General features: G+C 47.4%; 55 protein-coding genes, 3 pseudogenes and 1 other annotated feature (2 of these 59 cut by a window edge). Of the genes and pseudogenes, 18 read left to right on the forward strand and 40 right to left on the reverse strand.

Annotated features, from left to right (window positions below; translation table 11 throughout):
• The 4 genes and pseudogenes from ABK447_RS19255 to ABK447_RS19270 form a co-directional block, all read left to right on the forward strand.
• Nucleotides 1–286, forward strand: a pseudogene (locus ABK447_RS19255) (hypothetical protein) (its annotated part extends 56 nt beyond the left edge of the window); the annotation flags it as partial.
• Nucleotides 287–348: 62 nt separating this feature from the next.
• The gene (locus ABK447_RS19260) at nt 349–729 is read left to right on the forward strand and encodes a cystatin-like fold lipoprotein (protein WP_204530147.1); all 381 of its coding nucleotides are present in this window, start codon (nt 349–351) and stop codon (nt 727–729) included.
• Between the two features lie 106 nt (nt 730–835).
• A complete protein-coding gene (locus ABK447_RS19265) occupies nt 836–1,666 on the forward strand; it encodes a hypothetical protein (protein ID WP_349909125.1) in 831 nt (276 codons plus the stop codon).
• A 220-nt stretch (nt 1,667–1,886) separates the two neighbouring features.
• Entirely contained in the window at nt 1,887–3,059 is a 1,173-nt protein-coding gene (locus ABK447_RS19270) for a Rap family tetratricopeptide repeat protein (protein WP_349909126.1), read from the forward strand.
• A gap of 262 nt (nt 3,060–3,321) precedes the next feature.
• Here ABK447_RS19270 and ABK447_RS19275 read toward each other — a convergent pair whose 3' ends face one another.
• Together ABK447_RS19275 and ABK447_RS19280 are read right to left on the reverse strand one after the other, a co-directional pair.
• Nucleotides 3,322–3,810: a DUF6773 family protein gene (locus ABK447_RS19275; RefSeq protein WP_007409054.1), complete on the reverse strand. Its 489-nt coding sequence runs from the start codon at nt 3,808–3,810 to the stop codon at nt 3,322–3,324.
• 91 nt (nt 3,811–3,901) lie between these two features.
• Nucleotides 3,902–5,335 (reverse strand): YfcC family protein, encoded by a 1,434-nt coding sequence (locus ABK447_RS19280; RefSeq protein ID WP_015239107.1) that lies wholly within the window; start codon nt 5,333–5,335, stop codon nt 3,902–3,904.
• 133 nt (nt 5,336–5,468) lie between these two features.
• Between ABK447_RS19280 and ABK447_RS19285 the strand changes: the two genes are divergently transcribed.
• Entirely contained in the window at nt 5,469–6,590 is a 1,122-nt protein-coding gene (locus tag ABK447_RS19285; protein ID WP_015239106.1) for a M20 peptidase aminoacylase family protein, read from the forward strand.
• A gap of 34 nt (nt 6,591–6,624) precedes the next feature.
• Here ABK447_RS19285 and ABK447_RS19290 read toward each other — a convergent pair whose 3' ends face one another.
• The 10 genes from ABK447_RS19290 to ABK447_RS19335 all read right to left on the reverse strand — a co-directional run bounded on the left by ABK447_RS19290 (nt 6,625) and on the right by ABK447_RS19335 (nt 16,726).
• Nucleotides 6,625–7,506, reverse strand: coding sequence for a glycine betaine ABC transporter substrate-binding protein (locus ABK447_RS19290; RefSeq protein WP_007409051.1), 882 nt, complete (start codon nt 7,504–7,506; stop codon nt 6,625–6,627).
• Complete coding sequence (gene opuAB / locus ABK447_RS19295) at nt 7,506–8,354, reverse strand: glycine/proline betaine ABC transporter permease subunit OpuAB (protein ID WP_003156639.1); 849 nt, start codon at nt 8,352–8,354, stop codon at nt 7,506–7,508. Before opuAB ends, ABK447_RS19290 begins: the two co-directional genes overlap by 1 nt.
• Complete coding sequence (opuAA, locus tag ABK447_RS19300) at nt 8,355–9,611, reverse strand: glycine/proline betaine ABC transporter ATP-binding protein OpuAA (protein WP_003156640.1); 1,257 nt, start codon at nt 9,609–9,611, stop codon at nt 8,355–8,357.
• Nucleotides 9,612–9,993: 382 nt separating this feature from the next.
• Nucleotides 9,994–11,196 (reverse strand): MFS transporter, encoded by a 1,203-nt coding sequence (locus ABK447_RS19305; protein WP_025284192.1) that lies wholly within the window; start codon nt 11,194–11,196, stop codon nt 9,994–9,996.
• A gap of 115 nt (nt 11,197–11,311) precedes the next feature.
• The gene (locus ABK447_RS19310) at nt 11,312–12,400 is read right to left on the reverse strand and encodes a toxic anion resistance protein (protein WP_060675281.1); all 1,089 of its coding nucleotides are present in this window, start codon (nt 12,398–12,400) and stop codon (nt 11,312–11,314) included.
• A gap of 6 nt (nt 12,401–12,406) precedes the next feature.
• The gene (locus ABK447_RS19315) at nt 12,407–14,029 is read right to left on the reverse strand and encodes a YceG family protein (protein ID WP_094031477.1); all 1,623 of its coding nucleotides are present in this window, start codon (nt 14,027–14,029) and stop codon (nt 12,407–12,409) included.
• A 72-nt stretch (nt 14,030–14,101) separates the two neighbouring features.
• Nucleotides 14,102–14,875 (reverse strand): TerC family protein, encoded by a 774-nt coding sequence (locus tag ABK447_RS19320; RefSeq protein ID WP_003156644.1) that lies wholly within the window; start codon nt 14,873–14,875, stop codon nt 14,102–14,104.
• A 38-nt stretch (nt 14,876–14,913) separates the two neighbouring features.
• Complete coding sequence (locus ABK447_RS19325; protein ID WP_003156645.1) at nt 14,914–15,492, reverse strand: TerD family protein; 579 nt, start codon at nt 15,490–15,492, stop codon at nt 14,914–14,916.
• Nucleotides 15,493–15,524: 32 nt separating this feature from the next.
• Nucleotides 15,525–16,106 (reverse strand): TerD family protein, encoded by a 582-nt coding sequence (locus ABK447_RS19330; protein ID WP_094031476.1) that lies wholly within the window; start codon nt 16,104–16,106, stop codon nt 15,525–15,527.
• 23 nt (nt 16,107–16,129) lie between these two features.
• Nucleotides 16,130–16,726 carry a TerD family protein gene (locus tag ABK447_RS19335; protein WP_011996286.1) on the reverse strand — a complete coding sequence of 199 codons (597 nt, stop codon included), beginning with the start codon at nt 16,724–16,726 and terminating at the stop codon, nt 16,130–16,132.
• Nucleotides 16,727–17,001: 275 nt separating this feature from the next.
• Here ABK447_RS19335 and ABK447_RS19340 point away from each other — a divergent pair, with 275 nt between their 5' ends.
• Nucleotides 17,002–17,997: an LLM class flavin-dependent oxidoreductase gene (locus tag ABK447_RS19340; protein ID WP_007409045.1), complete on the forward strand. Its 996-nt coding sequence runs from the start codon at nt 17,002–17,004 to the stop codon at nt 17,995–17,997.
• 44 nt (nt 17,998–18,041) lie between these two features.
• Here ABK447_RS19340 and ABK447_RS19345 read toward each other — a convergent pair whose 3' ends face one another.
• The 6 genes from ABK447_RS19345 to ABK447_RS19370 all read right to left on the reverse strand — a co-directional run bounded on the left by ABK447_RS19345 (nt 18,042) and on the right by ABK447_RS19370 (nt 24,513).
• Nucleotides 18,042–18,881 carry a metal ABC transporter permease gene (locus ABK447_RS19345; RefSeq protein WP_007409044.1) on the reverse strand — a complete coding sequence of 280 codons (840 nt, stop codon included), beginning with the start codon at nt 18,879–18,881 and terminating at the stop codon, nt 18,042–18,044.
• Nucleotides 18,839–19,534: a metal ABC transporter ATP-binding protein gene (locus ABK447_RS19350; RefSeq protein WP_003156655.1), complete on the reverse strand. Its 696-nt coding sequence runs from the start codon at nt 19,532–19,534 to the stop codon at nt 18,839–18,841. The genes ABK447_RS19345 and ABK447_RS19350 overlap by 43 nt, the downstream gene beginning before the upstream one ends.
• Nucleotides 19,535–19,588: 54 nt before the next feature.
• Entirely contained in the window at nt 19,589–20,548 is a 960-nt protein-coding gene (locus ABK447_RS19355) for a metal ABC transporter substrate-binding protein (protein ID WP_015239100.1), read from the reverse strand.
• A gap of 185 nt (nt 20,549–20,733) precedes the next feature.
• On the reverse strand, nt 20,734–22,413 hold the full coding sequence (locus tag ABK447_RS19360) for an alpha-glucosidase (RefSeq protein ID WP_094031475.1): 1,680 nt from the start codon (nt 22,411–22,413) through the stop codon (nt 20,734–20,736).
• An 83-nt stretch (nt 22,414–22,496) separates the two neighbouring features.
• Nucleotides 22,497–23,276, reverse strand: coding sequence for a glucose 1-dehydrogenase (locus tag ABK447_RS19365; protein WP_039252868.1), 780 nt, complete (start codon nt 23,274–23,276; stop codon nt 22,497–22,499).
• Nucleotides 23,277–23,391: 115 nt separating this feature from the next.
• Complete coding sequence (locus tag ABK447_RS19370; protein ID WP_094031474.1) at nt 23,392–24,513, reverse strand: Rap family tetratricopeptide repeat protein; 1,122 nt, start codon at nt 24,511–24,513, stop codon at nt 23,392–23,394.
• A 109-nt stretch (nt 24,514–24,622) separates the two neighbouring features.
• Between ABK447_RS19370 and ABK447_RS19375 the strand changes: the two genes are divergently transcribed.
• Entirely contained in the window at nt 24,623–25,126 is a 504-nt protein-coding gene (locus tag ABK447_RS19375) for a M15 family metallopeptidase (protein ID WP_011996280.1), read from the forward strand.
• Here ABK447_RS19375 and ABK447_RS19380 read toward each other — a convergent pair.
• Both ABK447_RS19380 and ABK447_RS19385 read right to left on the reverse strand, forming a co-directional pair.
• Entirely contained in the window at nt 25,123–26,481 is a 1,359-nt protein-coding gene (locus ABK447_RS19380; RefSeq protein ID WP_043021503.1) for a YcdB/YcdC domain-containing protein, read from the reverse strand. The two genes, ABK447_RS19375 and ABK447_RS19380, sit on opposite strands and share 4 nt — an antisense overlap.
• 200 nt (nt 26,482–26,681) lie before the next feature.
• A complete protein-coding gene (locus tag ABK447_RS19385) occupies nt 26,682–28,082 on the reverse strand; it encodes a YcdB/YcdC domain-containing protein (RefSeq protein WP_094031473.1) in 1,401 nt (466 codons plus the stop codon).
• A gap of 126 nt (nt 28,083–28,208) precedes the next feature.
• Between ABK447_RS19385 and ABK447_RS19390 the strand changes: the two genes are divergently transcribed.
• A complete protein-coding gene (locus tag ABK447_RS19390) occupies nt 28,209–29,204 on the forward strand; it encodes a DUF5105 domain-containing protein (RefSeq protein ID WP_094031472.1) in 996 nt (331 codons plus the stop codon).
• 42 nt (nt 29,205–29,246) lie between these two features.
• Here ABK447_RS19390 and ABK447_RS19395 read toward each other — a convergent pair whose 3' ends face one another.
• The 4 genes from ABK447_RS19395 to ABK447_RS19410 form a co-directional block, all read right to left on the reverse strand.
• A complete protein-coding gene (locus ABK447_RS19395) occupies nt 29,247–30,179 on the reverse strand; it encodes an aldo/keto reductase (RefSeq protein WP_094031471.1) in 933 nt (310 codons plus the stop codon).
• A gap of 130 nt (nt 30,180–30,309) precedes the next feature.
• Nucleotides 30,310–31,380 (reverse strand): helix-turn-helix domain-containing protein, encoded by a 1,071-nt coding sequence (locus ABK447_RS19400; RefSeq protein ID WP_094031470.1) that lies wholly within the window; start codon nt 31,378–31,380, stop codon nt 30,310–30,312.
• A 136-nt stretch (nt 31,381–31,516) separates the two neighbouring features.
• Nucleotides 31,517–32,161, reverse strand: coding sequence for a triacylglycerol lipase (locus tag ABK447_RS19405; RefSeq protein WP_025284183.1), 645 nt, complete (start codon nt 32,159–32,161; stop codon nt 31,517–31,519).
• A gap of 196 nt (nt 32,162–32,357) precedes the next feature.
• Nucleotides 32,358–33,473: a type II asparaginase gene (locus ABK447_RS19410; RefSeq protein WP_094031469.1), complete on the reverse strand. Its 1,116-nt coding sequence runs from the start codon at nt 33,471–33,473 to the stop codon at nt 32,358–32,360.
• Nucleotides 33,474–33,650: 177 nt separating this feature from the next.
• On the opposite strand from ABK447_RS19410, the gene ABK447_RS19415 reads away from it, so the two are divergent.
• Both ABK447_RS19415 and lmr(B) read left to right on the forward strand, forming a co-directional pair.
• Nucleotides 33,651–34,217: a TetR/AcrR family transcriptional regulator gene (locus ABK447_RS19415; RefSeq protein ID WP_015416737.1), complete on the forward strand. Its 567-nt coding sequence runs from the start codon at nt 33,651–33,653 to the stop codon at nt 34,215–34,217.
• A gap of 36 nt (nt 34,218–34,253) precedes the next feature.
• Nucleotides 34,254–35,693 carry a lincomycin efflux MFS transporter Lmr(B) gene (lmr(B), locus tag ABK447_RS19420; RefSeq protein ID WP_038455963.1) on the forward strand — a complete coding sequence of 480 codons (1,440 nt, stop codon included), beginning with the start codon at nt 34,254–34,256 and terminating at the stop codon, nt 35,691–35,693.
• A gap of 35 nt (nt 35,694–35,728) precedes the next feature.
• Here lmr(B) and ABK447_RS19425 read toward each other — a convergent pair whose 3' ends face one another.
• Complete coding sequence (locus ABK447_RS19425) at nt 35,729–36,856, reverse strand: aminotransferase class V-fold PLP-dependent enzyme (protein ID WP_094031468.1); 1,128 nt, start codon at nt 36,854–36,856, stop codon at nt 35,729–35,731.
• Nucleotides 36,857–36,927: 71 nt separating this feature from the next.
• On the opposite strand from ABK447_RS19425, the gene pcp reads away from it, so the two are divergent.
• Nucleotides 36,928–37,575: a pyroglutamyl-peptidase I gene (gene pcp / locus ABK447_RS19430; protein ID WP_007409027.1), complete on the forward strand. Its 648-nt coding sequence runs from the start codon at nt 36,928–36,930 to the stop codon at nt 37,573–37,575.
• Here pcp and tatC read toward each other — a convergent pair.
• From tatC to ABK447_RS19450, 4 genes are all read right to left on the reverse strand, one after another.
• Nucleotides 37,572–38,297 carry a twin-arginine translocase subunit TatC gene (tatC, locus tag ABK447_RS19435; protein WP_025284179.1) on the reverse strand — a complete coding sequence of 242 codons (726 nt, stop codon included), beginning with the start codon at nt 38,295–38,297 and terminating at the stop codon, nt 37,572–37,574. The two genes, pcp and tatC, sit on opposite strands and share 4 nt — an antisense overlap.
• A 61-nt stretch (nt 38,298–38,358) precedes the next feature.
• A complete protein-coding gene (locus ABK447_RS19440; RefSeq protein ID WP_003156681.1) occupies nt 38,359–38,556 on the reverse strand; it encodes a twin-arginine translocase TatA/TatE family subunit in 198 nt (65 codons plus the stop codon).
• A 12-nt stretch (nt 38,557–38,568) separates the two neighbouring features.
• Entirely contained in the window at nt 38,569–40,320 is a 1,752-nt protein-coding gene (locus tag ABK447_RS19445; RefSeq protein ID WP_094031467.1) for an alkaline phosphatase, read from the reverse strand.
• A gap of 263 nt (nt 40,321–40,583) precedes the next feature.
• Nucleotides 40,584–41,012 carry a cell wall hydrolase gene (locus tag ABK447_RS19450; protein ID WP_003156683.1) on the reverse strand — a complete coding sequence of 143 codons (429 nt, stop codon included), beginning with the start codon at nt 41,010–41,012 and terminating at the stop codon, nt 40,584–40,586.
• 153 nt (nt 41,013–41,165) lie between these two features.
• Here ABK447_RS19450 and ABK447_RS19455 point away from each other — a divergent pair, with 153 nt between their 5' ends.
• On the forward strand, nt 41,166–41,549 hold the full coding sequence (locus ABK447_RS19455) for a DUF2512 family protein (protein ID WP_003156684.1): 384 nt from the start codon (nt 41,166–41,168) through the stop codon (nt 41,547–41,549).
• Between the two features lie 63 nt (nt 41,550–41,612).
• Here the strand turns inward: ABK447_RS19455 and ABK447_RS19460 are convergent, their stop codons facing one another.
• The 4 genes from ABK447_RS19460 to ABK447_RS19475 all read right to left on the reverse strand — a co-directional run bounded on the left by ABK447_RS19460 (nt 41,613) and on the right by ABK447_RS19475 (nt 44,234).
• Nucleotides 41,613–41,951 carry a thioredoxin family protein gene (locus ABK447_RS19460; RefSeq protein ID WP_007409022.1) on the reverse strand — a complete coding sequence of 113 codons (339 nt, stop codon included), beginning with the start codon at nt 41,949–41,951 and terminating at the stop codon, nt 41,613–41,615.
• 179 nt (nt 41,952–42,130) lie between these two features.
• The gene (locus ABK447_RS19465) at nt 42,131–42,520 is read right to left on the reverse strand and encodes a DoxX family protein (protein WP_007609195.1); all 390 of its coding nucleotides are present in this window, start codon (nt 42,518–42,520) and stop codon (nt 42,131–42,133) included.
• Nucleotides 42,521–42,650: 130 nt separating this feature from the next.
• Nucleotides 42,651–43,589 (reverse strand): ring-cleaving dioxygenase, encoded by a 939-nt coding sequence (locus ABK447_RS19470; RefSeq protein ID WP_094031466.1) that lies wholly within the window; start codon nt 43,587–43,589, stop codon nt 42,651–42,653.
• 24 nt (nt 43,590–43,613) lie between these two features.
• The gene (locus ABK447_RS19475; protein WP_011996264.1) at nt 43,614–44,234 is read right to left on the reverse strand and encodes a nitroreductase family protein; all 621 of its coding nucleotides are present in this window, start codon (nt 44,232–44,234) and stop codon (nt 43,614–43,616) included.
• Nucleotides 44,235–44,662: 428 nt separating this feature from the next.
• On the opposite strand from ABK447_RS19475, the gene ABK447_RS19480 reads away from it, so the two are divergent.
• Entirely contained in the window at nt 44,663–45,556 is an 894-nt protein-coding gene (locus ABK447_RS19480; protein ID WP_015239086.1) for a cation diffusion facilitator family transporter, read from the forward strand.
• Between the two features lie 145 nt (nt 45,557–45,701).
• Here ABK447_RS19480 and ABK447_RS19485 read toward each other — a convergent pair.
• The 5 genes and pseudogenes from ABK447_RS19485 to ABK447_RS19505 form a co-directional block, all read right to left on the reverse strand.
• Nucleotides 45,702–45,896, reverse strand: a pseudogene (locus ABK447_RS19485) (IS5/IS1182 family transposase); the annotation flags it as partial.
• A 115-nt stretch (nt 45,897–46,011) separates the two neighbouring features.
• The gene (locus ABK447_RS19490) at nt 46,012–46,176 is read right to left on the reverse strand and encodes a tryptophan RNA-binding attenuator protein inhibitory protein (protein ID WP_007409016.1); all 165 of its coding nucleotides are present in this window, start codon (nt 46,174–46,176) and stop codon (nt 46,012–46,014) included.
• A gap of 88 nt (nt 46,177–46,264) precedes the next feature.
• Nucleotides 46,265–46,515 (reverse strand) — a binding site (T-box leader).
• Between the two features lie 48 nt (nt 46,516–46,563).
• Nucleotides 46,564–46,798 (reverse strand): annotated as a pseudogene (locus ABK447_RS19495) (hypothetical protein); the annotation flags it as partial.
• Between the two features lie 6 nt (nt 46,799–46,804).
• Nucleotides 46,805–47,752, reverse strand: a complete 948-nt coding sequence (locus ABK447_RS19500) for a DNA-binding domain-containing protein (protein WP_094031464.1) — start codon at nt 47,750–47,752, stop codon at nt 46,805–46,807.
• Nucleotide 47,753: 1 nt separating this feature from the next.
• Nucleotides 47,754–49,046, reverse strand: coding sequence for a sensor histidine kinase (locus ABK447_RS19505; protein ID WP_100001200.1), 1,293 nt, complete (start codon nt 49,044–49,046; stop codon nt 47,754–47,756).
• 243 nt (nt 49,047–49,289) lie between these two features.
• Between ABK447_RS19505 and ABK447_RS19510 the strand changes: the two genes are divergently transcribed.
• The 4 genes from ABK447_RS19510 to ABK447_RS19525 all read left to right on the forward strand — a co-directional run bounded on the left by ABK447_RS19510 (nt 49,290) and on the right by ABK447_RS19525 (nt 54,314).
• On the forward strand, nt 49,290–50,273 hold the full coding sequence (locus ABK447_RS19510; RefSeq protein ID WP_007409011.1) for a glutaminase: 984 nt from the start codon (nt 49,290–49,292) through the stop codon (nt 50,271–50,273).
• Nucleotides 50,274–50,297: 24 nt separating this feature from the next.
• Complete coding sequence (locus tag ABK447_RS19515) at nt 50,298–51,734, forward strand: sodium:alanine symporter family protein (RefSeq protein ID WP_011996258.1); 1,437 nt, start codon at nt 50,298–50,300, stop codon at nt 51,732–51,734.
• A 115-nt stretch (nt 51,735–51,849) separates the two neighbouring features.
• The gene (mmuM, locus tag ABK447_RS19520) at nt 51,850–52,797 is read left to right on the forward strand and encodes a homocysteine S-methyltransferase (protein WP_094031462.1); all 948 of its coding nucleotides are present in this window, start codon (nt 51,850–51,852) and stop codon (nt 52,795–52,797) included.
• Between the two features lie 113 nt (nt 52,798–52,910).
• Complete coding sequence (locus ABK447_RS19525) at nt 52,911–54,314, forward strand: amino acid permease (protein WP_179946980.1); 1,404 nt, start codon at nt 52,911–52,913, stop codon at nt 54,312–54,314.
• Nucleotides 54,315–54,354: 40 nt separating this feature from the next.
• On the opposite strand, the gene ABK447_RS19530 is transcribed toward ABK447_RS19525, so the two are convergent.
• Complete coding sequence (locus ABK447_RS19530; protein WP_094031461.1) at nt 54,355–55,422, reverse strand: branched-chain amino acid aminotransferase; 1,068 nt, start codon at nt 55,420–55,422, stop codon at nt 54,355–54,357.
• A 369-nt stretch (nt 55,423–55,791) separates the two neighbouring features.
• Between ABK447_RS19530 and gltP the strand changes: the two genes are divergently transcribed.
• On the forward strand, nt 55,792–57,042 hold the full coding sequence (gene gltP / locus ABK447_RS19535; protein WP_007409006.1) for a glutamate-aspartate/proton symporter GltP: 1,251 nt from the start codon (nt 55,792–55,794) through the stop codon (nt 57,040–57,042).
• Between the two features lie 36 nt (nt 57,043–57,078).
• Here gltP and ABK447_RS19540 read toward each other — a convergent pair whose 3' ends face one another.
• Nucleotides 57,079–57,671, reverse strand: the 3' portion of a protein-coding gene (locus ABK447_RS19540) for a rhodanese-related sulfurtransferase (protein WP_007409005.1). Its footprint extends 376 nt past the window's final position; only the last 593 of its 969 coding nucleotides appear in the window; its start codon lies off the right edge, out of view — the gene reads right to left on this strand; its stop codon occupies nt 57,079–57,081.

The following is a 57,671-nucleotide window of genomic DNA, read 5'->3' on the forward strand; positions in this document are numbered from 1 at the left end:
GCGCTATGATGAGGTTAAAAAATACACCACGGAAAAAGGCTTTGATTATGCCTTCCCTTCCCGATCTGACAAAAAGCATTCTATTAGTGTACAAAGCAAATTACGTTCGTTGGAAAGCTATTCAAAGCCGATTGATGATTCGACTGAATTGTTTTTGAACATTGTGGAGGTATCAACTACTGCAAACTCTGTAACCAGTCAGCAAGTGCTGATTGTCCAAACGAAAATGAAGAAGGAAAAAAACAAGTGGCTGGTTGATGATGTACAGGTGAAAGGAAATGGATAAAAAGTGGAGAAATATCCATATTTTAAGTATAATGAATATTGAAAAAATAGGGGGTGCATATTTTGAAGAACCTTTTTATTTTCCTTAATATCTTCGCCTTGCTTCTTCTGACTGCATGTGGTGGAAATAAATATGATGATGCAATTGATAATGTAATCAAAAAATATAAAAACTCTTTAATTGAGGATGGATATGATACCGCTGGAGTTGAAAGGGATAATGCGTTAATTCGCGTATATGATGGTGGTAAATATATTCAGTTTGTGTTTTATGATAACGGTTCCCTTAACTATTCCCCGTATGAATACTATGAAAAAAAAGGGAATGATTACGAAGAAATGGCACATATGCCTGCTGATGGAGATGGGGATCGGCTCGGTTTATATAAGAAAACACCTGACTATGAAGAAGTTAAAGGAAAAGAAACAAAGTTGGAAGAGTAGATTTTATGTCTGCTCTTTTTTTGTTCATGAAAAAGCCATTTACAATTTGGTATATAAATGTAAAAATAGTTTTGTGTGTAAAAAAATATAGGGAGTGTGATTTTGCATGAAAAGGTTTCTAGGTGGTCTTGCTTTTATGCTAGTCTTTGCGCTGGCAATTACCACTGTTTCGACTAGTGTTTCTGCAACATCCGCAAACAAAGAGTTAACACCTGAGTCAGTTTTAGAGTCATATCTTCAAGCTGTTAAAGAACAAGATGTAGAAAAGATCATGAGTTATGTTATTGATGAAAGAGATTTAACAGTTGCTGAATATAAAGAGATGTTGAGTTATGAGAAATTAAATAACTATGAGGTAGTAAAATCAAAAGCTTTAAGTGATGATACTTATTATTACGTGGTCAACTCTTCTTATGAAGGAGGATTAGTAAAGGATGTTCCTCTGGAAGTTAAGAAGGTCGGCGCTGAATGGAAAGTGAACATTAACACTGAGACCCTAAACAGCGCTGATAATAAAACATTGCAGCAAGGTAGCGATCAATACTATGAGAATGCTTTCTCTAAATTAAAAAACCAAGATCAAGTGGTGAAACCGATGGATGTCTTGATGTGGTGGGATTTTGAGAAAAGACAAGGTGGTAAAACTTTTTACTCTAAAACGAAATTTAGTGTCCCGGGTAAACATAAATATGTAATTCTCGGCATTGATTCGCAGTTGAGTACACAACCTAATAATACAGGTATCAAATATGCTGTTGTAAGAAAAGGTGTAATGGGAGATACGGTATGGGGTACCAAATATGTTAAAGGTCATTTTACGGGTGAGAATAAGAGGATTAAGTTATATGGGAATAGCATGACATTTAAAGGGGCAAACCTGCGTTTCCTTCCTAATTATCCTGGTATCTATGCAGGTCTTGGCGGACTCGATTGGTAAGAATATTTTGAGCAGACTTTTATGTCTGCTCTTTTTTTGTGTCTAAAATCTGTCAAGAAACAAAAGACTTACAATAACCGCAATAAAGACGAAAAGAATAATTTATTCAATAGATAATTTGAACCTTTTTGCATTTTAACTTTGTCAAAAAATATTCGATCTGACATAATACAGTTAATGTAAATATTCGTGTAATTATTGTAAGGATGGAGGAATTTTCTTGGGAGATGTTTTGAATAAAGATAAAATTCCATATGATGTAGTTACAAAGAAATTAAATGATTGGTACACTCATATAAAAAATGATCATCTTGATCAAGCTGGACGAATAAAAAAAGAAGTTGAAAAAGATTTAAAGAACATGGAAGAAAGTAAAGATGTTTTGCTATATTATCAATTGCTTGAGTTTCGACATGAATTATTAGTTAATTATATGAATTCAGAAAAGACCGAAGAGTTAAACAGTTCGTACTTGGCTATGAAAAGGTTGGAGGATCAGGGTAATGTCACTGGAATGTTGGAATATTACTTTCATTTCTTTATGGGCATGTATGAATTTAGAAGAAAGAAATTAACTGCCGCAATTACTTCGTATAGAAAAGCAGAATCTAAATTAACCGAAATAGATGATGAAATTGAGAAAGCAGAGTTCTTTTTTAAAGTAGCTTATGTTTATTATTATATGAAGCAAACATATTTTTCTCTTAACTATGCCTATAGAGCTCTGGAAATATATACGAAGTATGATGATTACTTTATACAGAGAATAAGATGTCAGTTTATATTAGGTGGAAACTTTATTGACTCTTTAGAATACGAAAAGGCATTGGAAATATTCATGGAGTCGCTAAAAATTGCTGAGGAAATTCAGGTTGATTATTTAATTGGAATGGCTCATATTAACATAGGTATTTGCTTTGATGAATTAAAAAATTATGGAAGTGCTGCAAGCCATTTAGAGAAGGCATTGTACTTGCTTGAAGTTGGTACTCATAGTTTTGTTGCCAAAACTCTTTTTATCTTAACACATGTTAAAATTAAGCAAGGTGATAAAGATTCTGCTGATATTTATTTTCAAAAAGGACGTGAGTTTGTAAAAAAAACAAATGATGCTGAATACACTGCCAAATTTAAAATATTAGAAGGACTTTATTTTTCAAATGGTGAATATGATTTAATTAGTGATGCTTTTGCGTATTTTGATTCAATGAAAATGTATGCAGATTTGGAGAACTATGCTGTGGAGGTCGCACGTTTTTTTTATCAGATGCAGGATTTTCAACGTTCAAGTGAATATTATATGCTGAGTGTTGAAGCAAAAAACAAAATCAAAAAAGGAGAGATCATTAATGAAAATCAGTCGAGTTATCTTGGCAGTAGTGGTGTTAACTAGTGTGCTGTCCTTGTCTAATTTTGATATAGGAACTAACGGCGAACCAATAAAGATTGCTTCCGATAGAGTAGCCGCATAAAATAAAGAAAATCCTTCATTTGTTCTTCATTGAACGAAAGAAGGATTTTCTTATTTTCCCAGCTAACTTATAGTAAGTGGAGTAAAAAGGAGTAAATGAAAATTACGAAAAACAGAAAAAAACCCTAAACCCTTTATAACAAAGGGTTTTCGGGTCTTTTCGTCGAGATTAAGAAATCATCTGTCAAGATGATTTCTTTTTTATTTCTTTTATCGCTCTTCTGTAAGACAGCTTCACAATGACATACCGAAGCAGAAACAGAATGCCTCCGCAGACGATAAAAAGAAAGATCATTTTCAGCCAAGCAAAGAATGTATGGGGAAACCCCCTGTCGTACATCGTAATAGCCGCTACCGCAAAAGTGACCGCAATTGAATCTATCCGCTGCTGCTTCACCCGCTTTTGCAGTTCTTCTTTGGTGTCTATTCTCGGCATGAGCATTCCCGACGCCCCCGCCCTGATGCAATAATAAACAATTATAATGAAGAAAACCGCCAAGCTTCCGGCCCATTCCCTAAACGGACAGTTCAGAACAAGTCCGCGTACGATGATGTCAAGCAAAGACAGTGTGCCCACAAGCATTCCGACTTCTGACCAAATCATTCGTTCTTTCTCTTTCACACTCTCACTCTTTCCATTCACGTTTGAAAGTCCGTTCCGACGCTGATTCATGACTTCCTCCCGTACTATTAAGAATGGCTTACAACTCCCATTATATCTTGCCGATTCATAATGATAAACCGAAATATCATTGACAAAAATGTTAATAAGGACCCCAATTGATCAGGACGCCTATGCAGATAAACACGAGACCGATGACAAACCAAATCAGCGCCAGCGGAATCATGAAGCGAAGCCACTTTACGTACGGAATGCCGCTGGCAGCCAGTACGGCCATCAGCACACCGGAAGTCGGATTGACACAGTTTACGACGCCTTCTCCGAGCATGACCGCTTCAACCGCGACCTGTCTCGTGATGCCCATCAGATCGGCAAGCGGCGCCAAGATCGGAATAAATACGACCGCCTCCCCTGAGCCCGATGAAATCAGAAAATGAAGCAGGGCGCTGGAAATATACATTCCGATGGCGCCTGCCATCGGGCTGAAACCGTGCAGCAGTGACGCTAGTCCATTGACTACCGTATCAAGCAGCTTTCCATGTTCCAGGATAACGGAAATGCTTCTCGCCATTCCGACGATCAGCGCACCGTAAACGAGCCCCTGACAGCCTGTAATAAACGTTTTTGCGATATCATTTGCCGCCATTCCCGCAATCAGGCCTGACACGATTGAGATAAAAATGAACACGGCGGCCATCTCTGAATCAGACCAGCCAAGAGTAAGCGCGCCGTATAAAAAGCCGGCAAGCGACAAAGCCGCAACAGCCAGAATCAATTTATGGCGGACGGTAAACGGGACATGCTTGTCCTCCGGCTCAGAAACCTGCGGGAATGAACCTGCAGCCGGAAACCAATCGTTCCCCAGCAGACTGGCGTCCTTTGCTTTTCTGAGTTTTCTCGTATACCGATAAATATATAAAATAGATGATAACAGAAAACAAATGTAGACGGCAATCCGCAGGCCGATACCGGAAAACAGCGGCAGCTCCGCGATGCTTTGTGATAACCCGAGCGGTGAAGGTGATAAAATCGTCGCGTTAAACCCGGCATAGCAGCCGATATAAATGACGGCCGCTCCGGCCACGGCGTCCCATTTCAGCGAGCGGGCGACGATCAGGCCGATCGGAATAAAACCGATCACGGAATTAACGACGATGCCGGTTGTGCCGAGGATCGAAAATAGAGATCCGACAATCGCAATAAACAGCAGCTGTTTTGTGCGGAACGTACTGATGACATTACTGATCAATCCATTGATGGCGCCCGTTTTCTCCAAAATCGCAATGGTGCCGCCCGTAAACAGGATTAAAAAAATAATCGGCGCAGAACTTGTCATCCCTTCCTGAATCGCGGTAAAAAAAGCGATCGGGCTGACAGGAGACTGGTCTAAAGAATGATAGCTTCCCGGGACGGCGGACGTCACACTGCCCTTTGTCACCCTGTCAAATTCCCCCGCGGGAACGATGTACGACGCTATCGCGCATAGTAAAGCGACAATGAACAGCAGCACATAAGCATCAGGCATCACAAACAATTTCTTCTTTTTCAATAAAGGTTCGGCCTTCGGCACAGCCATAACATCACCATCCCGCTTTAAATTTATAAACTATTCAGAAAATACAGATATGTGCTATATTATATACAGACCGATTGCCTGTTTTCAATATCAAAAATAAAAAACAGACAGCTTTTGAAGGAGGACTTACGGCATGAACAGACTCACAGCGCATGAAAAGCAAATCATTATGGATATTTTTGACCACCTGCACGCCAATCCCGAAGTAAGCTGGAAAGAATATCAAACAACTGAATATCTGACTGAAAAACTGAAAGAGGCCGGCTGCCGAACCCGCACGTTTGATGATTGTACCGGTGTTGTCGGCGAAATCGGAGAAGGCTCGCCTGTTGTGGCTGTCCGGGCGGATATTGACGCGCTGTGGCAGGAAGTGGACGGTGTCTTTCAGGCGAACCATTCATGCGGACATGATTCACATATGACGATGGCGCTCGGCACGATGATGCTTTTAAAGAGTCAGTCGAAACTTCCGAAGGGCACCATCCGCTTTATTTTTCAGCCGGCTGAAGAAAAAGGCGGCGGAGCGCTGAAAATGATTGAAAAAGGCGTACTGGATGATGTTGATTTCTTATACGGCGTGCACGTGCGCCCCGTACAGGAAACGGCAAACGGCCGATGCGCACCGTCCATTCTGCATGGCTCAAGCCAGCATATAGAAGGCCTGATTATCGGAGAAGAAGCCCACGGCGCGAGACCGCATCTCGGCCTTAACAGTATCGAAATCGCCGCTCTTCTCGTCCAAAAACTCAGCTTCATTCATCTTGATCCCGGCATCCCGCATTCCGTGAAGATGACAAAGCTTCAGGCAGGCGGTGAGAGTTCCAATATCATTCCGGGAAAAGCATCGTTCAGCCTTGATCTCCGCGCACAAACCAATGCCGCCATGGAGAAATTAACCGCCGAAACCGAAAGAGCCTGTGAGGCGGCGGCTGCCGCATTCGGCGCAAAAATCGAACTGCAAAAAGAACACAGCCTCCCGGCAGCCGAGCGAAACAAAGAGGCGGAAGCCATCATGGCATCTGCGATAAGCGGCATTCTCGGAGAAGAACATGTGGATGAACCTCTTGTGACAACCGGAGGAGAGGATTTTCACTTTTACGGGTTAAAGGTGCCGAACTTAAAAACGACGATGCTCGGCCTAGGATGCGGTCTGGAGCCGGGGCTTCACCATCCCCAAATGACATTTGACCGAAGCGCCATCTTTACAGGCATTGAGATATTAACGGCTGCCGTCCTCAAATCGTTTGAAGCATAAAAAAAGCAGCCCGTTACAGGGCTGCTTTTCTTCGTTATTTCTTCAAATCTTCAATTGAATTGACGTTTTTCATATACTGAGGAACGACCAGACCCATCTTGACGCCTGTCAGACTCGTTCCTACATCTTCATATTTGCCTTTATATTTAGACGCATATGCCTTATGGGTATTCGGAAGCCAAGCAGACAATGACGCATCCGCGCTGCCTGTCGCAATCGCAGTCCACATCGGTCCCGCCTCCACTTGCGTCAGCTTCACGTCATAGCCGAGGTCTTGAAATACTTTTCCGATTACATTCGTACTTGCGATTTCACTGTCCCACGCCACATAAGCCAGGTTGATTTTATCCCCTTTAACTTTATGGGCGCCTTTTGTCCATTGAGCCACTTGGTCTTTGTGTTTTTTCACATATTCAGCTGCGGCTTTGGCCGGCTTTTCGCCTTCCTCAACGGCAATCATGACTTCTCCCATATCGTCCTGCGTCCATTTGAACTGGCTGAGAACTTTGGCCGCGTTAGGCTGTTCCTTACTGAAGCCGGTTCTTGTAATTGTATGAATCTGCTCGGCAGTTCCGTACGTTTTTTTCGGATCATCAAGGAACTTCAGCTTGTATCTGGAGAACATCCAGTGCGGCGTCCAGCCCGTTACGATGATCGGCTTTTTCCGGTCATATGATTTCTTCAATGTCGCCGTCATGGCAGCACTTGACGCCGTGACGACATTCCAGTCTTTCAATCCGTAATCCTTCACGGCCTCATCCGTCAGGGCCATGATCCCCGATCCCGGATCAATACCGATAATGGTTTTGTTCACCTGGTCCGCAGCCGTTGCCTTACCATCAGTCTGCGAACCGCAGGCAGCCAAAGAAAGAGCCAGCGCAGCGGTAACGCCGACACCGATGATTTTCTTAAGCATCAGGCATTCCCCCTGCTCTTCTTCTTCACTTTAATGTTTTGCGTGATACGGTCGAGTGTAATCGCTACGATAACGATCGCGATACCCGCTTCCACTCCGACACCGGTTTTCAACTGTGTCACGGCGCTGTATACTTCAGAACCGAGACCCGGCGCACCAACCATGGCCGCGATAACGACCATTGATAAAGCAAGCATGATGCTTTGGTTAATACCGGCAAGAATTGTTTTTGTGGCAAGCGGAAGCTGAACCTTGAACAGACGCTGAGACGTCGTTGAACCGAATGCTTCCGTCGCTTCGATCAAATCAGCCGGAACTTGTTTAATACCGAGAACCGTCATGCGAATCGTCGGAGGCATCGCGAAAATAACAGATGCCACGACGCCTGGCACAACCCCGATATTAAAGAAGAAAATCGCAGGCAGCAGATATACGAAAGCCGGCATGGTCTGCATTAAATCCAGAATCGGTGTAACAATGCGGCGGACCGTTTCTTTCTGAGACGCCCATATGCCGATCGGAACCCCGATAATAATGGAAATCAAAACAGATGTGACGACAAGCGCCAACGTTTGCAGCATCGGCGACCAATAGCCCAAATAATCAATAACAAGGAATCCGATTAACGTAAAGAGTGCAATTCCTCTCGTACTGATCCACCAAGCGAGAGCTGCAAAAATAACAGTCAATAAAATAGACGGGATGAAACCCAAACCGCTCACAATCGCGTTTACGAAAGCGGCCAAACCGTTTGAGATTCCGTCAAAGAAACCTCCGAACGTCATGGTAAGCCAGTCAACAAACCGGTCAACGATATCTGCTAACGGAATTCTAGGCAATCTGTCCATTTACTTCACCCCCTGAACAGAAGAATCCTGAGCTTGTTCAGCAGAATCTTCAACATTTATATAATCGTTATTTCCTGAAAGCGCGCCGATTAATGCGCCTTTTACGACAATGCCTTTCATGCGGTCCTTATCGTCCGTGACGGCGATCGGAATATTCGCATCAGACACGACATCGAAAATTTCCGTCAAGTATGTGCTTTCGTGCACAGTCGTAAATTCAGTATTTAAAATATCCTGAAGCGATAAGTCGGATTCCACCGCTTTTTTCGCATCCGCCGCGTGAATGACGCCGAGAAGCTGTTTCTGTTTATCAACGGCGTAAATAGAAGAAATACCGAGATTCTTCATGAGCTGCAGCGCTACACGAGGCCCTTTGTCAATCCGCACGGTTTCAGCGCGCTTCATGATGTGGCCCGCTGTCAGAACTTTGGATAAATCAACGTCCTCAACGAATTTCTCAACGTATTCATTGGACGGGCTCATCAGAATTTCTTCAGGCGTCCCGATCTGAACGATGTTACCGTCTTTCATCAGCACGATTCTGTCGCCGATGCGCAATGCTTCATCAAGATCATGCGTGATGAAGATGATCGTCTTGCCGACAGAGTCATGAAGGTCTAAAAGCTCATCCTGCATGTCTTTGCGGATCAGCGGATCAAGCGCACTGAAAGCTTCATCCATCAGAAGAATGTCAGGATCATTCGTCAATGCGCGGGCAAGTCCGACACGCTGCTGCATTCCTCCGCTGAGCTGATCTGGGAATTGGTGTTCAAAGCCTTCAAGACCGACAAGTTTAAGCGAATCAAGCGCTTTTTGCTCACGCTCTTTTTTGTCGACGCCTTGTAGCTCCAGGCCGTATTCCGTATTTTCAAGAATCGTTCTGTGCGGAAACAGTGCAAATTTTTGAAAGACCATGCTGATTTTTTTCCGGCGCACTTCCCGGAGCTGGTCTTTTGACATATTTGTTATCATGTCACCATCAATATAAATATTCCCGGCAGTCGGTTCAATAAGCCGGTTTAACAGCCGAACTAAAGTTGATTTACCGCTCCCCGATAGACCCATGATGACAAATATCTCCCCATCATATACATCAAAGTTTGCTTGATTGACACCAACGGTTGATCCGGTAGCTTTCAGGATCTCTTTTTTGTTTTTTCCGCTGGACAGCATCTGAATGGCTTTTTTTGTCTGTTTTCCGAAAACCTTAGATACATTTTCGACTTTTATCTTAATTGGTTTCTCATCCAAATTCATATTTTCCCTCCATAATAAGCAATCTTTAATACCGTAACACGTTTGTAATAAGTCAAACAAACATCATAATCCCTTTTTATTTTGTATCATTACTTTAAAAACATCCCTGTGTCTTATTTTCCTCTGGTATGCTTCTAAATACTCTCTAATCCTCCTTATTGAGGATAAATTATAAAGGAAACCGGGCTTTTATCAGGCTTGAGAACGTTTCCATCGAATGTGCTGCAAACTGATTTCCTATCCTTTTTTTACAAAAACAAGAATTTTTTCGCGACATTGTCCTGAAAAAAGAAGTTTTCCCCTCCTAAAAATAAGGAATATTAAGGAAAAATATAGGTCTGTCAACAGACCGCTCACTAAAAAAAGCACCCCAAAAGGGTGCTCATTGCGCAAGCTCTGTCTGTTTCGTTTCTTTTCCGAGAATAATAATGGTGATGACGGCAATCAGGATGGCCGCACAAAAGACGGCGAAAATCACTGTAAACGAAACGTTCCGGGCTGCAAGCGATCCGACGAGAAGCGGACCGAAAATGCCGCCGATTCTGCCGACGGCCGCCGTTGTGCCGGAACCGGTCGCACGGATCGCCGCAGGATACTGCTCCGGTGTATAGGCGTAAAGCACGCCCCATGCGCCGAGATTGAAGAAGGACAGCAGCATGCCCGCTGTGAGCAGCATGGCCAATGAATCCGCGGCACCGAAGAAATAAGCGCTGCCCGCCGTTCCGAGCAAATAGATGACTAAGATGGTCTTCCGCCCCGCTTTTTCGATCAGCCACGCCGCAGAGAAATATCCGGGAAGCTGGGCAAGTGTCATCAGAAGGACGTATTCGAAGCTCTCAATCATGCTGTAGCCTTTCATCAGCATCACGCTCGGCAGCCATAAAAACATGCCGTAATATGAAAAGACGACGCAGAACCAAACGACAGACAGCAGCACCGTCGGCCGGATATACGGTTTCGTCCAGACACTTCCCGCCTGCCCGCGTATGCTTTTTTTCTGCGGCAATGCCTGATGCGCCGGTGATTCCGGAAGGCTTCTCCGCAAGTACAGCGCATAAAATGCGGCCAGCGCCGTTAAGAGCAGCGCGGCCTGCCAGCCGAATGACGGTATGACAAAGTAGGAAATCACCGCCGCAAGAAGCCAGCCCGCGGCCCAAAAGCTCTCAAGCAGCACGATGATCCGTCCCCGCTTTTCGGGAGCGGACGCTTCTGACACGAGCGTTGAGGCGACAGGCAGTTCCCCGCCAAGCCCCATTCCGATCAGAAAACGCAATATGAGAAAAACCGTCAATCCCGTTGCGAAAGCGGATATGCCGCTTCCGACAGAAAAGAATAACAGCGTGATCATAAACACTTTTTTCCGGCCGATCCTGTCGGCCAGCATTCCGAATACAAAGGCACCCGCTGCCATACCGATGGAATTGACGCTTCCGATCCATTTCATTTGATCGGGTGTTAAATTCCAATCAGTGTGAAGCGCGGCGATAATAAACGATAAAATTCCGACATCCATCGCATCAAACAGCCAGCCCATTCCGGCAATCGCCAGAAGTTTTCGCGGAGTGACGGCAGGTTGTTTGTTCATAAGCAGCACCTCAAATCGAAAATGATTACCGTATAAGTTTACACCTGTCTTTACACATTGTCATTATCTTTTTTCGCAAAAAAATCCCGCTTGCCGTAAGCAAGCGGGGTGTGTATTAATTCTTTAAGACTGCGTTTTTAATATTATCCTGAAGCTGTTGAATCCGTTTCGCTCCGTCTTCTCTGATACGTCTGTTCTCTTCCTCGATCTGTTTCGTTTCCTGCATACCGCTGACAATCGTATTCCAAGACGTTTCAATCGTCTCAATGTCAATGCTCGGACGGCCTGCCATACGGGCAATTTCCACGCTTTGGTTTGAGATATTTTCAGCGTTTCGCTTCAGCATTTCATTCGTGCGGCGGTCCAGCTCGCTCATTGAATCAGCCACAAGCTTTTGCCGTTTGACTGTGACAGCCTGAATGATGCCGTTTTTGAAAATCGGAATCGTAATGACGAAAGCGGAATTGATTTTCCCGATGAGCTTCGTATTTCCGCGCTGAAGGAGGCGGATCTGCGGCGCCGTTTGCAGCGCCACCATCCGCGCCATATCTAAATCATAGACACGTTCCTCAAGCGCCTGAAGCCCGTCACGCAGCGTATCAAGCTGCATTTGCGCAAGCTGGTTTCCGCCGGCCGCTTTTTCTTCATAAGAAGGAATGAGCGCCTGCATTTCCTCAAGCTTCATCTGCCCGGCAACGACATACTTTTCAAGCTCCATGTAGTAGTTAATGTTGTTTTCATACATCTCTTCCAGCGTATGGTTCGTCTTTGCCATTTCATCTTTGTATTTTGAAATTTCGACGTGGATTTTTTCAATTTCTCCGCCCAGGGTGCGGTACTTTTGAAAAATCTTTTCAATCATGCTGTTGCCGCGTTTGAACATTTTAGCGAGAAATCCTTTTGGTTCATCGAAATCATTTTTGTCAAAACGGTCCATGATTTTTCCGAGCTGCGTCAGCATTGTGCCTGAATCCGTGACACTTGTTGTTTTCATCATATTTAAGATGCGGTCGGAGAACTTCGAGATTTCAACTGCCGGTTCTTTTCCGTACTCAAGCAGCTCCATTTGGTTTTTCACGTCAATCTGCTGCGAAATGCGCTGCACCTCAGGGTCGTGGCGCAGCTGCACCCTGATGTCATCTGCTTTTTGTTCAGAAATCTCTTCATTTTTATCAAGAACAAGCGGATTTTGATTTTCTGTCATGACTATTTACTCTCCCTGCTTTTGCGTAATGGTTCTAAACAGCTTTCTTACGAGTGACGGCTCCTTATATTCCTGCCGAAACACCATGTCCTCCAGCCAATGGACATCAAATTGGCTTTCTTCAATATAATGCTCAATGTCCTGATGGCCCGGCGGATTATACAAGATGATATCGACGCCGAATTTATTTAAAAACAACAGAGCGGCGGCGTCAGAACGTGTAAGTTCGCCATTTTGTTCCGTATGATATAAAACGAGTTTCGGAACGGTTTGGGCGTAATCAAACGTCTGAATCAATTGCAGCAGCGAAGCGGGCAGGTTCGTCGCCTGGCGGAACAAATAGATTGCGGCATCCCTTGCCTGCTCCCCGGGCAAAGCCTTCAGCCCTGGGTTTCTGCACATGTCAGAAATCACATTGGCGATGGCGTTCTGCACGCCTGACGGGAGATGCTTGTACTGCCAGATGTTGCTTCTTTTCAGCCTGTCCGCGTCAATCGCTCCTTCTTCGTTCAAAACCTGACTGTAGTGATACTGGTAGTTGGCTTTCAGCTCTTCCGTAAACGGAAAACTGCGGATCATGTGTGTCTCCTGATAGTCTGCGGCGGTATGGAGTCTGTTCCAATATTCTTTCATATCTTTGGAAACCCCCATCACTTTCGCAAAAAGGTTCGGAACGGCCACCCGCTCCCTGTCCGCTTTAAATTGCGGCCGGATAAACGCCCGCTCCTTCGCAATGAGAAATAACTCATCATACGTCGTTTTTAATGTCACGGACTGCGGGGTATGATCCCTGAACTGCCAAGGCTTATACATCATAGATTCCTCATGGTTCAGCACATGCTCAATTTCTTTCGTTGACCGGTAGGCCGTCGTGGACGTTCTGTCCGGCTTTTCTTTCGGGAATGGCTCAAGGCCGCCTGTTGCGGGGAGCTTTATCACAAAGCTGAGTTCCTCATCCGGATCAATCAAGCTGAACGGATCTTCCGCAGCCGGATGAAACAATAGGACGTCACAGCCGATCAGCATGAGATAATAGAGAAAATAGAGCTGGCTTTTGGTAGCGTCTCCATACCACACCACCTTCGGCATCTCACGCTCTATATCGGCTTGTTCGAGCCATGGATTCAGGTGGTTCAGCGAAAACTTTGACACATCCAAGAGCACACGCCGGAAATCGGGATGATTCAGCCCGTTTTCATGCCGGTCCGCAAAGGTTTCCAAAAGCGTCATAAACGCGGTTCTCAGCCGGCGGTGCATAAGCGGATCAGCGTGTTTGGCAAGCAGCCTGCCCCCATCGAGAAACGCGACAAATCTGGAAACCGAAAGCCCTTTCTCTTTTTGATTGACCGAATGGATGTGCTGGAGCGCCTGAAACGTTTCAGGCGCGATGGTCTTATCCAGCGTCTCGCTTAACACATGGATGTTTTCATGAGAAGACAGCTCGAAAAGCTTATTGTAATACTCCGTCTCATCATAAGGAGTGCCCAAAATCCGGACGGCAAGCCGGGTAAACGCCAGCCCGTTTTCCCGCTCGTAACCGGGACGTTCCGGCAGCGGCCGCATCAGAAACGTTTCCCAGTCATCGTTTTCCGGCTCGGCCTTTCGGATCACCAATTCTTCCTGCCTCATCATTTTCCTCCTTTCTCTTCATGATGATCGGTACAAAAAAGGAAGGAAATGAACTCTCCCTCCTTTTTTGTTTTATTCTTCTTTAGATGCAGCCGTTTGCTCCTGAACCTGCTTTTGTTTGTTGAAATAGTGGATAATAAACGTTACCACAAACGCAGCGATGATGATTCCGAAGAACACCACGTGCGGCATTTCATAATCAAAGGCGCTCGCCGCCATTTTCACGGCGATAATCCCGATCAGCACAAAAGCCGTATTTTCAAGCTCAGGGATTTTATCAATTAAAACAAGAAATACTTTTGCGACTGTACGCATCATGAGAATGCCAAGCATACCGCCGATCAAGAGCACCCACACTTTTTCCGATACCGCAAACGCGGCCAGAATGCTGTCAACAGAGAAGGCCAAATCCATTAACTCAACTGAAACGACAGTGGCCCAGAAAATTCCGAACGTACGGACCATCCAAGAATTTTTCTTCATGCCTTCCGTATCGTCATCACCTTCTCCGATCCAGAAATGCTTAATGACGAGCCAAGCCAGGTACAGCGCGCCAAGCACTTTGATCCACCAGAACTTAATGAGCAGCATTCCGATCCCGATAAAGATAAAACGGAAAATATATGCCCCGAACAATCCGTATGTTAATGCTTTCTTCCGCTGTTTTTCAGGCAGATGCCTTACCATCACCGCAAGCACTAACGCATTGTCGGCCGACAGCAGCCCTTCCAGCAGAACCAAGGAACCGATCAGCCCCCATGATACAGGGTCAGTCAGCACCTCACCCCACATTTTCCAATCAAAAAAGGAAGCGTAGGTCGACATAATATGATGTAGAAAATCCAAGTTTTTTCCTCCTATTTAGTAAAACGGTAATTTCCTGCTTACACCTGCAAGCCGTAATTCCGGCAAAGTGATGCCAGACCGCCGGAAAACCCGCTGCCGATGGCGTTAAACTTCCACTCAGCCCCATGGCGGTAAAGCTCACAAACGACAACCGCCGTTTCAATCGAGAAGTCTTCTCCTAAATCGAAACGAAGCAGTTCATTCTGGCTGTTTTCATCGACGACACGCACGAACGCGTTCGAAACTTGTCCGAAATTTTGGCCGCGCGCTTCCGCATCATGAATCGTGACGGTGATGCCGATCTTTTCAATATTTGCGGGTATTTTTGAGAAGTCGACGATAATTTGTTCATCGTCTCCCTCGCCCTCGCCCGTCCGGTTGTCTCCCGTATGGATGACGCCCCCGCTTGGGTGTTCCAGGTTATTGTAGAAAACAAAATCAAGATCATTTACACAGTTGTCATGGGCATCGACAAGAAAAGCCGACGCGTCAAGGTCAAAGTCATGCCCTCCGGAGTACTTGTTCGTATCCCAGCCTAAACCGATCACCGCTTTTGTAAGGCCGGGGTTCGTTTTTGTCAGATCAACACGCTGTCCTTTCGCCAATTGAATAGCCATGTGCCGTCTCTCCCTTCTGTGTTTGATATGGTTCAGCCGATTTGCAGGCCGTAATCTGTCGCAATACGGGCCAGTCCGCCTTGGTAGCCTGAGCCGATCGCGGAAAATTTCCAATCGCCGTTATGTCTGTAAAGCTCCCCTGCGATAATGGCTGTTTCAATTGAGAAATCTTCAGCCAGATCATAGCGGATCAGCTCTTCATTTGTTTCTTCATTGACAATGCGCACGAACGCGTTGGAAACTTGTCCGAAGTTTTGGCCGCGCGCTTCCGCTTCATGAATCGTGATGACGAATGAAATTTTGTCAATAGCCGCGGGCACCGCGCTCAGGTTGACTCTTACGCTTTCGTCATCGCCTTCGCCCTGGCCTGTCAGGTTGTCGCCTGAATGTGCGACAGAGCCGTTTCCGCCTTCAAGCTGATTATAGAAAATGAAATCATCAGGCGACGCGCATTTTCCTGCTTCATTTAATAGAAAGACGCTGGAATCTAAATCAAAATCATGTCCGCCGTCGTATTTGTTTGTATCCCAGCCAAGGCCGACAACGACTTTAGAAAGACCCGGATTTGTTTTAGTCAAATCTACTTTTTGTCCTTTTGCCAATGAAATTGCCATGTGTGCACTCTCCTTTTTTTCGTTTAGGCGTATCGGTTAACGATATCGCCGATTTTCGTATCGTTTGTGCCTTCACCTATCGCAGCGAATTTCCACTCGCCGTCCTCGCGGTAGATTTCAGCCGCGATCAGGCTCGTTCTGCCTGAATAGTTATCTCTTAAATTGTAAGTCACCAGTTCTTCGCGGTTAGCCTGATCAACGACGCGGATGAACGCGTTTTGAATCATGCCGAAGTCCTGTTTTCGTCTGACGCAGTCGTAAATATTGACGACAAACACAAGTTTATTAATCTGAGCGGGGACTTTCGCCAAATCGATGAGAATTTGTTCATCATCGCCGTCGCCTTCTCCCGTCAGGTTGTCACCCGTGTGTACGACACCGCCGCATCGGCTTTTCAGATTACCGAAATAGATGACGTTTTTACTGTCTGTCATTTTATCATTTTCAAGCATCAGTACGGAAGCGTCACAGTCGATATTGGCACCGCCTCCGCCGAACAGCTTTCCGAAAAAGCCCCCGGATGATACAGGGTCCCAGCCGAGTCCGACCAGCAGTTTTGACAGACCGGCTTTTCCTTTTGTTAAATCAATCCGCTGTCCTTTTTGTAAAGAGATCGCCATATGATTCACTCCTATTCTGTAAGGGTGCCGCTAAGCACGCCGCAAGTGCGCATTTTTACTAAATTCCGGGACAAGAATCCCGGTGTTTATTAAGATATACGTCTTTTATTATATCAAAGTTTCATAAAACATAAGAATTTTTGGCGAAAAACGGCGAAAAATTACTTCCTATATTCTCCTTCGTTCCGGAGAGAATAGAGAAAACAAAGAAATTGACGGGGACTGAACATTTTTCCTATCCTTGTATCAATACATGTCAGGAAAGGGGCAGACGAGTGATTGATTTAAGCATACTTGATCAGGCGCCCGTATCCAAAGGAAACGGGCCGCACGAGACGCTCCGCCGTTCAGCGGAGCTCGCCCGCCTCAGTGAAGGATGGGGCTATAAGCGGTACTGGTTTGCCGAGCATCACGGCACAAGAGGGCTCGCAAGCGTTTCGCCGGAAATTATGATCGCTCATACCGCCGCAGCCACAACGTCCATCCGTGTCGGATCAGGCGGCGTGCTGCTGCCGCAGTACAGCCCTTATAAAGTCGCGGAAACTTTCCGTCAGCTTGAGGCGCTGCATCCGAACCGGATTGACCTCGGGGTCGGACGCTCACCGGGCGGTACGACGAAAATCCGGCTCGCCCTCACAGACGGGGTAAAGAAAAGCATGACCGAGTTCAACAGGCAGCTTCAGGATTTATCATCCTTTCTGACAGATTCGGTTCCCTCGGACCATGCTTATGCAGGAATAAAAACAGCGCCTTTGATTGAAACAGCCCCGCAGCTTTGGGTGCTCGGCCTCGGGGAAAACAGCGCCAGACGCGCCGCTCTTCAAGGTGCGGGCTATGTCTTCGGCCATTTCATTAATCCGGAACGCGGGGAAAAAGCTTTTCAGATCTATCGGGACCATTTCCGGGCCTCCGCCCATTTTTCCGCTCCCGCCTCGCTCTGTGCCATTTTCGTCATATGCGCGGCTACGGATGAGAAAGCGGAAGAACTCGCGTTAAGCCAGGATTTATGGCTTCTTCGTGTCGGAAAAGGCGCCGACAGCCGCGTGCCGAGTGTGGAGGAAGCGAAGGCTTATCCGTATTCGCCGGAGGACCGTAAACAGATAGAAGAAAACAGGAAGCGGATGGTGATCGGCTCTCCTGCCGCAGTGAAACGCCGTCTGCTTGAACTTTCCGAGCGGTATCAGACAAAAGAGATGATGGTGCTGTGCAACGTCTTTGATTTCGAAGCAAAAAAAGAGTCATATGAGCGTCTTGCTGATATATTTCTGTAAAAAAAAGCCGTCAAACGGAGCAGCAGATGAGCCTGCTGCACCGCTTAACGGCGGTTTTTTCGTTCTTTTCCTTTTTTAAACGCATTCCAAATCCCCTGCAGCGTAAACCCGAGCAGAAGCAGAATGATTAACAGTAAAGTGATTGACGGCCCCGGAGGCGTTCCGAGCTGGTACGAAGACGTCAGCCCCATGAACACACTGAAAAGAGAAATAATAATGGCTGCCGCAAACACCCATTTAAACCCTTTGGCGATACGGATTGCAAAAGCCGCGGGCAGTACGAGGAGCGCGGAAACGAGCAGCACGCCGATAATCGGAATAATGACCGAAATCGCCAGCCCCGTCACGATGCTGAATGACATTGACAGCAGGTTTGTGTTAATGCCTGATGTCTTTGCCGTCGCCTCGTCAAAGGTAAGCAGATAGAGCGGTCTGTTTAATATAATGAAATAAAGCAGGATCAGCAGGGTAATTCCGCCGATAATATAGACCTGCTGCTGGCTGACCGTCACAAGCGATCCAAATAAATATTGATCGATGCTCATCGACGCGCCGCCTTTTGACAGGCTGATCAGAAACATCGCAAACGACAGCCCGGCCGCCATTAAGATTGCGATAGATACCTCGGAATATGTACGGTACGCCCGCCGCATATATTCAATGCCGATCGCTCCGATCGTGACGACAACGATGCTCGCCGCCGTAATATTGGTACTGAGAAAAAAACCGATGGCCACGCCCGACAATGAAATATGAGACAGCGTATCCGCCATCAGCGCCTGTCTTCTCAGCACGAGATATACGCCTAATATCGGCGCCATAATTCCGATCATGCTTCCCGCTAGAAAAGCTCGTCGCATGAATTCCAAGTCAAACATTTCCATCCGCCTTTTTCCCCCCTCTCAAGCCGTATGACTTTATCCAGATACTGCTGTACTTCGTTTTGTTCGTGTGTCACCATGACGACGGTGCGGTTGTGATTTTTCACCTGATGGTGCATAAATTCGTAGAAACCCTGTCTGCTTTCGTAATCAACCGCGGTTGTCGGCTCATCAAGCATTAGCAGATCCGGATTGCTCGCAAGCATTCTCGCAATGCAGATTTTCTGCTTCTGTCCGCCGGATAAATCGCCGATTTTCCGGTGGCGGAAATCCCACATTTCCACCATCTTCAGCGCGTTTTCCACCTCGTGGTGATCCGTTTCGTTCAATCGTTTAAACCATTTTCCCTTCGTATAACGGCCTGATTGCACAAGCTCCAGAACCGTGCTTGGGAATCCTGCGTTAAATGAAGAAATCTGCTGCGGAACATAGCCGATTGTCAGGCGTTTTCCGGCTGCGTTTTTTTTACTGATCTCGGCCGTTCCTTCCCAAGGTCTGAGCATGCCGAGCATGACTTTCATCAGCGTCGATTTTGACGCGCCGTTCGGTCCTGTAATGCCGACGAATTCGCCGCTTTTGATTTCCAGCGACACGCCGTCAAGCACGGGTGTATGCGAATAACCAAAAACGATATCCTGTAATGTAACGAGATTCATGCTGACCTTCCTTTCCCGCATAGAAATAGTGTGCACCCCGCGGCGCACACTATGTTATTTAACCAATAGCGAATCTTTCAGTGCATCAAGGTTTTTCTCCATAATGTCGATATAACCGATGCCTTTATCCCGTTCTTTTTGGCTTAAACCTTCCAGTGTATTGAGCACTTCCGTTTTCGCGCCGATTTCACCGGCAAGCGTATCTGCAACTTTAGGCGATGCAACTTCTTCAAAGTAGATGATCTTCACATCATGCTGTTTGGCAAACGTTTTGAGATCCGCCAGTTTGGCCGCACTCGGCTCTTCTTCAGGAGAAAGGCCTGCAATCGCGACTTGTTTTAAGCCGTATTCTTTGGCGAGATAGCTGAATGCCGCGTGCTGTGTGATCAATTCTTTTTTCGCCGCTTTATTTAATGTTGTACGGTATAGTTTATCAAGATCCTGCAGTTTTGCAATATATTCTTTACTATTTTTCTCATAGTATTCTTTATTCTTCGGGTCCTGTTTTACGATCTGCGCCGTAATGGTTTTGACCTCTTTTTGCGCAAGAACCGGGCTGAGCCAGACGTGAGGGTCCATGCTGTGGCTGTGGTCATGACCGCCGTGTCCATGTTCCTCTTCCTCTTCATCCGAACCTTCGAGTAAGTCAATTCCTTTCGACGCCTTTACAAACTTCGCATGATCAGAGCCCATGCTTTTTTCCGCTGAAGGAACCCATGTCTCCATATATTCGCTGTTGTATACGAAAAGATCGGCGTTTTGAATGCCGGCGATATCCTTCGGCGTCGGCTCCCAATCATGGGGTTCGACCGAAGACGGGATGAGAATGTCTACATCGCCTTTGTCTTTGACAATTTGTTTCGTGAATTCGTACATAGGATAAAAGGTCGTCACGACGTGCAGTTTGCCGCTTTTTGAAGAACCTGACGAACCTTTTGAAGATGAATTGCCGCAGCCCGCCGCGATTAAAAAGCATGCCGCAATGACAATGATTCCGCTCCATTTTTTAAACAAGCCGTTTCCCCCTGTTCTGTAAATCAGAATGATGACGATTTCCAAAGCGTACTTTCTCGTTCATTTGTTACCTATACCATAATAAAACGAAGTAATTACGTTTTGCAAGATATTTTTTTCTAAATTGATATCCAATTTACCTAAAAAGCCCCCGCCATGTATGGACGGGGGCGTCCTATCACATATCAGACAAGCAGATAAACTCTTGTTTCGTACGGGCGGAATGTGATGCGGGATTCCGTGCCGCCGTCATTATCATAGTTGCTGAGAAGCAGCTCGGCCCTTTCAGGTTCGGAACCGTCCGGCCAATAAAAAGCGGCTTCTTCTTTCGATACGTTGCTGATGGACATGAGTTTTTGTCCGTTTGCCTGTCTTTCATACACGAACAGCTGCGGGTCATCAGGAAGCAGCAGCGTGTAGCTGCCTTTTATGATATCAGCATACTGTTTTCGCAGGCGGATCAGTTTTTTGTAAAAGTTCAATATAGAATCGGGATCATCCTGAGCCTCGGCCGCATTGACGGTTTTGTAATTGGGATTGACCGTGAGCCACGGTTCGCCCTCCGTAAATCCGGCATTCTTGCTGCCGTCCCACTGCATCGGTGTACGGGCATGGTCCCGGCTTTTCGCCATAATGGACGCCATGACTTCTTCCCTGTTGCGGCCCATTTCAAATACCCTTTTATGATACATATTGACGGTCTGAATATCTTGATAATCCTCTATTCTGTCAAACGGAGCGTTTGTCATGCCGATTTCTTCCCCCTGGTAAATGTACGGCGTGCCTTTCATGAAATAAAGCAGGGCGGCAAGCATTTTGGCGGATGCTTTGCGGTATGTGCCTTCGTCTCCGAAACGGGATACGATCCGGGGCTGGTCATGATTGCACCAATACAGCGTATTCCAGCCTCGATGTTCCAGTTTTTCCTGCCAGTCTGTGAGCACTTTTTTCAAATCGGACAGCTCAAGCGGTTTTACATCCCAATGCTCTTGGCCCGGCTTTTGATCAAGCTCCATATGCTGAAAATGAAAAATCATATTCAGCTCATGCTCATCGGTTCCCGTGTAGACCAGCCCTTCTTCAGGCGTCACTGATCCGGCCTCGCCGACCGACATCACGTTATATTTGGAAAATACCTCTTTCGTCATTTCTTTTAAGTAATCATGTATCCGTGCCCCGTTTGGCCGAAAAGGCTTCGGATCGGCCCGGCGGGCGATATAATCTTCATATGGCGGCAAGTATTCTTTTTTTGACAGAAGATGGAGCTGGTCTATACGCAATCCGTCCACGCCTTTATCGAGCCAAAATCTCATCATCTCGTATACTGATTGCCGAACCTCGGGATTTTCCCAATTCAGATCGGCTTGTTTGACGGCGTTCATATGCAGGTAATATTCGCCCGTATGTTCTTCGTACTGCCAGACGGATTGTCCGTAATCCGACACCCAATCGGTCGGCGGGCCGTCCGCGGTGCCCGGCCGCCAAATATAATAATCGCGGTATTTGCTGTCCGGATTCATTTCCGCCTCTTTGAACCAAGGATGCTCCGTGGAGGTATGATTTAAGACGAAATCCATCACAAGCTTTAATCCGCGGCTGCGGCATTCTGTAAGCAGATCGTGAAAGTCCTCCATCGTTCCGTAAGATTCCATAATCGCTTGATGATCCGTCACATCGTAGCCGTTATCGACGTTTGGCGACGGGTAAATCGGGCAGATCCATATCACATCAGCGCCAAGTTCTTTTATATAATCGAGACGCGCGATAATCCCCCGCAGGTCGCCTATACCGTCGCCGTTCGTATCTTGAAAGCTTCGCGGATAGATTTGATAGACAACGGCGTCTTTCCACCAGTCATTCGCCATCTTGCGGCCCCTCCTGTTTTTTAGAGAACCATTTCCTTTATAATCCTTCCCTAAACAAAAAAGAGAAGGTTTCCCCTCCTCTTTTAACTTTCCAGCTGAGACGGATAAAGCGTCATGCCTCCGTCGACGAAAAGTGTTGTTCCGGTCACGTAACTCGCTTCTTCCGACACCATCCATGCGGCGGCCGCGGCGACTTCTTCCGGTTTTCCGAAGGCGTTCATCGGAATTTTTTTCAGCTGGGCCTGTTTATGTGTTTCATCTTCCAGATCCTTATTGGACTCCGTGGCGATCGTGCCGGGAGCGATGGCATTCACCCGGATGCCTTTGTCTGCGTAATTGAGCGCCATCGTTTCCGTCATCATTTTGATCCCGCCTTTGGATGCCGAGTACTGCACGTTTTCAGGACGCGGTATTTGCTGATGAACGCTCGATATGTTTAAGACCGTTCCTTTTTTGCCGCGCTCGAGCATATGTTTCAGTGCCGCTTTCGCCCCCAAAAAGGTGCCGGTCACGTTGACGTCGATGACCCTTTGCCAATCCTCCAGGCTCATTTCATGGGGCATCGCTTCGGCCCCGTTAAAGCCGGAATTGTTGACCATCACGTCCACACCCCCGAAATGCTCCTGGGCGGCATCAAACAGCGCCTGAATCCCTTCTTCTGAGGATACATCGGCTTTTACGGTGACGGCTCTGCCTCCCGCTTTCTCAATGATGTCCGCCGCTTCTTCCGCTCCGGCGGAATCACCGAGGTAGTTCACAACCACATTCATCCGCTCCTTGCCGAAGCGTTCGGCAATGGCTTTTCCGATTCCTTTCGAAGAACCTGTTACGATTGCTGTTTTCCCCTGTAAATCCTGATACATTGTCTCTTTTCCTCCCTGATGTTAATACAGAGCATGTACCCGGTTTTAATCGGCTGAAAACAAAAGAGATCATAAAAAGAACGATGAAGCCGAAGCTCCCTCGTTCTTTTTTTCATTATGCGTAGTTGTTCATTTGCAGCCTTTTTTGCACGCCGACAAGCCTGCTGAAAAAATAAGATGCCGCTTTGTAGTTCTCCCGTTTATGAAAGAAATGAGCCGCGTCCTGAAGCAGTTCCTCTGTGTCAGCCAACAGCTCTTTTGATTCCAGAATGTCAAAATACTCTTTGAGCGAATCCTGTCCGCCTTCCCCCTGATAAAGCTCTTTAATCAGACGGAATTTCGTCATATAGATCTCATCTTCCCACTCCGCCGCGCTTCTCATGCCCCGCACGCAGCTGGCGGCGGCTTCACTGTATTTTTCCGTTTTAAAGTAGATATGCGTGAGTGAAAAAACAGCCTGGATGACCTGCCGGAAGCTGTGTGCTTCAAATCCGGCAGCCGCCCGTTCAAAATCCTCCGCCGCCTTGCAAAAGTCACCCAGACTGTACATACAGTGCCCGATATTATAATAGGCCGCAGCAATCATATATTGATCATCAAGCCGCTCCGCGTGTTCCAAGGCGCATTCGAGGTATTCCAGCGCTTTTTTATGCTGCTGGGCGTCCATCAGATTTCCGGCAATGATAAATTTGCACTGCACCCTTCTCATTCCGTATAATTCATATTTCTTGTAAATATCAAGCGCCTGCCCCGCGTAATTCATCGAAAAGAAAGTCTGCTTGATATGATAGTACACCTCAGAAATTTTATACAGAAACTCGGCTTTCTCTATGTCATCTTCCACATATTCAAGCTTTTCCTCAGCCCGCTTATAATGAGAAATCGCTGAGATGAAGTTTTTCTGCTTAAATTCATACATTCCCCTGAAATAGTAAAAATAATATTCCAGTAAGCCGGTCAGCTTTTGCTGGTTCATCTCAATCTCAGTGAGCATTTCAGAGAACGGAGGCTGGCAGTCGCCGTCTTTCATGGGTTTTAATTTATCCAGCATGATGCGGTGCCGAAATTCCATCAATGAAAAATACAACAATAAATCCTGGTTCTCTTCCATATCTTCGAGTTCATATTGAATCTCCCGCTTCAGCGCTTCAGCTTGATCGGCTTCAAACGCGCGGATCAGCTTATACCATTCATTCATCTTTACGGCCACTTCTTCAGATGGAATCTTGGATTTCATAGATTTGCCTCCTTCCTCCGGCTACTAATTATGTTATATTTTATCATAGCAAATTTATGGCAGTGAGCAAACAAAGATTTTAATCAATTAAAGAAAGAGAGAATTCACCATGAAACGACCAGTCAGAATTGCACTGCTTTTGATCCTCTTCTTTTCCGCAGACCTATGTTTTTCCTATGTGCAGAAAGAATTGAGGCCGCAGACGGCATTACAAGACAGAGCCATTCCAAGCGCTCTTCATCCGCTCGTGAAACAGAATGCGGAGCTATTGCAGACGGCCGCTCTGAAAAAAGGCATCACCGTCGTTATCACAGAGGGTTTCAGATCAATTGAGGAACAAAACGAATTGTACCGTCAAGGACGTTCAAAAAAAGGAAATATCGTCACCTACGCAAAAGGCGGGGAATCTTACCACAATTACGGCCTTGCGATCGACTTCGCCCTGCAAAAAAAGGATGGAAGCCTGATTTGGGATATGACGTACGACGGAAACCGAAACGGCACGCCCGATTGGCTTGAGGTCGTATCGATTGCCAAAACGCTCGGTTTTGATTGGGGAGGCGATTGGAGAGGCTTTAAAGATTATCCTCATTTACAAATGATCCCTGGCTAATAAAACCTTTTCTTTTTTCGCTTTTGCGCATCAATGTACGGAGGATAGACAGGCCTGTACACAAGCTTATATCCTTCATTGCCGGACGGCGTAAAATCGCGCTGCCACTCCAGCCGCAGATGGAAATCGGATAAAAAAGCGGCCTTTGCTTCTTCGGGAGTAACGGCCGGCACCGGATTGATCTTCTCCAGCTGCTCCGGGTCAATGTCAGGCGCCATGTAAGCTTCCACAAGCCCCGTTACGGGACTGACAAGTATTCTCGCAGCGCCGAACCGCAGCGGAATATCCTGATGCCATATGGAAAAATGGAAGCGGAACCTGCCCCTTCCGTCCGTTTTCAGCGGGTTCATTTTAAAAAACTCGTCCGCTCTCGGATAAAGCTTGTATAAAAATTGAAGCGCGACGGCCTCACACTCTTCCGCAGAATAAAAGGCCGGGCCCTGATGCTCAATAAAGGATTTAAAGGCTGTCATTTTCCCTGTCTTTTTGTCCGTTTTCATCTTCATTGTATTTTTGTTGCTGCTTTCAAAATAGCTTTCGATACTCAAATCTTTCCGTTCCGGAACCGACCCTTTCCGCCATGTCGTTCCGATCTCATCCCCGAGATCGCGCCGGCGCGTCTGAACCATATCCGAGGTAAACCCCATTAATTCATCCAGGCTGATTTCCCGTTTATGTTCAAACGCGGGAAGCGGTTTTGCCGGCTCATTCCTGTCTTCGCAAAGCTGCTGATCCGGCACGATATCATCTTCACCGGCCGGATAGCTGTAAGCCGGCAGAATCGGTTCATAGACGAGACGCGGTATTTTCTCAAAATTGACCACATCATAGACGAGACAGAATGTCAGCACACTCATGTAATGCGAGACGACTTTTTCCCGATCGACGAATGTTTCCGGGACGGGCGCTTCACCCTTATCCCCGTAATAGATAAACTGCACGACGAAGCCGCTCCTGCTTACATCAACGAAAAAACCTGAATCGGGAAGCGGCCGGCCGAGCACTTTTTTTGTATAGATAAATCGGATGCACCCATTGCGTTCTTCCCTCGCCTGAAAGATGAAATTCATAAAAGTAAGCGGGCGGTGTCTCGCCGCAAACCGAAGAGCCGTCAGCTTTAATTCGGCGTCTGACAGCTGCATGTCTGAACTCGGACAGTCGTTGCGTGAATAGGTAAGCAAAGATCCGTCGTCGCCCAGCTCAATCGTGACCGTTTTATCCGGCTGGTTACGATCTTTCCATATATAATAGGCTTTCGTTTTTTGTTTTTCATCATAATCTTCTATTTCAAGCTCATAGTCCGGCGGTATGTTCCCGATTTCCAGCGCTTTTTTTCTCAGATGTTCTTTCAGCAATGGGGTCATCCTTTCAGAAGAGTGTATAAAAAAGAACTGTTTTTTATTATATAAAAACGTCCTTATCCTTTTAAAGGGAAGAAAGTGCCTTTTATGTGTCTATTTTTAGCAAAGAGGGAAAAGAGCCGTATTCAGAGCGGCTCTTTTTCATACAAATGTCACATTCCCCGCGAAAGCCCCGGGACGAACGCCCATGACCTTCAGCCTATTAAACTCGTGATCGCTTCCCCTGTATGAGCCTCAATAAACAGCGGGAAAACCGGCTTGTATACGAGCCTGTACACTTTTCCGCAGCTGTCGTCATCGTAACAACGATCCCAAGCGAGCTCGGCTTTGATGGCCCGGCGGATCGCGTCTTTCGCCTCTTCCATTGTCAATGAAGGAACGGGATCGATTTCCTGGAGCTCTTTCGGATCAATTTCCGGCGGCATATAAAAAGTGACAAGACCCGTCTTTTTGCTGACACAGATTCTCCCCTCTCCGAATCGCAAATCAACGCCGCCCGAACAAGCCTTATATGTAAGTCCCACGTTTTCTCCTTCATCATCCGGCTCATCATATTGAACCCGGAAATACTGATCCGCTTCCGGAAACATGGCGAATAAAAAGCGGATGGCCATGTGATGGCATTCTTCCTCGGAAAACACCGGTTCGCCTTCAACCTTTATAAATGACATCGCCCCGGTGAGCCGGCCCGATTCTTTATCATGCATTGTTTTCAATACGTGTTCATTCCGTTCTTTAAACAGACTTTCAAAGCTTTTATCTTCCCGTGCGGATTTTGTTTTTTCAGGACGCCAGGCAATGCCGATACGGCCCTCTCCAAGGTCGCTTTCCCTCTCTTTATAAAAACCGTCGTGCAGCCCGATCATGTCATTGATGCTCATCTTTTCCGCTTCAGGTGCAGGGCGCGAAATCGGGACATACGGCCGCGTGTCGTCTTCCAGCTCTTCATATTCGTCTAATTCTGCATTCTCTTCCTTCAGGTCGGCCGATATCGGCCGCGTCGGAGACACGATTTCATAGACGAGATGGGGCTTGTCATCCCCCTGCACATAGACGGACTGATGCAGGACGGTGAACAACAGCTCTGCTTCAATATGTTTGACAAAGTGAGCCAATGCTTCCCGCTTGTCCGCAATTGTCTCCGGTCTTAACAGATCATCGGCCTTCCCATGGTAAGAAAAGCCGGTTACTTCCCCTGTCACAGCCAGGTCGATGTAAAACCCGGTCAGCGGAAGCAGCAGACCGTCAGCCATCTGAACATAGGAATATCTCACATCGCCATCATTGGCGGAGCCGCTGTTTTCCAATTCGAACTCAGCCAATGCCCCAGGACGATGGGTTTCTAAAAACGCCCGCATCCGTTTTTTTATGTCCGATTCCGAAAGAGCCGGCAGATCAGTCTGGAAAGCCGCACGGGATAAGTATTTCAGTTTTCCGTCCCGGTCTAATTCGACCATGATGCCGGCTTCCGGATCATTCTTATCTTCCCACCAAAACAGAACCTCATCTTCCCGGTATTCTTCCACATTACTCTCGTAGCGGGCAGGTACGTTTCCGATTCGGAGAGCCAGCTGTTTCAATTCTTCTTTATTCATCATAACACTTCCTTTTCTTCCAAAAAGATTGATGATTACCAAGACTCTTTTATACAAAACTAGTATAATTAACCTGTCCGTCTTCATGACTATCGAATTAATCATTAACAACAGGGGGTAAACCAGATGTCCATCAAAAAAATGAGCGCCGTGTTTTTCATTATGCTTCTCACGGCATTTACCGCCGCGTGCAGCAGCGAAACGAGCGGCGGCCAGGAAAGCAGCACGGCGAAAGTGAAAATAAAAGAGACGGCATGGGCCGCTTCAGACGATACTGAACATCCGGCCGCGCTGAAAGTAACGGTCACCGTCAAAAATACGGGCAAAGACCCGCTTACCGTCAAAAGCAGCGACTTCTCGCTTTATCAGGATGACGCGAAAACAGCCAAGGCCGATAAGGAAGACTTGATGCAGAGCGGCACGCTTCATGCGGGTAAGACAGTGACGGGCAATCTGTACTTCACGGCTGACGAAGGCAAATCCTATGAATTGGTATATCAGCCGCAGGCAAAAGACGCGAAGCCTTTATCTTATAAACTGAAAGTCAAAGGCACAGCCTCCAACGCAAAACCTGACCCGGCGGACGCATTATCCGCATACATTGATGTGATGCTGTACGGCAAGCACAATAAAGATTTCACCCGCCTGACTGGTGTAAATGAAAAAATGACGGCCGCCGCATATCAGGAATCGGCGAAAGCCAGCTTTATCGCTTCTGCAGGCATTTCACAAGAACAGGCGGATTCAAAAGCCATTTCCGCTATTATTGACACCATGTCATCAGCGCTTCGGGATAACACAGAGCTCAAGGTGCATACCAAATCCATGTCAGGCAAAAAAGCCGTCCTTGAAGCAAAAGTGACGCCGCTTGATATGTCTCCGCTTGCGGGCCAGCTGCAAGACCGCGTGCAAGACTATGCCGGAAAGCACCCTGATGCTGATGAAAACGAAATTGTCAGCCACCTGCTTTCTGTCTATCCGGAAGAGTTTATGCGCCTGAAACCGGCTTCTTCTTCTGTTACAAGAGAAATTGAGATGAAGAAAAACGCCCGCGGCCAGTGGTATCTGGATACAGACGCCGATCTGGAAGGATTGACAGAAGCGTTTTTGAAAACGTCCTGACAACAAGAAAGGAAATAGCGCAGGCTATTTCCTTTTTTATTTTCACTTAAAGATGTCACTGATATATTGAACCTCATCCTCGGTTAACTGCACATTAAGCGCGTCCAGATTGTGTTTCAGCTGGACGGGGCGTTTGGCTCCGGGAATGATCGCATCCACCGCCGGCTGCGACAGAAGCCATGCGAGTGCGATATGCGCTGTCTGCGCCCCTTTTTCCTCCGCAACGGCCCGAAGCTTATCCACTCGCTCCAGATTTTGGTGAAAAGCTTCTCCCTGAAACGGCGGCCTGTTCTTTCGGCTGTCCTCAAAGACTGTGTCTTTTGTAAACTTTCCCGTCAGCAAGCCGGAAGCAAGCGGAAAATAAGGAATAAAGGAAATGCCGTTCTTTTCACAATAAGGCAGCAGATCATGCTCCGCCTCACGCTGAATCAGTGAATATTCCGATTGAAAAACCTCTAAATAGCCGTCGGCGTTAAACTCCTGCAATTGCCGGAAGCTGAGATTGGACGCGCCGATTGCTCTGATTTTCCCTTCGTCCTTCAGTTCTTTTAGCGTGCCCGCCACTTCGGAGAGCGGTGTTTTGCCGTCAGGGAAGTGGACGTAATACAAATCAATCACGTCTGTTTTCAGCCGCTTCAGGCTGTTTTCCGCCTCACTCCGGAGAAAGTCACGGCTGTTGTCCAGCTCGATTTGTCCGTTGACTTCTTTATGCGCGCCTTTTGACGCAATCACGAGGCTGTCCCGCACGCCGCGCTCTGCGACAACTTCACCGATTAACTCTTCGGAACGCCCCAAACCGTATATAAACGCCGTATCAATAAAATTGACGCCGCCGTCCAATGCTGTGCGGATGAGTTCTTTTCCCGTTTCATCATTAAGATTCGGAAACAGATTATGTCCTCCGACCGCATTTGCGCCAAAACCGATACGCTTTACCCGTAAATCCGTCCTGCCCAGCGTACGTGTCTCATCCATGGCTCAGGCTCCCTTCCTTTTATCGCTCTGTTTAGTATTAGATAGACGGTAAGAATTATCCTGCCTGAGAGCCTATCTGCAAAAAAAACCTTGAAAAGCGTTTGCCCTTCAAGGTTTTTTTGGCTGTGTATTAAGATGTCAGAGCTGCGGCGAAGCGTTCGGCTTCATCCGTGAGAGCACCCTCGATTTCCTTATAGCGGCTGGAAATCGTTGAGGCGCTGACGCCGTACTTCTTCGCCAGCTTGGCTTGAGAAACGGACGCGCCGTTCAGAGAAATGCTGTTTACGTAATATTCGACCGCCGCCGCGAAAGCTTCAGGCTTTCTGATCGTCGGTGTTTTTTTGATACAGAACGTTTTCCACAGATCAATTACGGCCGGAACCAGCTCAGCCGGGTATTCATCCCCGCTCAGGCCTTTTTCAATGGCGTCTGCCGTTTCCTTCTCCATGTCGTTGGCCCACTCTGTCTGTTTTTCTTCAGCAGCCTGCTCAGGCTCTTCCGCCGTTCCTAAAAGAGCGGCCAGCACAATGTCGAAGTTTTCCTGCATAAAGCGCTCAGGCGATTTTCCTTCCGCAAGAGCCGGGGCAGCCGCCTTTTTCACTTTGCTGATTAGAGCTTCGGTCCGCTTCACAGGGAAGATCGTAAATTGCATGAAGAACTCCGCTTTTTCCGCTTCGTGGATCGGATAGCCGAGAATCAGGCTTCCCGCCGGCGGAAGATCCTGCTGGCTGACGTCCATTTCCACTTTGAATTGTTTTTTCGTCATCACATCTTCAAAGTGAATCATTCCTTCTTTCACATCTTCAAGCACCATAACGGCAGGTGTCATGCTTTTCCATGATTCAACGATTTCCCGTGTTTTCGGGCGGTTGATGCCGCCGGCTTTTTTCTGAAGATATTCTTCAAAAATCGTCTTGCCGCCTGCCAGCGGACGGAAGAAAATTCCCCAGATGCCGAGGTTGAAGACTCCGATGTCTTTTGTCTGTCTGTCCAGCTCCGTAATGAACGCGTGCTGGTTAATAAATGATGATATGCCGTCTCTATGTGCTGTAAAGGCGTACTCCATTAGGCTTTCCTGAATCTGTTTCGCTTCTTTTGCCGCGATGTCTGCCGGAATGGCAGCTTCTTTGCTTCCGCAGCATTTTTTATATTTCTTCCCGCTGCCGCATGGGCAAGGGGCATTTCTTTTCACTTTTCCCACAATAAACCCTCCGAATTCTGATATAACTTTATTATTTTAACAAAAATAACTTCAGAGGGCTTGGTTTACGGCGAAAAAAGAATATGGAAGAAAAAAAGCCCCCGGGATATTCTCATTCTCCGGGGCTTTGAAACTGTTAATTTGTATTTTGTCCGCCGCCGTTCAGACCTTCTTTAATCAGCCCGTTTACTTGGCTGTTCATCAAAAGTCCGATGTGTCCGACACCGTGAATCTGCACGTTTTTCCCGCCGATCAGCCGTGACAGCGGGTTCAGGACGATTAAGTCCGCTGAGCTGTAAATCGATGTATATAAAATCTTTTGGTTCGGATCAGTCCCCGGAAGCGCCCGGTTGGTCACAAGGCCGTTCGCTCCGCCGAGTGTGACGACGTTTGCGATTTTGTCTCCGCCGTCAAGATTTTTAATGTAATAGAGCGTGTTGGCTCCGCCCATGCTGTGCGCGACGATATCGACTTTTTTCGCACCTGTTTCGCTGAGCACTTTTTTCACGTAATTGGACAGTCTCGGCGCATTGTGTCTGTTGTTTCCGGTTTTGTCTAAGAAATCGATGGCGTACATCTCTTTTCTTGACCAGCCTTGGGATGCCAAGTATGTTTTGATTCCCGCGAAGTTAAAGGACGCCCCGCCGATTCCGTGGACCATGACAACAGGGTTATGCCCTGAGGAGGCTTTCGATACGGTCGGCTGGAAGGCAAATACGGAAATGACGGACAGCATACAAACTGTAAGGACAACTAGAATTTTGCTTTTTATATGTTTCATGAACTTTCCTCCTGCTATGTAATATTTTTGCAGTTTTTATTCTATTAGAGAAGAAAAGGAAAAAATAGTGTATTTTTTACTGTTTTCAACAATTAAAAAAAGAGCGGAAAAATGAGAAAGACGCCCCTTTCCCGAAAGCACGCTTATGCTTTAATACGGCATAACAAAAAAGGAGAGAACACCCGGTTCTCTTCTCCTAGTACTCATTGAAATAGGTTTGAATCCGCTTAGGGTCATGCGTTTTTGTCAGCGCAAGCATCAGAAGAATCCGCGCTTTTTGAGGGTTGAGAGAGTTTGAAGCTGTCAAATGGTCTTTTTCATACTCTCGATTAGGTGTTACCGTTCCGTTTCCCGTCCTTGTGGAGCGGACGACCGCCAGCCCGCTTTTGACCGACTTTACGGCGCCTTTTTGCGCCGCATCAGACATTGAGCCGTTTCCCGAGCCTGCAAAAATAATGCCTTGCGCCCCTGATTTTACGGCAGCTTCAAAGAGATAGCTTCCGTCATTTTGATAGCCGTATATAATATCGACCTGCGGCAGTTTATCAAGTTTATCTATCTTGAAATCTGTATCCTTCGTATGCTTTCGGGTCATGATGTTATTAAAATAGATGTCATCAGCAATTGTTCCGATATAACCCATTTCTTCCGATTTGAATGTGTCGGCCGCGGTTGTATTGGTTTTTGTCAAATAGCGCGCCGAAGCGATTCTGTCATTTAATACGACAAGCGTCCCCTTGCCTTTCGCATCAGGCGCAGCCGCTGTTTTTACAGCGTTATATAAGTTGGATGGCCCGTCCGCTCCGATCGCCGTGGACGGCCTCATTGACCCGGCGACAACAACGGGCTTGTCACTTTTGACCGTCAGATTGAGAAAGTAGGCGGTTTCCTCAAGTGTGTCTGTTCCATGTGTAATGACAATGCCGTCTGTATCATCAGACTTGAGCAGCTTGTTTACCCGTTTTGCAAGTTTCAGCAGTGTCTCGTTATTCATATTCTGGCTGCCGATATTCACAACCTGTTCTCCGCTCACATGCGCGACCTCTTTTATCTCCGGAACGGCCTGAATCAGGGCATCAACTCCGATTGCCCCCGCCGTGTACTCCGTAGCTGACGTCTTTGAAGGAGCAGCGCCTGCAATTGTGCCGCCGGTGGCAAGAATTTTAACATTCGGAAGTCCGTCTTTTTTCGCTGGGGCTGCGGCTGCCATCCGGGGCGGTGTTTCTTTCGCTTGAGGAGATTGGGAGCAGCCGGCCGCGATGAAGAGCAGAGCCGTGATAAATGTAATGAAGGGCATGAATTGTTTTTTCATTCTTTTCTCTCCTTTTCTTTATTTATGAAGATTTTCCTCTCACCGGTCAACGCGCTTGTCAGGCAACCTCCCGAAGAAAATAACCGTTAAAAAACCTTGACACCATCATGTGAAATCAAGATAATAGACCAGTCACTATATTTTAAATTTGTCAAAAATCAGTAAGGTGGGAACATTATGAGCTATGGAGATTCTCGTGAAAAAATCCTCGCCGCGGCAACCAGGCTGTTTCAGCTTCAGGGGTATTACGGCACGGGGCTGAATCAGATTATTAAAGAAAGCGGTGCGCCGAAAGGTTCTCTTTACTATCATTTTCCGGACGGCAAAGAGCAGCTCGCCATTGAGGCTGTCAATGAAATGAGCCATTATATCCGTATGAAAATAAAAGAAAGCCTTGATGCCCATCCTGATCCTGCGGAAAGCATTCAAGCGTTTTTACAGGACTTATCAAGCCAATTCACATGTCCGGAGAACTTTGAAGGGTTTCCTGTCGGTTTACTGGCTGCCGAGACTGCTTTAAAGAGCGAAAAGCTCCGGCAGGCCTGTCAAAGCGCTTATCAGGAATGGGAGAATCTGTTCGCGGGCAAATTGAGATCAGCCGGTTTTTCTGATGAGAAAGCGGCGGAAATCAGCACTGTTTTAAATGCCATGATAGAAGGCGGCATCATTGTGTCCTTAGCCAAAAAAGACAAAATGCCGATCCTCCATATTTCTAAACAAATCCCGAACCTGCTGAAGACATAAAATACGAGAGACATGTACGTATAGAAAGAGAGGAGAATGATTTTGGAAAACGCTCAGCCTTCCAAACAATATAAAGTCATGCCGATCATGATTTCTTTACTGACGGCAGGGTTTATCGGCATGTTCAGTGAAACGGCGCTGAATATCGCCCTGACTGACCTGATGAAGGAGTTACATATCACTCCTGCGACCGTCCAGTGGCTGACGACGGGCTATCTGCTCGTTCTCGGTATTCTTGTCCCGGTATCGGGTCTGCTTTTGCAATGGTTTACGACGAGACAGCTGTTTATCGTTTCACTTGCTTTTTCCATTATCGGCACGCTGATTGCAGCGCTTGCGCCGAGCTTTCCGTTTCTTTTGGCGGCAAGAATCGTGCAGGCTTTAGGAACCGGGCTGCTGCTGCCGCTGATGTTTAATACAATCCTCGTCATCTTTCCGCCGCATAAGCGCGGAGCGGCGATGGGGACGATCGGGCTTGTCATCATGTTCGCTCCTGCGATCGGTCCGACATTTTCAGGGCTCGTGTTAGAGCATTTGAACTGGCATTGGATTTTCTGGATTTCCCTGCCGTTTCTTGTGTTGGCTCTTTTATTCGGCATCGCCTACATGCAGAACGTGTCCGACATTACAAAACCGAAAATTGACGTGCTTTCCATTATTCTGTCTACGATCGGGTTCGGCGGCATCGTATTCGGATTCAGCAATGCGGGCGAAGGATCAGACGGCTGGTCAAGCCCGACGGTTATCGGTTCGCTCACTGTCGGTGCGATCGCGCTCATCTTATTTTCCATCAGGCAGCTGACAATGAAGCAGCCGATGATGAATCTGCGCGCTTTCCGCTATCCGATGTTTGTTCTAGGTGTCGTGATTGTATTTATCTGTATGATGGTTATCTTATCAACAATGCTCCTATTGCCTATGTATTTACAAAGCGGACTGATGCTGACGGCGTTTACGTCCGGGCTCATCCTGCTGCCGGGCGGTATTTTAAACGGCTTTATGTCTCCGGTGACGGGGCGCCTGTTTGATAAATACGGACCGAAGTGGCTTGTCATTCCCGGGTTTGTCATCACGGCAGCCGTACTTTGGTTTTTCTCAAACATTACCGGCACTTCTACGGCCATTCTCATCGTCGTGCTCCACACATGCCTGATGATCGGCATTTCCATGATCATGATGCCGGCGCAAACGAATGGCTTAAACCAGCTGCCGCCGGAATTTTATCCTGACGGAACGGCCATTATGAATACGCTCCAGCAGATGGCCGGCGCAATCGGCACTGCGGTGGCGGTCAGCATCATGGCAGCCGGGCAGAAGAATTATATGAGCACCGTGAAAAACCCGAATGATCCTTCCGCATACTCTCACGCGCTGATTGCGGGCGTCCAGCACGCCTTTATCTTCGCGATGATTGTCGCCGCTATCGGTTTGATCAGCGCCTTCTTTATGAAACGGGTCAAAGTGAATCACTCATAAGAAAACAGCAGGCTCCCCGTGAGTCTGCTGTTTTTTTATATACCGCGCGCTTCAGCCAGTTCATCAATCGCATAGATCAGATCGTCAGCCGTGTTATAGAAATGAGGCGCCAGCCGGATGATATGTCCGCTGGGTGCGCATACGATGTTTTTCCGCCTCAACAGCGCAGCCGTTTCCGCCGCTTTTTCATCCCGTATGGAAATCATGCCGGGTCTGTCATCGGCAGACGGAGGCCCTGTGAGGTGCAACCCTTTTTCAGAAGCGTATTCATACGCAAATGTGCTGAGTTTTTTTACTTCCCGGTGAATGCGGTCTGTGCCGGCATCATTTAATAGAGATAATGCCGCCTGTGCCGCATATATGCTGATAAATGCCGGGGTTCCGGTCTCAAAGCGTTTGGCTCCGTCCGCATAAGAAAAACGGGTTAAATCCAGCATCGACGCCCGCTGCTGCCCGAACCATCCGGTGACTTTCGGCTTCAGCCGTTCGGCAAGTTCCTTTCTGACATAAAGAAACGCCGTTCCCGGTATGCCGAGCATATACTTTCTCGCACCCGCGGCCAGCATATCAACTCCCCATTCTTTTACATCAATCGGGATGTGCCCCGCCGATTGATAAGCATCGACAAAAAGAAGCGATCCCTTCTTTGCGGATATCTCGGCAATGCGCTTCATATCCTGGACAAAACCGGACGTATAGGACACATGGGGCACACAGGTGAAAAGCGTCTGTTCCGATATGTACGTCTCATACCGCTCTAACGGGATCATTCCGTCTTCAGACGGCACGACTGAAAGCTCCATCTCAGTCTGTGCCTTCAAAATGTGGGCGATCGCCGGAAAATCCAATTCCGTATACACCGCCTGTTTCTTTCGGCAATCCGGTAAAGCAGAAACGACGGCAGAGACAGCAGCCGTTACTGAAGGTAAAACGGCGATTTCTTCAGGATGGGCGCCGATCAATTTCGCAAATTCACACCTTGCCCGCTCCGTTCGTCCAATGGCTTCTTCCCAGTTTCCGCCATGCTGAAGCAGGCTTTCCTGATAGTCATTGATCGCTTTTGAAACCGGCAGGGCAAGAGCGCTTTGAGAGCAGCTGGCGAGCATCGTATGTGTGCGGAGCGCCGGAAATAAAGATCGGTATTGCACCAGAGGCGAATTCAAGACATGTTTCCCCCTTCGGCAGGAATATATGTCCATTATAGAGTATGGTAAAAAGAAAAGGAGGGTTTTATATGGAGAAAAAAGTATTGCTGACAGGCTTTGACCCCTTCGGCGGGGAAACGGTCAATCCTTCATGGGAAGCGGTCAAACGGCTGAATGGTGCCGCTGAGGGCCCCGCCTCTATCGTATCTGAACAAGTGCCGACCGTTTTTTATAAGTCTCTTGCCGTGCTGCGCGAGGCGATCAAAAAACATCAGCCTGACATTATCATCTGTGTCGGACAGGCAGGCGGCAGAATGCAGATCACGCCGGAACGGGTCGCGATCAATCTCAATGAGGCGCGCATACCGGATAACGAAGGAAACCAGCCTGTCGGGGAAAACATTTCTCAAGACGGTCCCGCGGCCTATTGGACCGGCCTTCCGATCAAACGGATCGTTGAGGAAATCAAAAAGGAAGGCATTCCCGCGGCTGTATCCTACACGGCGGGGACGTTTGTATGCAATCACCTCTTTTACGGGCTGATGGATGAAATCAGCCGCCATCATCCGCACATCCGCGGCGGGTTTATACACATCCCGTACATTCCGGAGCAAACCTTGCAGAAGTCTGCGCCGAGCCTCAGCCTGGATCTCGTGACAAAAGCGCTCAAAATCGCCGCGGTGACCGCCGCGGCGCATGAGGACGATATTGAGACCGGCGGAGGCGAACTTCACTAAGCTGCAGACGGCGCCTCGGCCCATTTCTTCCGGTAAACGATGCGGGACAGCGTCACACTGATTTCATAGAGGACGAGCAGCGGAATCATGACGAGAAAGTCAGACATAAAATCCGGAGGCGTCATCAGCACCGAGACGACGATCAGCACAAAATACGAAAGCTTCCGCGCCTTTGCCAGCCGGGTTGGATTCACGATTCCGAGCCGTGTCAGAAACATGACGGCCAGAGGCATTTCAAACAAAAATCCGAACGGCAATGTAAGATTCAGCATAAAGGTAAAATACTTGTCCGCCGTAAATACCATGTCAAAATGGCCGGCGGATAATTGTGTTAAAAATCCGAGCACAATCGGAAACAGCACAAAATACCCGAAGGAAATTCCGATAATAAACAAAACCGAAAGCCCCGGAATGTAAAGCAAAGCGGCGCGGCGCTCAAACGGGGTCAAAGCCGGCGCCGTAAAACGCCAGAGCTGAAAAGCGGCAACCGGAATCGTTGCCGTAAGGGCGCATATTCCCGCAATCATCATATACACCCATAAAATCTCGCTCGGCCCTAAAACGGCCAGCCTGCCATCCAAATCCTTGATCAGCCAGTCATAAATATCCTGCACAAACCAGCAGGCGCCGATAAAAAACACGAGAAAGGCGATAACGGTTTTAATGAGACGCTGCCGGACTTCCTCTAAATGCCCGATCAAGTGGGTTTCTTTTTTATCCAATCGTACATCCTCCTTATAGAGAAAGAGGCAGAAACGGATTCGTCTGCCCCCATGTCAGGATTCAGCCTGCCGTTTTGTCTTTCTCAGCCGTCTGCTTGTCCGGCTCTTCATTTGAGACCAGTGTTTTTGCGGCGCTTTTAAATTCAAGCAGCGTGCGGCCGGCGGCACGGCCGATTTCCGGAAGCTTTGAAGGCCCGAAAATGATGAGAGCGATGACGAAGATCAGGATCAACCCGGGAATGCCGATATTAGAAAACATGAGTGTGCCTCCTTATTGTGAGATTTTGGCCCGTTTCTTTCTCATTTGCTTTTCATGCGCATTGTTATGGGCGAAGAAACGATCCTCTTCCACCTCGTTTGACTGCTTTACACCGCCTGCAACCGCAGCTTGAGAGACCTTCCGAATCCCCGTCTGGTCTTTCTGATAAATGAATGAAGCCCGCGTGGATACCTCAGCCCCCGGCTCCGTCACGTACGGCACCACTCTGTAATCCGCTCTCCATTGGGCAGGGGTCACCGTACAGCGGACATAGCCGCGGTAATCGTTGAAAAACTTAATATGCGGGTTTTGTTTTAAGATCTGATCCGTATCGGCCCGTTTATCCGCCCCGTTTCCTCCAGATGTAATGGAGGTCCCGACGAATTCGGCTCCGAAAATCTTTGAATTCGTTTGATTAAAATCGGTATGCAGGTTTGACGCCCAGCTTGCGTGAACATCACCCGTCAGCACGATGACATTGTTCAGGTTTTTGCTTTTTATAAAATTGATGACCCGCTCCCGCTGAGCCGGGTAGCCGTCCCATGAATCCATGCTGTATATCGGATTGGCGGTTGTTCCGAAATTCCATTGCGCGAAAAAGATTTGCTGCGCCAGCACATTCCACTTCGCTTTTGAGGCGGCTAAATTTCCGAAGAGCCATTGCTCCTGTTCTGTCCCCATCAATGTACGCTTCGGATCACTCCACTCATCAGAAGGCGGCTTATTCCCGTCGCCGTTGGCCTGATCATCTCTGTACTGTCTTGTATCAAGCACATTGAACGAGGCTAAATTGCCATAAGAAAATTGCCTGTACAGCCGCATATCAGGACCGTTCGGCAATGACATTCGCCTGAGCGGCATGTGTTCATAATAAGCCTGATAAGCTGCGGCCCTCCTGAGCACAAACGCTTCAACGGATTGGCCTTTTTCAGGGATAACATTGGCATAATTGTTTTCCACCTCATGATCGTCCCACGTCACGACCCACGGAAATGCGGCGTGGGCGGCTTTCAGATTGGCATCAGAGCGGTATTGGGCATGACGGTTGCGGTAATCTGACAGTGTATACACTTCAGCGCTGCTGTGCGTCCTGACATTTCCCGTTTTTGACACATATTCGTTCGGTCCGTATTCATAAATGTAATCTCCGAGATGGAACACGAGATCAAGCTTTTCCTTCGCCATATGTTTATACGCCGTATAATAGCCGTGTTCATACTGCTGGCATGAGGCAAATGCAAACGTCATGGCGGATACGTCAGCGCCGGGAGCGGGCAGCGTTTTCGTCCGGCCGACGGGACTGAGCTCATGCCCGCTTTTAAACCGGTAATAGTACACTTTATTGGGCTTGAGCCCGTCCGCCTCGACATGGACGGAGTGTCCGAGATTCGGCTTGGCCATTTCCGTTCCGCGTTTGACGATGTGACGAAAATGTTCATCAGCGGCGATTTCCCATTTTACCGGCACGGCCTGCTTCGGCATGCCGCCCCCATTCAGCGGGTCAGGGGCAAGACGCGTCCAGAGAATGACGCTGTCAGACAGCGGGTCGCCGGAAGCTACGCCGAGGGTGAACGGATAGTTTGAAAATTTCGGAGCGGCATTCACTTCAAACGCGCCGATGGATTGCGCGATCGCTAACCCGAGGGAAAGACCGGCGATTTTCCCGGCGCCCTGTATAAATGCGCGTCGGTCAAACGTATTATTCTGAAAGCTTTTGTTCTCCAATTCCTTGATCCATTCATCTAAACGGCCGTCATGTGTCATGTCAGTTCCCCTTTCGTCTCATTGATCGCCCTTATTATAAAAAAGAAATGTTAAACCGCTATGAAGAAGTGTGAAGGGTTTGTAAGGCTGAAAAATGGACGGCGGGAGACATTTTTCACATTGTTTCGACAAACCTTGCCCCGCCGGGAGAAAACCCCCTCTGTTTGTTTTTGGCTTGTCATCCGTCAAGCGCACTTTTTTCCTATTTTTCTTCACAAAAAATTAAAAAAACACCGTTCATTCTCAGAACGGTGCGCCCGGGATTAAAATGTATTGTACACGTTTTCGCACGTCTCACCTGTCGGCTGATAGAAGCAGTGGGATCTGAATCTGGCGACAAACGGCTGGCCATACCAAGTCTGCGGGCAGTTGCCCGGAGGCTTAAAATACCACAGGCTGAATTTAGCCGGCCAAAACCGTTCTCCGTTAATGTTCCTGCGGGCAAGCCTCCGCTCGGATTCACGCGGTCTCTGGTAAAAGTATCCGTGAGTCACCGCTTCAAACGCGTGCGGCTGAAACACCATCTGCCTGATGGTGCGCAGGCCTTTAAAATCAGAACAATTCGCCCGCACCCGATTGATTCCCACATTGCCGACCAAAAGCATTCCCTGCTTCCCTTCGCCTTCCGCTTCCGCCCTGAGCAGCCTTGCCATTAGATCGACATCGGCGCTCGACGCTTTTACGACTGCCATCATGACACCTCCCGTATTTTCTCCTTTCATCATATTCAGCAGCGGCCCAGTGATGACAGTCAAAAGCCAGAAAACAAATGTTCACGAAAAAAGGGTTTATATTTCACGGGATGAGGAAACATACTAACATGATTTCCATAAGGAGGAATTCGCATGGAACACATTAAAGCGCTTGCCATTAAAGGCATTATGACCATCATTATTCTGTATCTGATACTCGGCTTAGGTTTTCGCTTTACATTCGGCGACGTGCTGCTGATGACCATTGTGCTGGGAGCCGTTTCCTACTTTACGGGCGACCTGTACGTGCTTCCGAGATGGAATAATATCACGGCGGCGTCCGCTGATTTCGGAATCGCGTTTCTTGTTGTCTGGCTGATGGGAATGCCGCTGTCCATGGGCATTTCCGGAGGAAGACTGGCGTTTGCCGCTCTTATTTCCGCCGTCATCATCGCCGTCGGAGAATATTTTTTCCATATCTATCTGATGAGAAAAGACTTGGGCGGGTCCCGTTTTTTAGAACCCCGGTCCGAATAACGTAAAAAAGGCCGGATAAAAGCCCCTTTAAAGGGGGCTTTTTATTTGTAAAGTATAAACGCTTTATACATCTTGATATAACTGATAAACCCTTTTCAGCCTTTCTTCGAGCTGTTCAAAATGAACAAAGCGGGCTTCTCTCAGAAACTCAGTCCCATCAATGAACAAAAGAAGCACGGGAACAGTGAAGACTGAAAATCTGCCGGCCACCTCTTCTACCTCGTCAGCATTGATATGCCCCAATTTGATATTCGGAAACTGATCCAATACTTTTCTGAGCTGCGGCAGAACAGCGTGACATACTGTACAGGCGGGTCTTGAAATGTAGATAAAACTGAATTGATGCTGTTTAATAAAATTCTCGATAGAATCTAATGAATGTAATTCTGCCATCTCTTTCATCAAAACCCTCCTCCAAATCGGCTCGTCTTTCATGACCAAGCTCATCAATACTCGTACATTCACTATACACATTTATATTGAACATATCCGCTTTTTTGCTATTCAGAGCACCTGAACGTTGTGCTTGAAAAATAAAAGAACAGTTACCGCTTTTCAGTAACTGTTCTTAGATACTTATATTAAAAATGCAAAGCGTACGCCCCTGAACCGATGAGTGCAACTCCGATGGAGACTGCAATCAGCACCAAGTTATATTCAAAACCGCCGGCACCGTTGGCAAATCCTTTCGCTCCATGGACTTTTACGATGGCACCTAACATAATAATCGTTATAATAGCAGCTCCGAGCGGGAGGAAAACACCTAAAATAAATAGAATTCCGCTTGCGAGTTCCCCGAGACCTGATAAAGCGGCCGCGGCATTACCTGGTTTAACTCCAATTGACTCGAACCATTGTCCGGTTCCTTTAATTCCGTATCCGCCAAACCAGCCGAATAATTTTTGTGATCCATAAAACAGAAACACCACACCAATCATGATTCGAATAAGTAATAGTCCTGCATCTTCCATTTTTATCTCTCCTTATTTTTCATATTATATGATGTCTGCAAGGCAGCTGTTTACCAACAGTCGCTTCCAGCAAACATCTGTTAAATGTATGTCTTGTTATTTTTCTTCATGCTTCACGTTCATCTATCAATCAATCTAATTCTCTCACTTCAAACGGCAGCAGCCCTTGTTCAATTTGTGCCCGGTGCGGTTCATACTGCTCAGGGAGCATCAGTTTTCCGCCCATTGTTTCTTGTGACTCATCATGGGCAAAGCCAGGCGGATCAGTTGCGATCTCAAATAAGATTTCCCCATGTTCTCTGAAGTAAACCGCATTAAAATAGTTTCTATCCTGAACAGGAGTCACGCCATATCCGTGCGCAGCAATGAACCTTTGCCAATCTAATTGATCTTCGTCATCCTGAGCCCGCCAAGCGATGTGATGGACCGTGCCGACACCCATTTGCCCGCGGCCGATAGGCGTTAATTTAAGATCAATCACATTTCCGATATCACCGGCAGAACGATAACGAACGAAGTCGCCTTCTTTACCGACTCGCTCAAGTCCCATGATGTTTTCTAGCAGTTTACCTGTTTTTTCAGGCTGTGCTGATAACAGGGTCGCACCGCCAAAGCCTTTAATGGCAACATCCGGGGTTACGTCTCCGAACGTCCACGTATTGGCTTCTCCTTCTTCTCTTTCCACGATTTCTAAGTGCAGACCGTGCGGGTCATCAAATTCTATATACTGTTCTCCAAAACGCTCGATTTTTGTGTATGGAATGTTGAACTTTTCAAGTCTCTTTTCCCAAAACGCCACGGCACCCTTCGACACGGCGTAAGATGTCACGCCAACCTGTCCGTCTCCAATGATGCCTTGGCGGGCGCCCGCCCATGGAAAGAATGTGATGATTGTTCCCGGCTTCCCGCCTTCATCCCCAAAATAAAGGTGATACGTACCCGGATCATCAAAATTGACCGTTTGCTTGACCAATCGCAGCCCCAGCACTCCAGCGTAGAAATCAGCATTCTCTTGAGGGTGACCGACAATCGCCGTAATATGATGGATGCCCATCGTTTTTTTCGCCATTTTTATTCGCTCCTTTACAAATAGTTAAATATACTCCACAAACTCATTCACAGGCTTTCGGTAGCCGCGCGGCCTTCTGCTTTCTATTTTTTCTTTCCCGATTGTAATCATCATGACGACCTCAAATTGATCATCTATATTCAAAATCTGTTTCACGGCTTCAGCATCAAACCCTATCATCGGACAGGTGTCCCAGCCTTTTTCCTTAGCACTCAGCATAAACATCATCGCAGAAAGTGAAGCATTTCTTATCGCCTCATCTCTCTTAAATGGTTCTCCCCTGTTTTCATAAAACGAAACGGTGTCTTGAACCATGTGATCATACTCTTGTTTATTTAATACCCCCAGCATCTTCAATCCTTCATAGATGTCAGCCGCTTGCTGATATGCCTGCTTATCCCCTAAAACCAAAAGAACAGCTGATGAGCTAAACACTTTATATTGTCCGTTTGCGGCCTGCTTCAGCTTTTCTTTTACATCCGGGTCAAGAACCGTCACATATTTTGTGTGCTGCAAATTAAAAGCTGATGGAGCCAACGCAACTAATTCAAACATTTCGTTGAGTTCATCTCTTGTGATTGGATGTTCTGGAAGAAAGTTGCTTGCAGATCTTCTTTCATTCACTAGCTGTACAAATTCAGCCATTTCCCTCGTACCCCCTTTATCTCGAATTCGAGATATCATAGTATAAAAAACCAAATAACATATGATCAAAAAACGAAACGTTCTCTTCACTGATCTTTTCGTGATTCAAACGATCAGCAGGTTCTTATCCTGCACTCTAATTAAATTATCTTGAATTAAAAAATCTTGAATTCGAGATAATAATAAAAGATAAATACTCAAATGTCAACAGTTCTTTTTTTAATTCAGCCCCATTTTGTCTGTGTACTGTTTAGCCCTGCTCCAACTTTTTTTCTGTCACCTTATTTATTAGTAAACAGGAAAAAACCTTGCTATAGACCCACTCGAAACTGAATTGGTACGATAAGCAAAGTGATTACACAAGAAAGGATACGGAGAGCGAATCAAAAGCGCCTCTATTTTTTTGTGCAGTTTTATAGGAGGAAAAAATGACAAGTGAAAGAGAACAAATAAGCAAAAAAGTTGCTTTGATTGCATTGATAGCCAATCTGATCTTAATGGCAGGAAAGATCTTTTTTGGACTGATAGGCGATAGTGAAGCAGTTTTTGCCGACGGTATACATTCTGCAGCGGATGTCGTGGCTTCAATTGCTGTCCTGGCCGTCATCGGCATTTCTAATAAGCCGCCCGATCAAGACCATCCTTTCGGGCATGGCAAAGCTGAGGTCATCAGCGAAGCGATTGTAGGAATCATATTAGTGCTCGTTTCCGTGTATATTCTGATAGAAGCGATTTCGTCCTTTGTTGAAGGTCCAAGCATTCCGCAATACAGCGCATTGTTTGCGGCTCTGATATCCTACGCGGCTAAGCAGATCTTATATCGTTATTCGATCAAACAAGGGGAAAAATGGAACAGTAAAGCGATTATAGCGATTGCATACGATCATAAAGGCGATATCGTTGCCTCTCTTGCCGCTTTTATCGGCGTCCTATTGGCGATTATCGGGAACACACGCGGATGGTCCTATCTGTTGTACGCCGATGCAATTGCCAGTGTCATCGTGGCGTACCTCATTTTTAAGATTTCAATGGAATTAATCAGGCCGTCTGTTGACGTTCTCATGGAAAAAAGTGTTGATCCCGAACTGATAGAGGAATATAAAGCCGTTATTTTGCACTGCCCTCAAGTCAAACGGCTCGATAAAATCCGAGCAAGAGAACACGGCCACTATAAATTGCTCGATGTCCGGTTATCTTTGGATCATGATTTGACGATTAAGCAGGGACACGATATTGCCCGCGAAATCCGAAATGAAATCCAAAGACACTTTTCAGATGTTGAAGAAGTGCTCATCCACGTGAATCCTTATTTTGAAGAATGAAAAAGCAGCTTGTAGAGAAAACGATGTTTTTTCTGCAAGCTTTTTTGTTTTGTGCTGTTTCTTTACATATTCATTTGATTTCAGGTGCAGAAAAAGCACTCCCACATGCCTAGCTTTGCTTGGCTGGGTATGTGGCAATCTTCAACATCATTTTGAATAAGATCAGCGGATCAAGTGAGGGGCGGTCTTTATTTTCGCTGCAGTAAGGTGTGACCTTTTCACCGATGAAAGAGAAGTCTATGTATTTATCAATTTTTCGAAGAAGGTGATCCTCTTCGACGAGTTGGTCAAACAGAACGAATTCGGCTGTGTTTCGAGAAAAATTTCTTGTGCGGAACATGAGAAAGACACCATTTTTCTCAGTCTTTCTTTTATTTTATGACAAGGGAAAAATAAAGGCTGTCGAGATTTTCTCGACAGCATGAAGGCCGGATAACGGCCTTTTTCGTTTGATTTCACTGATCAATATGCTTTCTGATAAAATGCAGCAGCGTGTTTCCTTGAGCGGTCAATATGACGCCCTTCGCGCCGCACTTCGGACAGGGCGTCCCTTCCTTCTCCTCGCCGGTTCCTTCACAATGCGGACACGTGAGCTCAAGATCGTCGGTTGCGATCACCATGAATATCCCTCCTTTTTTGATTGTTTGTCCGTCTCCAGTCACTTTCCATGGCCATCACCTCCTTAACAATACAAAAAAACCCCGTCCATCAAAGGACGAGGTTTTCGCGGTGCCACCTTTATTAACGGCTGATAAGCCATTCTCTCAAAAAGTACAGAAACACACGGTTTCAATACTCCTTTCTTGATAACGGGGAAAAAATCCCGGCACCGCCTACTGTCATTTCAGCGCAGCAATTCAGAAGCCCATTCGGCACCGGACGGGGATCGGTTCACAGCGGCCACCGACTCTCTGAACCCCGCGCGCTGATGCGTACTTACTCTTCCTCAGCATTGTTCATCCGTTCTTTTATTTTAAAATGTATCATACGCTGTCATCCGGCGGAAGTCAATAACCTTTCGGATCGGTCAGGCCGAGCATGTCCCGCGCCATTTGCATATGCTCCTCTTGCCCCGTCTGAAGCGCAAACTTCGCCGTTTCCACAGGGTAAGCGGCCTGCCATTCTGTCACATGCTGATTTTCGTTTACAAAAATATGCGGAGGGTGCAAGCCATGGATCAGCGCGGAAAAAATCAAGCCAGTACGAGCTGTCATTTATCCACGTTTGCCATCTTTTCCAAAGCCCAGCTTACCGGCTGCCTCCGCTGACAAATTTTGATCCTTCGCGTAAATCTTTCGCCTCCAAAAAGAAGACGTGAATGAATTTTTTCATATTCACTTTAACCGGAGAAAGCGGCACGGTTTCCTTAGCCTGCATTTCTTTCATTCTCTTGCTGACAGCGGGGAAATCAAAGAATTTCGAGGCGTAATATTCAAATTTGGGGTTTGAAAAATCAGTTGTGCCCAATGAAGCGAAATGGTTTAACGAATGAATGACGGCCCTTCTGATCCGCTGTTCCGAGGCTTTGATTTCCCTGTTAACCTCGGCTTGTGCCGCCGCAGGCCCCAGCTTCCGGATGGCGACGTTTGTAAACATCTGCTTTAAAGACGGGATGTTTCTTTCCGCCTGTTCATCCTCAAATAAATAGTGAAGGACGGCCATGAGGTCATGCGCCCCGCTTTCTCCCACGATGCCTAATTCCGATAAAAGAAATTTTCCTGTTTCTTTGATTGATTTCTCGCGCATACCCCCCGGCCCGCTTTTTTTCGGCTCATTCCGCTGAATAAGACGGCTTAACGAGTGTTGGATGTCGCCGATCGAGGTTTCCAGTTCAATCCGCTCTTTTACTTTTCGCAAAACGGTGACGATCTCGATTTTGTTGATCGGTTTGTGGATAAAGTATTCGATGCCGAGAGAATAAGCTTCTCCCACCATTTCCTTTGCCTCCACCTGCGATATCATCACCGCTTTTCCGTTGTACGACCGCTGAAGATGCCGGATCGTCTCAATCCCGTCCCGCCCCGGCATCAGCAGATCAATTAATAAAATATCGACTTGTTTAAAATGGAGATAATGCCCTTCAATCTGGCTTCCGTCCTCTGCCTCACCGACGACTTCGCCTAAATCCTCGTCCTCGATCATCTGTTTTAAAATGGAACGGATCGCCCGGTCATCATCAGCTATAAAAAAACGCATATTATGAGTTCATCCTTTCTGCAATCAAATGCTTCATCGGCAGTTTAATCGTAAATATGACGCCTTTTGGCTTGTTATGAAAGGAAATGTCTCCGTCAAGTTCAGTTACGATTTCCTTCACGTAAGTAAGCCCGATGCCCGTTGAAGGTGTGCCGAATTCATCGTATTTGGATGTAAACCCGGGATCATAAACGACCTCTCCGATTTTTTCCGGAATGCCGGGACCGTCATCTTCCGCCTGAAATTCAGCCTTTTCTCCTTCCGCCCTGCGCAGCGCGAGGCGGATCTCACCCCTGTCACCCATGGCTTCGACGGCATTGGCGGTCAGGTTATTTAAGATCGACAGGACGGTAAAGACGTGATAATCGGGATGCTCTCCTTCAATCACGCTCCGGAATTGAATGTCCTTGCCTAAAGATTCGGCGTATTTTTCATTGATTCGGATGACGATGCCGACCAGAGCGGCGGCATTCATGTAATCCCGGAATCTCTCATTGGAAATCAGCTTCGACAAACCGGCGAATATTCGCTGATTGTCTTTTTTCACTTCATGAATTTCTCCCGCAAGGCGCAGCATTCGGCTACCGAGCTCCCGGTCGTTCCCGCTCATTTCCCGATATAGCTGATAGGATTCTTTCGTCACATGCTCCGTCGTTTTCAGCGTTTTTTTCAAATGAATCGTTTCTTCATATAAGTTAGACACAATCATCAGCATGTGCTCATGCTGCTTTCTCGTTTGTTTTTCCCTGACCTGAGATTCGTGCAGCTTCATCACGTTGAAAAAACTCAGCACAATAAATGTGTGAGAAACAGCGATAACCGCAATATCCGCCAGCTTGTCCGGCATCATAATCTGCCGGCCGCCGGAAAACTGAACCGTCATTTCAACGGCATCGGACGCAATTTCAATGAGAAAACCGAGAAACCCGATCATCAGCGGCCGATCCCAAAAAAGCCTGACCTTCAGCACATAAAACAAGCAGGCATATGTAAAGTAAAAAAAGAAACTGGGATATTGGCTGAAAAAAGCCTCCGTAAAGCCGGCATGCTCTCCTCCCCAGCACTCCAGGCCGATCCGGAATGCCACAACGGCTGCACCTGTCAACAGCCCTGACAATACTGCCGGCACATGCCGAAGCAGCAGCAGAAAAAAGAAAAAAGCCGGGGCGCCGAAGCTGATCCGATATACCTCATTCAGGGGGTAAAATTTCAGTTCCCCCGCCAGCGGCACGGTGATCAGCATAAGGGCGAAAAGATAGCCGTCTTTTTTCAGTAAATAGTCGAGCCTGATCATAATCACTTCCTTCTTCTGTCTATTTTGAACAAGACCGATACAGTCCGCAAATTTCTTTAGACCCGAATGGCGGGACGCTCCGGCTGATTTATAAATCTATCGGCTTATTTTAAGAATGATTTTGTCGTATTTTGTATGATTCTGTAGATGTCATTATACATTAACATGGAACACGCTATTTTTGAAAACGTTTTCCAAGACCGGTTTCCGCTTCGGACAGGCTTGCAATAGAGGAGGAATGTTATGAAAGATATGGTCAGAGAGCGCCTTGAAAAAGAGGAACTGGCTTCACTTTTACAAGATTGGGTCGAGCATTACCGACCGTTTTCCGTCAATGGAAAAAGCGCAAATTATATACCCGCCCTCGGAGAAATCAACGACTCTCAGCTGGGCATTTGCATATTAGAGCCGGATGGCTCAATGATTCATGCCGGTGAATGGAATGTCCCGTTCACATTGCAGAGCATCTCAAAAGTCATCAGCTTTATTGCCGCCTGCATGAACAGAGGCATTTCTTACGTGCTGGATCGTGTGGACGTGGAACCGACGGGTGATGCGTTTAATTCTATCATCCGGCTTGAAATCCATAAACCCGGGAAGCCCTTCAACCCGATGATCAATGCCGGCGCCATTACCGTCGCCTCGCTGCTTCCGGGTGAAACGGCGCATGATAAATTAGAATATCTCTTTTCCGTTTTTGAAAAATTAATAGGAAAACGCCCACACATTCACGAGGAGGTCTTCCGTTCTGAATGGCAGACCGCGCATCGGAACCGAGCGCTCGCCTACTATTTAAAAGAAACGAACTTTCTCGAGGCGGATGTGGAAGAAACGCTTGAAGTGTATTTAAAGCAGTGCGCCATGGAGGGTACAACCGAGGACATCGCTTTAATCGGATTGATACTTGCGCATGACGGCTACCATCCGATCCGACGGGAACAGGTCATTCCGAAAGATGTCGCAAAACTCGCCAAAGCCCTGATGCTGACGTGCGGAATGTACAATGCGTCAGGCAAATATGCGGCTTTCGTCGGCGTCCCGGCCAAAAGCGGGGTATCCGGCGGCATTATGGCATTGGTTCCCCCAAGCGCCAGAAGAGAACAGCCTTTTCATAACGGCTGCGGCATCGGCATTTACGGTCCGGCCATTGATGAATACGGCAACAGCCTGACCGGCGGCATGCTGCTGAAACATATCGCACAGGAGTGGGAGCTCAGTATTTTTTAATCAAACGAACCAAGAGGTGATTGGATGCAGGAATTCCTTGAAAATGTAATCGGCTCGGCAAATGATTTTTTATGGTCAAAACTGTTAATCGTACTGCTTCTTTCTCTGGGACTGTTTTTTACGTTCAGATCAAAGGGTCTGCAAGTCCGCATGCTGAAGGAAATGATCCGGGTTTTGAAGGAAGGCGCGGCCGCCCGGACAAAAAACAGCATTTCCCCGTTTCAGGCATTTTGCATCAGTATGGCGGCGCGTGTCGGAACCGGGAATATTACCGGAATCGCCATTGCGATCGCACTCGGCGGTCCGGGCGCTATTTTCTGGATGTGGATTATCGCAGTCATCGGTTCGGCTTCAAGCTTTGTTGAAAGCACGCTGGCCCAAATTTATAAAGTAAAAGATCAAAACGGATTCCGCGGGGGCCCGGCCTATTACATGGAAAAGGGCCTGAAGAAACGCTGGATGGGCGCGCTGTTCGCCGTATTAATCACACTGTCATTCGGGGTTGTTTTTAATTCCGTTCAATCCAATACAATCAGCGTCGCCTTTCAAAACGCATTCGGCACCAGCCGGCTTACATTGGGCATTATTTTAATCGTGGTTTTCGGCGGCGTAATCTTCGGCGGCGTCAAACGAATTGCGAAAATGGCGGAATACATCGTGGTCGTCTTGGCCGTTTTATATATCGGTGTCGCTTTCTTTGTCATTCTGACGAACATCACCCAATTGCCCGGCGTTCTGTCGCTAATCGTAAAAAATGCGTTCGGCATTGATCAGGCAGCGGGCGGCGCTTTAGGTGCGGCCTTGATGCAAGGTGTAAGACGCGGGATTTTCTCAAATGAAGCGGGTATGGGAAGCGCTCCGAACGCGGCGGCGACAGCTACAACGAGCCACCCGGTGAAACAGGGGCTCATTCAGGCATTCGGCGTCCTGACGGATACGCTCGTCATTTGTACAAGCACGGCGCTTATCATTTTATTTTCAGACGCGTATCACCAGCCGGGACTGAGCGGCATCGCGCTTTCTCAGGCCGCCTTGAGCGATCATGTCGGCGCATGGGCGTCAGGTTTCCTTGCCGTCTTAATGCTTTTGTTCGGCTTCAGCGCTCTGATGGGCAACTATTATTACGGAGAAACCAATATCGGATTTTTAAGCCAGAACAAAAAATGGCTGTTCATTTACCGCATCTGCGTGCTCGGAATGGTACTGTTCGGCTGTATTTCCAAAGTCCAGCTTGTGTGGGATATGGCTGACTTGTTCATGGGCTTAATGGTGGTCGTGAACTTAATCGCGATTTTCCTTCTGTCGAAAAAAGCGTTTGCCGCTTTGAGCGATTATGCCCGGCAAAAGAAAGCCGGAAAGGACCCCGTCTTTTACAGAGATGTGCTCCCTGATGATGACGGGATCGACTGCTGGGAGTATTCAGACATCGCGAAAAGTGCGAAAGGCAAACACATTTCCTAAACAAAAGGTGTTCGGGCAGCGTCCTGAACACCTTTTTTCTGCCGGTTCATTGACAAAGAGAATAGCATCCATTACCCTTTTTATATATTTTCAGTAAAGTCAGAAAGGAAGGCCTATGAATCCCATTACACAAATATTAAATGAATACCCGGTTATGATCATAGACGGCGCGATGGCAACCGAGCTTGAGCGGATGGGCTGTGATTTACATGACGATCTGTGGTCGGCCAAAATTCTTTTGGAGAGGCCAGAACTGATCAAACAGGTGCATGCAGAATATTTTGCCGCCGGCGCTGATTGCGCGATCACCGCCAGTTATCAATCGACAATTGAAGGATTTGCAGCGCGCGGCATCCCGGAAACCGATGCGATACGTCTCATTCAGACATCTGTTGAACTTGCCGCACAAGCACGCGATGAATTTTGGGCGCATGAAGAAAACCGTTTACACCGGCCCAAACCTTTGGTCGCCGCTTCTATCGGACCTTACGGCGCGAGCCTCGCTGACGGCTCAGAATATCGCGGGCATTACGGACTGACGGAGGATGAGCTGATCAGCTTTCACCGCCCCCGGATGAAAGCCCTTATAGAATCCGGCGCCGATCTTTTGGCCTGTGAGACCATTCCGTGTCTGTCAGAAGCAAAAGCGATCACAAGGCTGCTGGAGGAATTCCCCGGCACTTATGCATGGATGAGCTTCAGCGCCAAAGACGGACGGCATATCAGCGAAGGCACGCCTATTTCCGAATGTGCGGCCCTGCTTGACTCCTGCAGCCAAATCGCAGCGATCGGCATCAACTGCACACCGATTGAACATATTCCGCCGCTGATAGAAGAAATCAAACGGGCAACGTCCAAACCGATTATCGCCTATCCGAACTCCGGCGAACAATATGACCCAGTGACAAAAACCTGGAAAGGCGCAGCGTGCGAAAACCATTTCGGAAAAAGCGCGCAAAGCTGGTACGAAAACGGCGTGAGCCTGATCGGCGGCTGCTGCCGGACGAAACCTGCGGACATTCAGGCCATTGCCGATTGGGCCAAGACCTTAAAAACAACTTGACTAATCGGAATAGTTTGTATATTCTATTCAAAAAGCCGGTTCGCCGGAATCTCGTGCCGTTCGCCGGCATGAGATTTTTTATTAGGACGGCCCTCGCAGAAAGTTGGAAAACAATGAACAACAAGAACGAGACGAATTTTCAGAGAAGTATGAAAAGCAGACACCTCTTTATGCTATCACTTGGAGGTGTGATCGGAACGGGGCTGTTTTTAAGCTCTGGGTATACCATTCATCAGGCGGGTCCGGCGGGCACCATTTTCGCTTACCTTTTGGGCGCGGGCATCGTCTATCTTGTCATGCTTTGCCTTGGTGAACTGTCAGTGGCCATGCCGGTGACGGGCGCATTCCACACCTATGCGAAAACCTATATCGGGCCGGCGACGGGCTTTACGGTCGCATGGCTGTACTGGCTGACGTGGGCGGTGGCGCTGGGCTCTGAATTCACGGCGGCCGGGCTTTTCATGCAGCGTTGGTTCCCGCATACTTCAGTTTGGATGTGGAGTGCGGTATTCGCTCTTTTCATCTTTTTATTAAACGCCTTCTCCGTGAAATTTTTTGCTGAATCGGAGTTTTGGTTCTCAAGCATTAAAGTCTTAGCCATCTTACTGTTTATTTTATTGGGCGGAGCGGCGATGTTCGGCATCGTCCCGATGAAAAGCGGTGAGGCCGCACCTATGCTGTCGAACTTTACGGATGGCGGCAGCCTTTTTCCAAATGGCTTTTTCCCGATACTGATGACGATGCTTTCAGTAAACTTTGCTTTTTCAGGGACGGAATTGATCGGAATCGCCGCAGGGGAAAGCGCCGATCCGGAAAAAACCGTTCCGCGCGCCATTAAGACCACAGTCTGGCGGCTGGCGCTTTTCTTTATCGGAACGATTTTTGTGCTGTCAGGGATGGTCTCCATCAAGGAAGCCGGTGTGATTGAAAGCCCGTTCGTCACGGTATTTGACAGAGTCGGCGTGCCTTATGCGGCCGATCTGATGAATTTCGTCATTTTAACGGCGCTTCTGTCTGCGGCCAATTCAGGGCTGTACGCGTCATCACGTATGCTGTGGTCCCTGTCTAAAGAAGGGGAGCTTCATCCCGCCTTTGCCAGGCTGACCTCTAGAGGCATTCCTTTTAACGCTCTGATCTTCAGTATGATCGGCGGCATTCTGTCGTTGTTGTCAAGCGTATTTGCAGCGGATACAGTCTATCTTGTTCTCGTCTCCGTCTCAGGATTTGCGGTAGTGGCTGTGTGGATGAGCATCGCCGCATCGCAATTTTTGTTCCGAAGACGGTTTCTTACAGAAGGGCACCAGCTTTCAGACTTGAAATACAGGACGCCGGGATATCCGGCCGTACCGATAGCGGCCTTTCTCCTGTGCCTCGCCTCCTGTATCGGCATCGCTTTTGATCCGAACCAGGCCATCGCCCTTTATTGCGGAATTGCATTTATGGCCGTTTGCTACACCGCTTATTACTTGAAAAACCGGAAAAGCAGAGCCCGCGTGCAAGCCGTAAAATCCCAATAACCAAAAAAAGAACCCTGCAGCGCAAGGGTTCTTTTTTCATTTATACTTCAACCACCCATCTGAACGAATCCCGCACCTTCCCGACTTGGATGCCGGCAATCGTTTCATAGAGCCTTTCTGACACTTCACCGATCAAACCGTTATTCAGTTCAATCGTTTCTCCGTGAATGTGCAGCGCGCCGACCGGCGAGATGACGGCCGCGGTTCCCGTACCGAATACCTCTGACACCTCGCCTCTCATCGCAGCCTCATAGATGTCATCAATGGCGACCTGTTCTTCCCTGACGCGGATGCCCCAGCTTTTTAACAGCTCTATCACAGATGCGCGTGTGATGCCCCCGAGAATGCTTCCGTTTAACGCCGGCGTTACGGCCTCTCCGTTTATGATGAAAAAGATATTCATACTCCCTACCTCTTCGGCATATTTCTTTTCCACCCCATCGAGCCAAAGCACCTGATCATACCCCAGTTCTTCGGCTTTCCGCTGAGCCTGTAAGCTGGCCGCATAATTTCCGGACGTTTTGACGTCGCCCACTCCGCCGGTGACGGCACGCACATACTCATCCTCCACATAAATACGGATCGGTTTCAGCTGATCGCCGTAGTACGAACCGACAGGCGTCAGAACTACCATGAACTTGTAACGCTTTGACGGCCGGACGCCTAAAGAAGGCTCAGTCGCAATTACAAACGGACGGATATATAAAGAGGTTCCTTTTTCTATCGGTATCCATTCCTGCTCCAGCTCCACCAATTGTATCAATGCCTCCAGCGCCAGCTTCTCGTCAAGAGGCGGCATGCTCATCCGCCGTAACGATTTATTCAGCCGTTTTATATTTTGGTCAGGACGGAACATCAATACCCGGCCGTCTTCTGACCTGTAAGCCTTCAGCCCTTCAAATACGGCCTGCCCGTAATGGAAAACCGATGCGGAAGGATCCAGATGGATCAGTTCATAAGGGGTGATTCTCGGATCATGCCACCCTCTCTCCTCTTCGTAATCCATGACAAACATGTAATCTGTGAAGTACTTGCCAAACCCCAATGAAGCGGAGTCCGGTTTTTCTTTTCTTGCTGTGACCTTACGTCTTTCAATCAGTTGATTCAACAAAAGCACACCTTTCTTGTAATTGTTAAAATTTTCAGTCTTTTATAAGCTGCCTGTTTTCTCTGCCTGAATCGTGTATGCACAGATATATGAGGATGCAGTTGACCGTATCATATCAAATATACCACTTATAAGAGGATAATTATCAAAATTTTTTATATTTTCAAGCGAAAATCTAACTTTATTTTATTCTGCTTCATTTTTTTCAATGAGGACTTTCTGTCATATTAAATGATTACGCTTACATAATGTAAAGCAATCCTTTCTTTCGCACAGTCAATCATGTGACAAATTTATGGCGGATAGGAAGGTGGTTGCCGACTGCTTCACGAATTACGTAAGAAATGCGCAAGTAAAAGGGGGATTCGCTTGAAAAAATTTATCGCATTCCAGATTTTGATCGCTTTAGCCATCGGAGCATTGATCGGCCACTTCTTCCCGGATTTCGGGATGGCGCTGCGGCCCGTCGGAGACGGATTTATCCGCCTGATTAAAATGATTGTCGTGCCGATTGTGTTTTCGACCATTGTTATCGGAGCCGCCGGCAGCGGCAGTATGAAAAAGATGGGCAGTCTCGGCATCAAAACGATTATTTGGTTTGAAGTGATTACGACGCTTGTTCTGGCGCTCGGTCTGTTATTGGCGAACGTGCTGAAGCCGGGAGTCGGACTTAACCTCTCTCATCTTGCTAAAAAAGATATTCACGAGCTTTCCGGCTATACGGAAAAAGTAGTCGACCTGAAACAAATGCTTCTTGATATTATCCCCGTTAACATCATTGACGTCATGGCGAAAAACGATCTTCTCGCCGTCATTTTTTTCGCGATTTTATTCGGTGTTGCCGCAGCCGGCATCGGCAAAGCCTCCGCACCTGTCATGAGTTTCTTCGAATCCACGGCAAATATTATGTTCAAGCTGACGCAAATGGTAATGGTCACCGCTCCGATCGGCGTTCTCGCCCTTATGGCCGCCTCTGTCGGGCAATTCGGAATCGCGCTTTTGCTTCCGATGCTGAAGCTGATCGGCACTGTGTTCCTCGGGCTGTTCCTGATACTCTTCGTTCTGTTTCCGATCGTGGGGCTTATCTTTAAAATCAAATACTTTGAAGTGCTGAAAATGATTTGGGATCTGTTTTTGATCGCTTTCTCCACGACAAGCACAGAAACCATTCTGCCTCAGCTGATGGATCGGATGGAGAAATACGGCTGTCCGAAGCGGGTCGTCTCCTTTGTGGTTCCGTCAGGTTTATCGCTGAACTGTGACGGCTCAAGCCTCTATTTATCGGTGTCCTGTATTTTTCTGGCGCAGGCGTTTCATGTGGAAATGCCGCTTTCTCAGCAGCTTCTGATGATGCTTGTGCTCGTCATGACAAGCAAAGGCATTGCCGCCGTCCCGTCAGGCTCACTCGTCGTGCTTCTGGCGACAGCGAATGCCGTCGGTCTCCCCGCGGAAGGCGTCGCCATCATTGCCGGTGTCGACCGCGTCATGGACATGGCGAGAACCGGCGTTAACGTGCCCGGCCATGCGGTCGCCTGCATTGTCGTGTCCAAGTGGGAAAAAGCATTCAAATATAAAGGACCCGTCACGGCAGACCAGACCGCCCGGACAGAAAGTATGTAAACACAAAAAAGACCACCTTATTGGTGGTCTTTTCTATTAATCAATCGCCGCATGATCCTCTTGTTCAATCAAAGCAAGGCGTTCATTGATTTCTTCCTGAGTCATTTCGTGCTCTTTCACATACATGTTACGTTCGTTCGTACGGCATTCGTGACTGCAGCTGCGCATGTATTTGTATTCATTCTCAGGTGTGCAGATCATTTTTTTATTACATGCCGGATTTGCGCAGTTCACATAACGCTCGCACGGCTCGCCCGTGAAATAATCTTTTCCGATGATAACGTGCTCTACACGGTTGACCGGTACGCTGATTCTTTCGTCAAACACGTAGCACTGTCCGTCCCACAGTTGCCCTTTCACTTCAGGATCTTTACCGTAAGTGACGATACCGCCGTCAAGCTGGGACACGTCTTCAAAGCCCTTCTTCAGCAGCCAGCCGGAAAATTTTTCACAGCGTACGCCGCCTGTGCAGTACGTGAGGATTTTTTTGCCTTCAAGCATGTCTTTATGCTCTTCAATCCAGTCCGGCAGCTCACGGAACGCCTCAATATCAGGTCTGACCGCTCCGCGGAAATGACCGAGGTCATACTCATAGTCGTTTCTGGCGTCGATCACGATCGTGTCAGGAT

This window comes from Bacillus sp. hwrm1, assembly GCF_040207805.1.
GTDB classification, from domain to species: domain Bacteria; phylum Bacillota; class Bacilli; order Bacillales; family Bacillaceae; genus Bacillus; species Bacillus velezensis.

Bases quoted from the DNA above. Each gene is read 5' to 3' on its own strand.
- ABK447_RS19460 (WP_007409022.1), bottom strand. From the start codon at position 41,951: ATGAAAGAGATGGCAGAATTACATTCATTAGATTCTATCGAGAATTTT.
- ABK447_RS19515 (WP_011996258.1), top strand. From the start codon at position 50,298: ATGCAGGAATTCCTTGAAAATGTAATCGGCTCGGCAAATGATTTTTTA.
- ABK447_RS19280 (WP_015239107.1), bottom strand. From the start codon at position 5,335: ATGGCTGTGCCGAAGGCCGAACCTTTATTGAAAAAGAAGAAATTGTTT.
- ABK447_RS19375 (WP_011996280.1), top strand. From the start codon at position 24,623: ATGAAACGACCAGTCAGAATTGCACTGCTTTTGATCCTCTTCTTTTCC.
- ABK447_RS19505 (WP_100001200.1), bottom strand. From the start codon at position 49,046: ATGATCAGGCTCGACTATTTACTGAAAAAAGACGGCTATCTTTTCGCC.
- ABK447_RS19470 (WP_094031466.1), bottom strand. From the start codon at position 43,589: ATGGCGAAAAAAACGATGGGCATCCATCATATTACGGCGATTGTCGGT.
- ABK447_RS19330 (WP_094031476.1), bottom strand. From the start codon at position 16,106: ATGGCAATTTCATTGGCAAAAGGACAAAAAGTAGATTTGACTAAAACA.
- ABK447_RS19445 (WP_094031467.1), bottom strand. From the start codon at position 40,320: ATGACACATGACGGCCGTTTAGATGAATGGATCAAGGAATTGGAGAAC.
- ABK447_RS19265 (WP_349909125.1), top strand. From the start codon at position 836: ATGAAAAGGTTTCTAGGTGGTCTTGCTTTTATGCTAGTCTTTGCGCTG.
- ABK447_RS19285 (WP_015239106.1), top strand. From the start codon at position 5,469: ATGAACAGACTCACAGCGCATGAAAAGCAAATCATTATGGATATTTTT.
- ABK447_RS19315 (WP_094031477.1), bottom strand. From the start codon at position 14,029: ATGAGGCAGGAAGAATTGGTGATCCGAAAGGCCGAGCCGGAAAACGAT.
- ABK447_RS19370 (WP_094031474.1), bottom strand. From the start codon at position 24,513: ATGAAATCCAAGATTCCATCTGAAGAAGTGGCCGTAAAGATGAATGAA.
- ABK447_RS19305 (WP_025284192.1), bottom strand. From the start codon at position 11,196: ATGAACAAACAACCTGCCGTCACTCCGCGAAAACTTCTGGCGATTGCC.
- ABK447_RS19480 (WP_015239086.1), top strand. From the start codon at position 44,663: ATGACAAGTGAAAGAGAACAAATAAGCAAAAAAGTTGCTTTGATTGCA.
- ABK447_RS19390 (WP_094031472.1), top strand. From the start codon at position 28,209: ATGTCCATCAAAAAAATGAGCGCCGTGTTTTTCATTATGCTTCTCACG.
- mmuM (WP_094031462.1), top strand. From the start codon at position 51,850: ATGAATCCCATTACACAAATATTAAATGAATACCCGGTTATGATCATA.
- opuAA (WP_003156640.1), bottom strand. From the start codon at position 9,611: ATGAATTTGGATGAGAAACCAATTAAGATAAAAGTCGAAAATGTATCT.
- ABK447_RS19335 (WP_011996286.1), bottom strand. From the start codon at position 16,726: ATGGCGATCTCTTTACAAAAAGGACAGCGGATTGATTTAACAAAAGGA.
- ABK447_RS19440 (WP_003156681.1), bottom strand. From the start codon at position 38,556: ATGTTTTCTAATATCGGCATTCCCGGGTTGATCCTGATCTTCGTCATC.
- ABK447_RS19490 (WP_007409016.1), bottom strand. From the start codon at position 46,176: ATGGTGATCGCAACCGACGATCTTGAGCTCACGTGTCCGCATTGTGAA.
- ABK447_RS19410 (WP_094031469.1), bottom strand. From the start codon at position 33,473: ATGAAAAAACAATTCATGCCCTTCATTACATTTATCACGGCTCTGCTC.
- ABK447_RS19360 (WP_094031475.1), bottom strand. From the start codon at position 22,413: ATGGCGAATGACTGGTGGAAAGACGCCGTTGTCTATCAAATCTATCCG.
- ABK447_RS19395 (WP_094031471.1), bottom strand. From the start codon at position 30,179: ATGGATGAGACACGTACGCTGGGCAGGACGGATTTACGGGTAAAGCGT.
- ABK447_RS19455 (WP_003156684.1), top strand. From the start codon at position 41,166: ATGGAACACATTAAAGCGCTTGCCATTAAAGGCATTATGACCATCATT.
- ABK447_RS19405 (WP_025284183.1), bottom strand. From the start codon at position 32,161: ATGAAACATATAAAAAGCAAAATTCTAGTTGTCCTTACAGTTTGTATG.
- ABK447_RS19415 (WP_015416737.1), top strand. From the start codon at position 33,651: ATGAGCTATGGAGATTCTCGTGAAAAAATCCTCGCCGCGGCAACCAGG.
- ABK447_RS19510 (WP_007409011.1), top strand. From the start codon at position 49,290: ATGAAAGATATGGTCAGAGAGCGCCTTGAAAAAGAGGAACTGGCTTCA.
- ABK447_RS19475 (WP_011996264.1), bottom strand. From the start codon at position 44,234: ATGGCTGAATTTGTACAGCTAGTGAATGAAAGAAGATCTGCAAGCAAC.
- ABK447_RS19310 (WP_060675281.1), bottom strand. From the start codon at position 12,400: ATGACAGAAAATCAAAATCCGCTTGTTCTTGATAAAAATGAAGAGATT.
- ABK447_RS19365 (WP_039252868.1), bottom strand. From the start codon at position 23,276: ATGTATCAGGATTTACAGGGGAAAACAGCAATCGTAACAGGTTCTTCG.
- ABK447_RS19500 (WP_094031464.1), bottom strand. From the start codon at position 47,752: ATGCGTTTTTTTATAGCTGATGATGACCGGGCGATCCGTTCCATTTTA.
- ABK447_RS19350 (WP_003156655.1), bottom strand. From the start codon at position 19,534: ATGAATCTCGTTACATTACAGGATATCGTTTTTGGTTATTCGCATACA.
- opuAB (WP_003156639.1), bottom strand. From the start codon at position 8,354: ATGGACAGATTGCCTAGAATTCCGTTAGCAGATATCGTTGACCGGTTT.
- ABK447_RS19385 (WP_094031473.1), bottom strand. From the start codon at position 28,082: ATGAATAAAGAAGAATTGAAACAGCTGGCTCTCCGAATCGGAAACGTA.
- ABK447_RS19525 (WP_179946980.1), top strand. From the start codon at position 52,911: ATGAACAACAAGAACGAGACGAATTTTCAGAGAAGTATGAAAAGCAGA.
- ABK447_RS19325 (WP_003156645.1), bottom strand. From the start codon at position 15,492: ATGGCTATTCAATTGGCGAAAGGACAGCGTGTTGATCTGACAAAAACG.
- ABK447_RS19275 (WP_007409054.1), bottom strand. From the start codon at position 3,810: ATGAATCAGCGTCGGAACGGACTTTCAAACGTGAATGGAAAGAGTGAG.
- ABK447_RS19290 (WP_007409051.1), bottom strand. From the start codon at position 7,506: ATGCTTAAGAAAATCATCGGTGTCGGCGTTACCGCTGCGCTGGCTCTT.
- pcp (WP_007409027.1), top strand. From the start codon at position 36,928: ATGGAGAAAAAAGTATTGCTGACAGGCTTTGACCCCTTCGGCGGGGAA.
- ABK447_RS19345 (WP_007409044.1), bottom strand. From the start codon at position 18,881: ATGGAAATGTTTGACTTGGAATTCATGCGACGAGCTTTTCTAGCGGGA.
- ABK447_RS19450 (WP_003156683.1), bottom strand. From the start codon at position 41,012: ATGGCAGTCGTAAAAGCGTCGAGCGCCGATGTCGATCTAATGGCAAGG.
- ABK447_RS19465 (WP_007609195.1), bottom strand. From the start codon at position 42,520: ATGGAAGATGCAGGACTATTACTTATTCGAATCATGATTGGTGTGGTG.